Source organism: Aliihoeflea sp. 40Bstr573, assembly GCF_024105655.1.
Lineage (GTDB): Bacteria > Pseudomonadota > Alphaproteobacteria > Rhizobiales > Rhizobiaceae > Aliihoeflea.
On the sequence record NZ_JAAAMH010000005.1, the window covers coordinates 1 to 57,671 of the forward strand.

At 64.4% G+C, this 57,671-nt stretch carries 46 protein-coding genes, 1 tRNA gene and 3 pseudogenes (1 of these 50 running past the window's edge); 20 read left to right on the top strand and 30 right to left on the bottom strand.

Annotation, left to right across the window (positions count from 1 at the left end; translation table 11 throughout):
- A pseudogene (locus GTK01_RS08050) lies at window positions 1-121 on the top strand (IS5/IS1182 family transposase); the annotation flags it as partial.
- A 2-nt stretch (window positions 122-123) separates the two neighbouring features.
- Here the strand turns inward: GTK01_RS08050 and GTK01_RS08055 are convergent.
- The 5 genes from GTK01_RS08055 to GTK01_RS08075 all read right to left on the bottom strand — a co-directional run bounded on the left by GTK01_RS08055 (window position 124) and on the right by GTK01_RS08075 (window position 3,888).
- Window positions 124-807, bottom strand: a complete 684-nt coding sequence (locus GTK01_RS08055; protein ID WP_252925366.1) for a methyltransferase — start codon at window positions 805-807, stop codon at window positions 124-126.
- Window positions 762-1,187 carry an EVE domain-containing protein gene (locus GTK01_RS08060; RefSeq protein WP_252925367.1) on the bottom strand — a complete coding sequence of 142 codons (426 nt, stop codon included), beginning with the start codon at window positions 1,185-1,187 and terminating at the stop codon, window positions 762-764. Before GTK01_RS08060 ends, GTK01_RS08055 begins: the two co-directional genes overlap by 46 nt.
- Entirely contained in the window at window positions 1,187-1,483 is a 297-nt protein-coding gene (locus tag GTK01_RS08065; protein WP_252925368.1) for a YciI-like protein, read from the bottom strand. The genes GTK01_RS08060 and GTK01_RS08065 overlap by 1 nt, the downstream gene beginning before the upstream one ends.
- 123 nt (window positions 1,484-1,606) lie before the next feature.
- Window positions 1,607-3,436 (bottom strand): translational GTPase TypA, encoded by a 1,830-nt coding sequence (typA, locus tag GTK01_RS08070; RefSeq protein WP_252925369.1) that lies wholly within the window; start codon window positions 3,434-3,436, stop codon window positions 1,607-1,609.
- 161 nt (window positions 3,437-3,597) lie between these two features.
- Window positions 3,598-3,888: a YggT family protein gene (locus tag GTK01_RS08075; protein WP_252925370.1), complete on the bottom strand. Its 291-nt coding sequence runs from the start codon at window positions 3,886-3,888 to the stop codon at window positions 3,598-3,600.
- Between the two features lie 172 nt (window positions 3,889-4,060).
- Here GTK01_RS08075 and GTK01_RS08080 point away from each other — a divergent pair.
- Window positions 4,061-4,136 (top strand) — tRNA-Ala (locus GTK01_RS08080).
- A gap of 620 nt (window positions 4,137-4,756) precedes the next feature.
- Window positions 4,757-4,855, top strand: a pseudogene (locus tag GTK01_RS08085) (transposase); the annotation flags it as partial.
- Between the two features lie 46 nt (window positions 4,856-4,901).
- On the opposite strand, the gene GTK01_RS08090 reads toward GTK01_RS08085, so the two are convergent.
- The 9 genes from GTK01_RS08090 to GTK01_RS08130 are packed head-to-tail and all read right to left on the bottom strand — an operon-like array spanning window position 4,902 to window position 16,398.
- A complete protein-coding gene (locus tag GTK01_RS08090; RefSeq protein WP_252925371.1) occupies window positions 4,902-6,272 on the bottom strand; it encodes a M20/M25/M40 family metallo-hydrolase in 1,371 nt (456 codons plus the stop codon).
- Window positions 6,269-8,308, bottom strand: coding sequence for a hydantoinase/oxoprolinase family protein (locus tag GTK01_RS08095; protein ID WP_252925372.1), 2,040 nt, complete (start codon window positions 8,306-8,308; stop codon window positions 6,269-6,271). Before GTK01_RS08095 ends, GTK01_RS08090 begins: the two co-directional genes overlap by 4 nt.
- Window positions 8,295-10,151, bottom strand: coding sequence for a hydantoinase B/oxoprolinase family protein (locus GTK01_RS08100; RefSeq protein ID WP_252925373.1), 1,857 nt, complete (start codon window positions 10,149-10,151; stop codon window positions 8,295-8,297). Before GTK01_RS08100 ends, GTK01_RS08095 begins: the two co-directional genes overlap by 14 nt.
- Before the next feature lie 15 nt (window positions 10,152-10,166).
- A complete protein-coding gene (locus GTK01_RS08105; RefSeq protein ID WP_252925374.1) occupies window positions 10,167-11,189 on the bottom strand; it encodes an ABC transporter ATP-binding protein in 1,023 nt (340 codons plus the stop codon).
- Window positions 11,189-12,199, bottom strand: a complete 1,011-nt coding sequence (locus tag GTK01_RS08110; RefSeq protein WP_252925375.1) for an ABC transporter ATP-binding protein — start codon at window positions 12,197-12,199, stop codon at window positions 11,189-11,191. Before GTK01_RS08110 ends, GTK01_RS08105 begins: the two co-directional genes overlap by 1 nt.
- On the bottom strand, window positions 12,196-13,035 hold the full coding sequence (locus GTK01_RS08115; protein WP_252925376.1) for an ABC transporter permease: 840 nt from the start codon (window positions 13,033-13,035) through the stop codon (window positions 12,196-12,198). Before GTK01_RS08115 ends, GTK01_RS08110 begins: the two co-directional genes overlap by 4 nt.
- Window positions 13,036-13,040: 5 nt before the next feature.
- Window positions 13,041-14,051, bottom strand: a complete 1,011-nt coding sequence (locus tag GTK01_RS08120; RefSeq protein ID WP_252925377.1) for an ABC transporter permease — start codon at window positions 14,049-14,051, stop codon at window positions 13,041-13,043.
- A gap of 52 nt (window positions 14,052-14,103) precedes the next feature.
- Entirely contained in the window at window positions 14,104-15,684 is a 1,581-nt protein-coding gene (locus tag GTK01_RS08125) for an ABC transporter substrate-binding protein (protein ID WP_252925378.1), read from the bottom strand.
- Window positions 15,685-15,729: 45 nt separating this feature from the next.
- Complete coding sequence (locus tag GTK01_RS08130; protein ID WP_252925379.1) at window positions 15,730-16,398, bottom strand: aspartate/glutamate racemase family protein; 669 nt, start codon at window positions 16,396-16,398, stop codon at window positions 15,730-15,732.
- A gap of 457 nt (window positions 16,399-16,855) precedes the next feature.
- Between GTK01_RS08130 and GTK01_RS08135 the strand changes: the two genes are divergently transcribed.
- The 3 genes from GTK01_RS08135 (at window position 16,856) to GTK01_RS08145 (ending at window position 20,026) form a co-directional block, all read left to right on the top strand.
- On the top strand, window positions 16,856-17,869 hold the full coding sequence (locus tag GTK01_RS08135; RefSeq protein ID WP_252925380.1) for an NADPH:quinone reductase: 1,014 nt from the start codon (window positions 16,856-16,858) through the stop codon (window positions 17,867-17,869).
- A gap of 78 nt (window positions 17,870-17,947) precedes the next feature.
- Window positions 17,948-18,754, top strand: coding sequence for an IclR family transcriptional regulator (locus GTK01_RS08140; RefSeq protein WP_252925381.1), 807 nt, complete (start codon window positions 17,948-17,950; stop codon window positions 18,752-18,754).
- 159 nt (window positions 18,755-18,913) lie between these two features.
- A complete protein-coding gene (locus tag GTK01_RS08145) occupies window positions 18,914-20,026 on the top strand; it encodes a CapA family protein (protein WP_252925382.1) in 1,113 nt (370 codons plus the stop codon).
- 164 nt (window positions 20,027-20,190) lie between these two features.
- Here the strand turns inward: GTK01_RS08145 and GTK01_RS08150 are convergent, their stop codons facing one another.
- Window positions 20,191-21,099, bottom strand: a complete 909-nt coding sequence (locus GTK01_RS08150) for a LysR family transcriptional regulator (RefSeq protein ID WP_252925383.1) — start codon at window positions 21,097-21,099, stop codon at window positions 20,191-20,193.
- Window positions 21,100-21,267: 168 nt separating this feature from the next.
- Between GTK01_RS08150 and GTK01_RS08155 the strand changes: the two genes are divergently transcribed.
- From GTK01_RS08155 to GTK01_RS08165, 3 genes are all read left to right on the top strand, one after another.
- The gene (locus GTK01_RS08155) at window positions 21,268-22,260 is read left to right on the top strand and encodes a tripartite tricarboxylate transporter substrate binding protein (protein ID WP_252925384.1); all 993 of its coding nucleotides are present in this window, start codon (window positions 21,268-21,270) and stop codon (window positions 22,258-22,260) included.
- Window positions 22,261-22,412: 152 nt separating this feature from the next.
- Complete coding sequence (locus GTK01_RS08160) at window positions 22,413-22,916, top strand: tripartite tricarboxylate transporter TctB family protein (RefSeq protein ID WP_252925385.1); 504 nt, start codon at window positions 22,413-22,415, stop codon at window positions 22,914-22,916.
- Window positions 22,916-24,421, top strand: a complete 1,506-nt coding sequence (locus GTK01_RS08165) for a tripartite tricarboxylate transporter permease (protein ID WP_252925386.1) — start codon at window positions 22,916-22,918, stop codon at window positions 24,419-24,421. The genes GTK01_RS08160 and GTK01_RS08165 overlap by 1 nt, the downstream gene beginning before the upstream one ends.
- 48 nt (window positions 24,422-24,469) lie before the next feature.
- Here GTK01_RS08165 and GTK01_RS08170 read toward each other — a convergent pair whose 3' ends face one another.
- Together GTK01_RS08170 and GTK01_RS08175 are read right to left on the bottom strand one after the other, a co-directional pair.
- Window positions 24,470-25,132 (bottom strand): YrbL family protein, encoded by a 663-nt coding sequence (locus GTK01_RS08170; protein WP_252925387.1) that lies wholly within the window; start codon window positions 25,130-25,132, stop codon window positions 24,470-24,472.
- Between the two features lie 187 nt (window positions 25,133-25,319).
- Window positions 25,320-26,402, bottom strand: a complete 1,083-nt coding sequence (locus tag GTK01_RS08175) for a YihY/virulence factor BrkB family protein (protein WP_252925388.1) — start codon at window positions 26,400-26,402, stop codon at window positions 25,320-25,322.
- A gap of 155 nt (window positions 26,403-26,557) precedes the next feature.
- Here GTK01_RS08175 and GTK01_RS08180 point away from each other — a divergent pair, with 155 nt between their 5' ends.
- The gene (locus GTK01_RS08180; RefSeq protein ID WP_252925389.1) at window positions 26,558-27,799 is read left to right on the top strand and encodes an MFS transporter; all 1,242 of its coding nucleotides are present in this window, start codon (window positions 26,558-26,560) and stop codon (window positions 27,797-27,799) included.
- On the opposite strand, the gene GTK01_RS08185 is transcribed toward GTK01_RS08180, so the two are convergent.
- From GTK01_RS08185 to hemC, 6 genes are all read right to left on the bottom strand, one after another.
- Window positions 27,752-28,537 (bottom strand): glutamine amidotransferase, encoded by a 786-nt coding sequence (locus GTK01_RS08185; RefSeq protein WP_252925390.1) that lies wholly within the window; start codon window positions 28,535-28,537, stop codon window positions 27,752-27,754. The two genes, GTK01_RS08180 and GTK01_RS08185, sit on opposite strands and share 48 nt — an antisense overlap.
- A 4-nt stretch (window positions 28,538-28,541) precedes the next feature.
- Window positions 28,542-29,015, bottom strand: coding sequence for a TerB family tellurite resistance protein (locus GTK01_RS08190; protein ID WP_252925391.1), 474 nt, complete (start codon window positions 29,013-29,015; stop codon window positions 28,542-28,544).
- 148 nt (window positions 29,016-29,163) lie between these two features.
- A complete protein-coding gene (locus GTK01_RS08195; RefSeq protein WP_252925392.1) occupies window positions 29,164-30,987 on the bottom strand; it encodes a heme biosynthesis HemY N-terminal domain-containing protein in 1,824 nt (607 codons plus the stop codon).
- 14 nt (window positions 30,988-31,001) lie between these two features.
- Window positions 31,002-32,357, bottom strand: coding sequence for a hypothetical protein (locus GTK01_RS08200; RefSeq protein WP_252925393.1), 1,356 nt, complete (start codon window positions 32,355-32,357; stop codon window positions 31,002-31,004).
- Window positions 32,358-32,368: 11 nt separating this feature from the next.
- Entirely contained in the window at window positions 32,369-33,088 is a 720-nt protein-coding gene (locus GTK01_RS08205; RefSeq protein WP_252925394.1) for a uroporphyrinogen-III synthase, read from the bottom strand.
- 2 nt (window positions 33,089-33,090) lie between these two features.
- The gene (hemC, locus tag GTK01_RS08210; RefSeq protein ID WP_252925395.1) at window positions 33,091-34,020 is read right to left on the bottom strand and encodes a hydroxymethylbilane synthase; all 930 of its coding nucleotides are present in this window, start codon (window positions 34,018-34,020) and stop codon (window positions 33,091-33,093) included.
- A 91-nt stretch (window positions 34,021-34,111) separates the two neighbouring features.
- Here hemC and tsaD point away from each other — a divergent pair, with 91 nt between their 5' ends.
- Window positions 34,112-35,185: a tRNA (adenosine(37)-N6)-threonylcarbamoyltransferase complex transferase subunit TsaD gene (gene tsaD, locus GTK01_RS08215; RefSeq protein WP_252925396.1), complete on the top strand. Its 1,074-nt coding sequence runs from the start codon at window positions 34,112-34,114 to the stop codon at window positions 35,183-35,185.
- Complete coding sequence (locus tag GTK01_RS08220; RefSeq protein WP_252925397.1) at window positions 35,182-36,165, top strand: NAD(P)H-dependent glycerol-3-phosphate dehydrogenase; 984 nt, start codon at window positions 35,182-35,184, stop codon at window positions 36,163-36,165. Before tsaD ends, GTK01_RS08220 begins: the two co-directional genes overlap by 4 nt.
- Window positions 36,166-36,207: 42 nt before the next feature.
- Here GTK01_RS08220 and GTK01_RS08225 read toward each other — a convergent pair whose 3' ends face one another.
- Entirely contained in the window at window positions 36,208-36,771 is a 564-nt protein-coding gene (locus tag GTK01_RS08225; RefSeq protein WP_252925398.1) for a peroxidase-related enzyme, read from the bottom strand.
- A 131-nt stretch (window positions 36,772-36,902) separates the two neighbouring features.
- On the opposite strand from GTK01_RS08225, the gene GTK01_RS08230 reads away from it, so the two are divergent.
- Together GTK01_RS08230 and GTK01_RS08235 are read left to right on the top strand one after the other, a co-directional pair.
- Window positions 36,903-41,678: an NAD-glutamate dehydrogenase gene (locus tag GTK01_RS08230; protein ID WP_252925399.1), complete on the top strand. Its 4,776-nt coding sequence runs from the start codon at window positions 36,903-36,905 to the stop codon at window positions 41,676-41,678.
- Window positions 41,679-41,724: 46 nt separating this feature from the next.
- Window positions 41,725-43,110, top strand: coding sequence for an MFS transporter (locus tag GTK01_RS08235; RefSeq protein WP_252925400.1), 1,386 nt, complete (start codon window positions 41,725-41,727; stop codon window positions 43,108-43,110).
- 240 nt (window positions 43,111-43,350) lie between these two features.
- On the opposite strand, the gene GTK01_RS08240 is transcribed toward GTK01_RS08235, so the two are convergent.
- The 4 genes and pseudogenes from GTK01_RS08240 to GTK01_RS08255 form a co-directional block, all read right to left on the bottom strand.
- Window positions 43,351-44,766, bottom strand: a complete 1,416-nt coding sequence (locus GTK01_RS08240; protein ID WP_252925401.1) for a TadE/TadG family type IV pilus assembly protein — start codon at window positions 44,764-44,766, stop codon at window positions 43,351-43,353.
- 215 nt (window positions 44,767-44,981) lie between these two features.
- Window positions 44,982-45,404 carry a thermonuclease family protein gene (locus GTK01_RS08245; protein WP_252925402.1) on the bottom strand — a complete coding sequence of 141 codons (423 nt, stop codon included), beginning with the start codon at window positions 45,402-45,404 and terminating at the stop codon, window positions 44,982-44,984.
- A gap of 38 nt (window positions 45,405-45,442) precedes the next feature.
- A pseudogene (locus tag GTK01_RS08250) lies at window positions 45,443-46,317 on the bottom strand (transglutaminase family protein).
- A 96-nt stretch (window positions 46,318-46,413) separates the two neighbouring features.
- Window positions 46,414-46,623, bottom strand: a complete 210-nt coding sequence (locus GTK01_RS08255) for a DUF1674 domain-containing protein (protein ID WP_252925403.1) — start codon at window positions 46,621-46,623, stop codon at window positions 46,414-46,416.
- A 105-nt stretch (window positions 46,624-46,728) separates the two neighbouring features.
- On the opposite strand from GTK01_RS08255, the gene htpX reads away from it, so the two are divergent.
- The 4 genes from htpX (at window position 46,729) to purH (ending at window position 52,582) form a co-directional block, all read left to right on the top strand.
- A complete protein-coding gene (gene htpX / locus GTK01_RS08260; RefSeq protein ID WP_252925404.1) occupies window positions 46,729-47,649 on the top strand; it encodes a zinc metalloprotease HtpX in 921 nt (306 codons plus the stop codon).
- Window positions 47,640-49,019, top strand: coding sequence for an RsmB/NOP family class I SAM-dependent RNA methyltransferase (locus tag GTK01_RS08265; protein WP_371924300.1), 1,380 nt, complete (start codon window positions 47,640-47,642; stop codon window positions 49,017-49,019). Before htpX ends, GTK01_RS08265 begins: the two co-directional genes overlap by 10 nt.
- 165 nt (window positions 49,020-49,184) lie before the next feature.
- On the top strand, window positions 49,185-50,891 hold the full coding sequence (locus tag GTK01_RS08270) for a heparinase II/III family protein (protein ID WP_252925613.1): 1,707 nt from the start codon (window positions 49,185-49,187) through the stop codon (window positions 50,889-50,891).
- A gap of 74 nt (window positions 50,892-50,965) precedes the next feature.
- The gene (purH, locus tag GTK01_RS08275; protein WP_252925405.1) at window positions 50,966-52,582 is read left to right on the top strand and encodes a bifunctional phosphoribosylaminoimidazolecarboxamide formyltransferase/IMP cyclohydrolase; all 1,617 of its coding nucleotides are present in this window, start codon (window positions 50,966-50,968) and stop codon (window positions 52,580-52,582) included.
- A 186-nt stretch (window positions 52,583-52,768) separates the two neighbouring features.
- On the opposite strand, the gene acs is transcribed toward purH, so the two are convergent.
- A complete protein-coding gene (gene acs / locus GTK01_RS08280) occupies window positions 52,769-54,724 on the bottom strand; it encodes an acetate--CoA ligase (RefSeq protein ID WP_252925406.1) in 1,956 nt (651 codons plus the stop codon).
- A 260-nt stretch (window positions 54,725-54,984) separates the two neighbouring features.
- Between acs and GTK01_RS08285 the strand changes: the two genes are divergently transcribed.
- Window positions 54,985-55,257, top strand: a complete 273-nt coding sequence (locus GTK01_RS08285) for an usg protein (protein WP_252925407.1) — start codon at window positions 54,985-54,987, stop codon at window positions 55,255-55,257.
- Window positions 55,258-55,260: 3 nt separating this feature from the next.
- Here GTK01_RS08285 and GTK01_RS08290 read toward each other — a convergent pair whose 3' ends face one another.
- Window positions 55,261-55,920, bottom strand: a complete 660-nt coding sequence (locus tag GTK01_RS08290) for a YggS family pyridoxal phosphate-dependent enzyme (protein WP_252925408.1) — start codon at window positions 55,918-55,920, stop codon at window positions 55,261-55,263.
- 94 nt (window positions 55,921-56,014) lie between these two features.
- Between GTK01_RS08290 and leuS the strand changes: the two genes are divergently transcribed.
- Window positions 56,015-57,671, top strand: the 5' portion of a protein-coding gene (gene leuS / locus GTK01_RS08295) for a leucine--tRNA ligase (RefSeq protein WP_252925409.1). Its footprint extends 971 nt past the window's final position; 1,657 of the gene's 2,628 nt are visible here — the first part of the coding sequence; it begins with the start codon at window positions 56,015-56,017; the stop codon falls past the right edge of the window.

Below are 57,671 nucleotides of genomic sequence, written 5' to 3' on the forward strand. Positions count from 1 at the left end.
TATGTTCGCTCGCCTTAAGGACTGGCGGCGCATCCACACAAGGTACGAACGATGCGCTCACACCTTCTTGTCAGCAATCGCTTTCGCGGCAGTCTTCATCTTCTGGATCAATGAGTCCTGACCCTAGCCGAATTGCCAGACGGTGGTGCGTTTGACTTCGGCATCCTCCAGTATTCGCGTCACCGGCACCTCATAGCGGGCAAGTGCCGCCAGACGCTCGCGCGGCAGGTAGGCGCGGCCAGGATCCCCGACCAGAACGGTCACGCCCGCCATGGTCAACTCGCGCAGCCAGGGCACGAGCCGGTCGGCAAAGGAGCGGTCGTAAAAGACGTCGCCGGCCAGAAGCACGTCGCAGTCGAGCTTCTCGCCGACGAGGTCGCGGTCGCTGGTCTCGACGACAATATTGTTCGCCGCCGCATTGAGCGCAACGGCCGCCGCGCAGAAAGGATCGATGTCGCTGGCAAGGACGTGCAGCGCGCCCGCTTTCATCGCGGCGATGGCGACGAGGCCGGAGCCGGTCGCGAAATCGACGACGCGCCTGCCCGCCACGGTTTCGGGGTGATCGAGCACGTAGCGCGCCAGGCCTTGCCCGCCTGCCCAGGCGAACGCCCAAAAGGGCGGCTCGAGGCCGATGGCTTCGAGCTCGGCCTCGGTGCGGTGCCACAGGTCATGGGCCTCGTCGGCCAGGTGAAGCTCGATCTCGGGCACGTGCGGCGGCGCGATCAGCCCCGTGTTGGCGCGGATGAAGGCGCGCCTGTCTTTCACGGCGTTTTCTTGAAACCGGCCATTTGGCACACTTCCGCCCATTCGTCGGGCGTCACCGGCTGGACGGACAGGCGCATCGAGGTGACGAGCGACATCTTTGCGAGCTTCGGATTGGCCTTGACCTCGGCGAGCGTCACCGGTGTCGGCACCTTCTGCAGTGCCCGCACGTCGACGCATTCCCAGCGCGGATCATCGGTCGTGGAATCGGGATGGATCTCGCCGCAGACTTCGACGATGCCGACGACCTCGAGGCCGATATTGGAATGGTAGAAGAACCCGCGGTCGCCGACCTTCATCGCCCGCATGTTGTTGCGGGCCTGATAGTTGCGCACGCCGTCCCATTCCTGCCCCTTCTTCCCCTTAGCTTTCAGGTCGTCGAAGGAAAAGACGTCGGGCTCCGACTTGAACAGCCAGTATTGCATCAGGCTGCATCCGGCTTCTTGAAGACCCAGTTCCACGGGCGCACGTCGACATTCTCGAAAAGACCGGCCTTGGCATAGGGGTCGGCATCGGCGATGGCGCGCGCGGATTTTTCGTCCTCGGCCTCGATGGCGACCATCGAGCCGTTCGGCTTTCCCTGGGCGTCGAGGAAGGGGCCGGCAAAGCGCAGCACGCCCCTCGTGTCGAGCCCGTTCAGGTAGTCGACATGGGCCGGGCGATTGTCGAGCCGGGTCTGCAAATGTCCCGCCTTGTCCTTGCACAGTAGAATGTAGATCACGCGCGCACCCCTTCTCGTTCAACCGGATCGGTTCCGAGATAGTCCGGCGGCCGCCCCAAAAGCAAGACGGCCCCGCATCCATTGGACACGTGGCCGTCTTCAATCGCGTATGTCGCCCTGGACCTACGCCGCGCCGGCGACCTTGGCGGACTTTTCGAAGCGCTTGCGCTCATGCGGGTCGAGATAGAGCTTGCGCAGACGGATCGTCTTCGGGGTGACCTCGACGAGCTCGTCATCCTGAATCCAGGCGAGCGCGCGCTCCAGCGTCATGCGGATCGGCGGGGTGAGGCGGACGGCCTCGTCCTTGCCGGCAGCGCGGATGTTGGTGAGCTTCTTGCCCTTGAGGACGTTCACTTCCAAATCGTTGTCGCGCGAATGGATGCCGATGATCATGCCGGCATAGACCTTGACGCCGGCGTCGATGACCATCGGGCCGCGATCCTCGAGATTCCACATGGCGAAGGCGACCGACTCGCCCTGGTCGTTCGAGATCAGGACGCCGTTGGTTCGGCCCGCCAGCTCGCCCTTGTAGGGCTGGTAAGAGTGGAACAGCCGGTTCATGACGGCGGTGCCGCGCGTGTCGGTTAAAAGCTCCGACTGGTAGCCGATGAGGCCGCGCGTCGGGGCGTGGAAGACGAGGCGCTGGCGGTCGCCGCCGGAGGGACGCAGCTCGACCATGTCGGCCTTGCGCTCGGACATCTTCTGCACGACGACGCCCGAATGCTCCTCGTCGACGTCGATGACGACCTCTTCGATCGGCTCCAGCAACTCGCCGTTCTCGTCCTTCTGCATGACAACGCGCGGACGCGAGACGGCGAGCTCGAAGCCCTCGCGGCGCATGGTCTCGATCAGGACCGCGAGCTGCAATTCACCGCGACCCGAGACGTAGAATGAATCCTTGTCGGCCGATTCCTCGATCTTGAGCGCGACATTGCCCTCGGCTTCCTTCAGCAGGCGGTCGCGGATGACGCGGCTCGTCACCTTGTCGCCCTCGGTTCCGGCCAGCGGCGAATCGTTGACGATGAAGGACATGGTGACGGTCGGCGGGTCGATCGGCTGCGCCTGCATCGGCTCGGTCACCGACGGGTCGCAGAACGTGTCGGCGACGGTGCCCTTGGAAAGGCCCGCGATCGCGACGATGTCGCCTGCCTGCGCTTCCTCGATCGGCTGGCGCTCGAGGCCGCGGAAGGCGAGAATCTTGGAGACGCGGCCGTTTTCGAGCAGCGAGCCGTCATGGTGCAGGACCTTGACCGACTGGTTCGGCTTCAACGTGCCCGATGCGATGCGGCCGGTGATGATGCGACCGAGGAACGGGTTGGCCTCCAGGATCGTGCCGATCATGCGGAACGGGCCAGGCTCGACGGTCGGCTCGGGCACGTGCTTCAGGACGAGGTCGAAGAGCGGCGCGAGCTTTTCGTCCTTCGGTCCTTCCGGGTTCTCGGAGACCCAGCCATCGCGGCCGGAACCGTAGAGGATCGGGAAGTCGAGCTGCTCGTCGGTGGCGTCGAGGGCGGCGAACAGGTCGAACACCTCGTTGACGACCTCGACGTGACGGGCGTCGGGACGGTCGATCTTGTTGATGACGACGATGGGCCGCAGGCCGACCTTCAGCGCCTTGCCGACGACGAACTTGGTCTGCGGCATCGGGCCTTCGGCAGCGTCGACGAGGACGATCGCGCCATCGACCATCGACAGGATGCGCTCGACCTCGCCGCCGAAATCGGCGTGGCCCGGCGTATCGACGATGTTGATGCGCGTGTCCTGCCAGTCGACCGAGGTCGCCTTGGCGAGGATCGTGATGCCGCGCTCCTTTTCCAGATCGTTCGAATCCATCGCGCGTTCGGCCACGCGCTGGTTCTCGCGGAACGAGCCCGACTGCTTGAGGAGTTCGTCGACGAGCGTCGTCTTGCCATGGTCGACGTGCGCGATGATCGCGATGTTGCGGAGCTTCATAAGGTGTACCCGGGGGGTTTTGGGGCCAGCACCTCTAGGCGCGGCGATTTCGTTGGCGCGCTCATACAGGTTTTTCCGCAAATGCGAAAGGGGGCGCGGTGCGCCTCACATGGGGCTGGCCGCGTCCGATATCAATCCGCGCGGCCCATCTTTCCCAAACGTCAGATGAGCGCCGGCGCGACCGTGGTCAAAATGAACTGGCGCAGGAAGAAGATGAGAAGCAGAAGTATGATGGGCGAGATGTCGATGCCGCCCAGATCGGGCAGCAAGCGGCGGATCGGCCGCAATGCCGGCTCGGTGACCTTGTAAAGGAAACTGCCGATCGTGCCGACAAACTGGTTGCGCGGATTGACGACGTTGAAGGCATAGAGCCAGGAGAAGATCGCCGACAGGATGATCAGCCACCAGTAGATGTCCAGCGCCAGGATGATGGTCTGAATGAGGGCGATCATGCAGGTCTCCGTAGGTCGCGACCGGCCGCGACCGATGCTCTTTCGTATGTTGCCGACATTTAGACGCTGGGTTCGTGCGCGGCAAGCCCCGGCTCCGCGGCGGGGCCGCGCCGATGCAAAGATCACCTTGACAGAAAACAGGTGGCCTCCCTAAATGCGCGGCACTGGTCATGGGGCTGTAGCTCAGTTGGGAGAGCGCGTCGTTCGCAATGACGAGGTCAGCGGTTCGATCCCGCTCAGCTCCACCAGTGTTTTCCCGCAAACACCAGTCCACAACACCGTCTGCGAAAAGTGCCGCAAGTTCCGTAGGTTGCGCGAGCGGGTCCAACGAACTTTCATGCGGGAAACGCTACTTGCTTCAGAGTTGACCTGATATGGGCGCGCCATCTGCAGCCCGTTCTGCGGGGATCGCGCGGTCGGTTTGAGGCGCCTATTGCAGCGCTGCAGCTTGCTCGGACCAGAGCATCGGAAGATCGGCTCGCGCCAGCCGGCGAGCCGACAGACCGCAGGCCTGAGAGCCATTGAGCAGCTTATCTGTGAGCTTTGGTGCCAGGAATGCGAGCGGCAGAATGCGTCCGACATCGACGCGATGCACGCCGAAGCCTGGCTACATCTGAGACGGTCGTGTGTGGTGCCCGTGTCAGATGCTGGAGATAAAGATGCGCCTTTGCCAAAAGGTTGACGAGGGCTGCATTGGACGAGCGCGAGCGTTCATCCTTCTGGATGATCAGGCGCATCTCATTGCCGGTGCGGGCACCGACCTCAATTCGAGATAGCGAGACAAAGAGGGTGCGGACGAAGCTTGACCTGCCACTGAGTTTTTCCTCCACCTGGAGTTGGAGTCCGGCCTCGATTGAAGGACGGACAGATGAAGCGGAAGCGGTTTACGGAAGAGCAGATCATGGCGATTCTGCGCGAGCACGAGGCGGGTGCGAAGGCGGCCGATCTGGCCCGCAATCAGGGAGTGGTGCGAAAGCGGGCGTTTTCGCGTCCAGAAACACAGCCCCGCAATTTTATCGCAACGCGCCGATTTGGGTCAGGATCGCGGCGCCGGTTCGCACTCCATCGATGAAACGGACGATCTCCAGATTTTCGTTGGGGGCGTGGTTCGCCTCGTCGGCATTGGCATACGGTATGACGAATGCCGGCAGGCCCAGGATCTTGGTGAACACATAATCCGGAAGGCTGCCGCCAATGGTGGGATATAGCAGCGGCTCGACGCCGCGTGCGGCCACGACGGCTTGGCGGAGCGGCTCGGCGAAGCGGGAGTCCATCGGCGTCTTGGACGGAAGCATGCCGTTGAGCGGTACGAATTCGACATCCGGCGCATGGATGGCAACGTGTGCGGCAACCTTCTCGAAGACGTATTCGGGCGTCAGCGGCTCGACAAGGCGCACATCGCATTTGACGAACGCCTCGCAGGGAAGGACCGTTTTCATTCCAGGCCCGCCATAGCCCCCATGCAGACCGTTGATTGTCAGCGTCGGGTGAAACATCACCCGGTCGTAATACGCACGATCCTTCGGTTCATCCAGTTCGGCCAGGCCAAGTTGCGCCTTCACCTGGTCGACATCCAGAGGCAGTCTCGATACCGCCTCACGTTCGTAGTTGGTGGGCGCAATGACCGGTTCGGTAAGACCCTCGATCGTGATCTCACCGGTCGGGCTCTTCATCGTCGCAAGAAGATGGACGAGCTTCCAGATCGCGTTCGGCACGATTCCGCCGAAATTGCCTGAATGCACGTCGCGCGAGGCCGTCTTGGCGCGCAACTCGAAGGCGGCGACACCGCGAACGCCGAACATGATGACCGGCAGGCCGGTGTCGTGCAGCGGCCCGTCCGATGTCACGACCAGATCGGCGTCAAGGCGCGCCGCGTGCTCGCGCACGAACTCGGCGATATGCGGACTGCCGATCTCTTCCTCGCCCTCCAGCAGGAACACGACATTGCACGGCAACTCGCCGTGCACGGCCAGATGCGATTCGATCGCAAGGAGCTGGGCGAAGTGCTGCCCCTTGTTGTCTCCAATGCCGCGCGCGTAGATCCGCCCGTCGCGGATGGTGGGCTCGAAAGGCGGGCTCACCCACAATTCCAGCGGATCGGGCGGCTGAACGTCATAGTGGCCGTACAGGAGGATCGTGGGCTTGTCCGGCGAAACTTCGCGCCGTCCCAGGACCATCGGGTGGTTTTTGGTCGGAACGGCTTCCGCTTCGAAACCGAGGCGCGTCAGGGTCTCGACCAGAATGGACGCGACCTCGCGGATACCGACATTCTGCGCGCTGATCGACGGATGGCGGACATAGTCCATCACGCGCTGGACGAAACTTTCCTCGTTGGCCGCAATATGATCGAAGACTGCCTGAAGAGCCTGGCTCGGTTCGCTCACTGAATCGTCCCTTCGCGTCGGGTGAGAATGATCGTGCCCGTCTTGTGGACTTCCCCCGACCAGTCAGGCAGGACGAGCGTGGTGGTGTCGAGCTGGGTCAGGATCATCGGACCATCGAATGTCGTGCCGGCGCCGAGCGAACCGCGATCGACCACCGGCACGTCCATCTCGCCGGCAGGAAAGCTTACTTTCGTGTGGGCATATGGTTCGAAAGCCCCGGCATCGTCGACTTCGGTGACCGGCGGGCTCGATGTCATGCCCATCGCTTCCACCCGGAGCGTTACCAGTTCAACGGCCGACTTCAGGGTAAAGCCGTAGAGAGACTGGTGCTCGCCAGCAAAGGCGGCTTCAAGTTTCTCCCGCTCCCCTTCCCATCCGATCGCGAGTTCCCCGCCTTGACCATGATAGCGCAGGAGCGCGACCCATTTGATGCTGCGCTTTTCCGGCGCCACGCGTTCCTCGTCGAGCCACGCCGTCGCGTCGCTCTCAAGCTCCAGGAAGACCTGCGTTGCCGCATCGATGTCGATGGCGCCGGCACGCGGCAGGGTGCGGGTGAATTCGGCTTTCAGGTCGGCCGCCAGGAGCCCGTCCGCGCAGAGAACGCCCGGTGCGGGCGCGATCATGACACGTTCGATCCCAAGGAGATCCGCCAGCGAGCAGCCGTGGAGGGGGCCGGCACCGCCGAACGGCATCAAGGTGAACTTGCGCGGATCGTGACCGCGCTCGACCGACACGACGCGGACGGCACCCATCATGTGGTTGTCCGCAATGGCGAGAATGCCGCGCGCAGCATCCTGTACCTCAAGCCCAAGCGGATCGGCGATCTTGGAGACGACGTCCCTGGCCGCCTCCTGGTCGAGCGCCATGCGGCCGCCGAGCAGCGACGAGGGCAGATGGCCAAGGACGACATGGGCGTCGGTGACGGTGGCCTGCTGCCCGCCATGGCCATAGGCCGCCGGACCTGGCCGGGCGCCCGCGCTGCGCGGGCCGACCGAGAGTGTGTGATCGGTCACGGCTGCGATCGATCCTCCTCCCGCGCCGATGGTGACCATGTCAACCATCGGAAGGGGCAAAGGCCACTCGCCGACCCTGCCGTTCTGGGTCAGTCCGATGCTGCCGCCCTTGATCAGGCAGATGTCCGCGCTCGTGCCGCCAATGTCGACGGTGATGATGTCCTCGATGCCGCAAGCCGCTGCCACCGCGCGCGCGCCGACCACGCCAGCGGCAGGGCCGGACAGCGCCGTCAGGGCCGGGGCCTGACGTATGGCGGCGGCGCCAGCGACGCCTCCGTTGGACTGCATCAAAAGCAGGGGCGCTCCGATGGCCTCGTCTTCAAGGCGCTTCTCAAGCCGGCCGACATAGGTCGTCACGCCAGGCATGACGGTGGCGTTGAGCACGGTCGTCAGCGAGCGCTCATATTCCCGCACGACAGGAAGGACATCGACCGAGGTGGTGATGGCGAGATCCGGCAACTTTTCGCGCAGGATTTCCGCCACGCGCCGCTCGTGGGCGGGATTTGCGAAGGCGTGAAGCAGGCAGACGCCGACAGCTTCGACATCCATCTCTGCGATCAGGCTCGCCGCCTCGCGTACGCTCTCCTCGTCGAGTTCCTCAAGGACCGCGCCGCCGGGCGCCAGACGTTCGTCGACTTCGAAGATGCGGGACGCGGGGACGGGGCGCGCCGGCTTCTCCCAGGTATAGAGATTGGCGTTGCGCGGAATATCCTGACGACCGATCTCCAGCACGTGGCGGAAGCCACGGGTGGTAATCAGGGCGGTGGGCGCGCCCTTTCCTTCAAGGATCATGTTGGTGGCGACAGTGGTGCCGTGGAGCACGCGCGCCAGCGCGGAAGCCGGCACGCCCGCATCCGCGAGCGCCAGCCTGATGCCGTTCAGGAAGGCTTCGGACGGATCGCTCGGTATGCTTGGCGTCTTGGCACGCCAGACATTGCCGCTCGACCGGTCAAAGAGCGAGATATCGGTGAACGTGCCGCCGATATCGACGGCGATTGAGAGCGTGTCCTCAGACGAGCGCATCAACATACTCCTGACGGTGAAAACGGGCAGTTGCGGGACGGGCGGCGCGTAGACGCTGCGTGGCGACCTCGTCGACCCGCACGTCGACGATCACGACGCCGTAGATCTCGCGCGCGGCCTCGCGGCTTACAAAGCCGCCCAGAAAATCCTCGAGTATCTTTGCCGGGGCGCGGTCAAAGGGGTGACCATGGCCGCCGCCGCCGCCGGTCTCAATGCGCAATATGTCCCCCTTGTAGAGCAGATTGCCATCTGAGAGCGGTGCGAGAACGCGTTCGCGGTCGGTACCGGGATTGACCACCGCGCGCCCGGAGCCGCCGGACCTGCCGCCGTCTATGCCCCAAGGCGGGTTCTTGACGCTGTCAATGCGGATCGCGATCATCGCGTCCTCGGCCAGGATTTCGTATTCGCGAACGATGCCGCAGCCGCCGCGATGGCGGCCGGCACCACCGGAATCCGTGAGGATGCCGTATGTCCGCAGCTTTATCGGGTAGGCGAGTTCGAGGAACTCGACGGGGTAGTTCTCCTGGGCGACGAAGTAGACGGCATCAATGCCATCGGCATTGGGCCGCGCGCCGTAGCCGACGCCGACGCCATCGGCCAGCAGAAACCGCTCCAGGTCGCCGTTGGCCGTGCGAAAGTTGCCGCGCATGATCGAGATGACATAGGCGGAGTTCGCCGCCGGAGCGCCGCCATTGGCGACGTTGACAAGGCCGTTGATGGCCGAAATCACGCGCATGGTCGTCAACCCGCGCATGCCCAGCGGGGCCGGGAAGCGAGGTGCCAATAGCGAGCCTTCGCGCAGGATCACTTCGTCCAGCGCGTTGGGACCGCCGGCGTTGCACACTTGCGAACTGTCGCCGCCAAGATAGTAGAGGCCGAGAGCCATGCCCGGGACGCCGCGGTTCATCAGGTAATTGACTGGCCCAAGCGCCTGATCGTCGGTCTCGCTGGCATCAAACACGAAATGGTCTTCGCCATCCTCGCCGCGTGCGCGGGTCAACGAGAAGCGGAGCTTGAAGGGGCCGTTGCCGTGGCCGTCTCCGTCGATCGCGTCGGTGAAGGAGTGGGTGCCGTAGTCGAAGGAAAGCGCGAGGCGCTCGCGGACAAGTCGCCGGGTCCGGTCCAGGAGTTGGGAAAACGCATCGGCCACAACATCGGCGCCGAAGCAGTCGAGTATGCCGGAGACCCGCTTTACGCCAAGCTCGACGCTGGCCATGAGGGCCCGCATGTCACCGTCGCTCTGTTCGGGAAAACGGGAGTTGCGGTGGAAGATCGCCAGAGCGGCATCGTTGATCTGGCCCTCGCTGACAAGCTTCGTGATCGGGATGATGATGCCTTCCTGGAAGATATCAGTGGCGTCCGGGCTGATCGATCCGGGGCGCAACCCGCCTACATCGGCGAAATGTGCCCAGCTCATCACGAAGCCGCAACGGCGTCCGTCCTGGAAGACAGGGGCAAGCAAGACCTGGTCGTTGGAATGGGAGACCGCACCTCGCGAGCCGTAGCAGTCATTGTACCAGTACAGATCGCCAGGTTTCATGGTTTCGGGTGGAAAGTGCTCGAAGACCGGTGTCGTCATGTCGCCAAAGATCGGCACCATCGAGCCAACCGCCATGACGCCGTTCTCGTCGAACAATGCCGTGTAGAAATCCTTCTTCTCACGAATGAAGGCGGAGATCGCAGTGCGCTCCAGCAGCGCCTCCATCTCGGCCTGGGCGGCGGCGATCGCACCACGGATAATCTCCAGTGAAATCGGATCGCAAACGCGCTCGCCATCGCTGCGCGGCGTCGTGACTGCGGCGGCGGAATTCGCGCCGAGCCCGTAACTGGGGGATTCAAGCATCTGTAGGATTCCTATTCAGCGTGCGATTTCAGGGAGCAGTTCGGGAGTTCTGGCTGTCTGCTGTGCTATCGCCTCGAGGCGGATGCAGGCGGCCTGTTGCCCCGTGCGAACTTCCCGCAATTCCGGTTCGATCTGGGAGCAACGCTCATCGGCATAGGGGCAGCGCGTATGGAAGGCGCAACCGGAAGGCTTGCGAGCGGGATTGGGCGGATCCCCCGCCAGTGCCTCGATCTCCTCGAGCTGGCCGGGGCGCAGGCGAGGTGCCGCGTTGAGCAGTGCCTGCGTGTAGGGGTGGCGCGGGTTGGTGAATATCTGCTCGGCGCTACCGACCTCGACGATGCGGCCGAGATACATGATGGCGATGCGGTCGCACATGCGCTTCACCACGGAAAGGTCGTGGCTGATGAAGAGATAGGTCAGGCCAAACTGATTGCGCAGATCGCGAATGAGGCGCAGCACCGTCGCCTGCACGGAAAGGTCCAGGCCGGACGTGGGTTCGTCGAGGATGACGATACGCGGATGGAGGCCAAGTATTCGCGCCAGCCCGATGCGCCGCTGCTGGCCGCCCGAAAGCTCATGCGGGTAGCGCGACCGGAATCCTGCATTGAGGCCGACGGCATTCAGCATCCTGTCAATTCGCTCTGCTCGTTCGACCGGGTCGGCAACGCCGCCCACCTTCAGCGACTCGTCAAGCGATGCGCCGACGCGCCACCAGGGATCAAGCGCCGCTCCCGGGTCCTGATGGACATACTGAATGTCGCGCCTTGCCTTGCGGCTGTGTCTGGCGGGAAGGCCGGAGACGATATTGCCATCCAGCACGATCTGGCCGGCCGTCTCGGTTTGGAGCCCGAGGATTGTCCGCGCCAGTGTCGACTTTCCACATCCCGATTCGCCGATGACACCGAGTATTTCGCCTTCCATGAGGGTCAGCGAAACACGCTCGACGGCGCGGATCGGGGGAAGCTTGTCCTGGAAGAGCTTCCGGCGAGGTTTGAACGTCGTGCTGACATCCTGGAGTTCAACGAGAACTTTTGGCATCAGGAAACGATCTCCGAATAGAGAACGCACGCGACTGCCTGCCTGTCCGCTTCTCCGTACAAGAGCGGTGGCCGCGCGGCGCTGCAGATGTCGAGCGCCGCGGGGCAGCGGGGATGAAAGCGGCAACCGGAAGGTGGCGATACGGGCACAGGAACCTGGCCGGGGATGCCAATGAGTTCGTCCGACCTGTCGGGATGGCATCTGATGAGCATTTGCGTGTAGGGATGGCGCGGGTCGTTGATGATCTCGCCCGTGGGCCCGTACTCGGCGGTCTGTCCGGCATACATTATGGTGACGCGGTCGCTGAGCTGACCGATGACGCCAAAATCATGTGTCACAAGCAACATGGAGACGTCGAAGCGAGCCGCGAGTTCCTTGAGCAGCTTGAGGATCTGCAACTGCGTGGTCACATCGAGTGCCGTTGTCGGCTCGTCGGCAAGAATGATCTGTGGCTGGCAGGCGATCGCACCGGCGATAAGCAGGCGCTGGCGCTGTCCGCCGGAGAACTCATGCGGGTAGCGATCGAGGGCGTTGCGCGCGTCGGGGACTTGGACGGCGTCCAGCAATTCGATGATGCGTTCGCGATGACGGGCGCGAACAGAGCGCGTATAGCGCCGGTCCGAACTCTCGCCCGGCATGCCATGCCAGCGCAGGATTTCCAGGAGCTGATCGCCGACGGTGAAAACCGGATTCAGGGCGAGATAGGGATCTTGTGGGATGAAGCCGATGGCAGCGCCTCGGATTTCACGCTCGAGCCGTCGCTGCGGCATCGACAAGAGATTCTCGCCACAGAACTGGATTTCGCCGGTTACCGAGTGTGCGCCGTGCGGCAGGATACCGAGGATGGAGCGGATCAGGGTCGACTTGCCGCAACCGGATTCCCCCGCCACGCCCATGATTTCGCCGCGCCTGAGCTCAAGGTTGACGTGGTCGAGGATCTTTGCAGGCCCATCGTCGGAATGGACGGTCACGCTGAGGTCCCGGACAGACAGGACGAGATCATCCCTCATCGCGACCTCCGCAGGCGCGGATCGACCAGATCACGCAGCCCATCACCGAGAAAACTGAAGCCGAGCACGACGATAAAGATGGCGAGGCCGGGGAAGGTGGCATACCACCAGCTCTGCGGCAGGTATTGTCGGCTCTCGGCGATGGTGAGGCCCCAATCGGGATCGGGCGGTGCCGCGCCCACTCCGAGGAAGCCGAGCACCGCGAGCGTCAGAATCGTGAACCCCATGCCGGCCGTGGCGCGGACGATGACCGGGGCGGCGACATTGGGCATGACGTGCAGGGTCAGGATGCGGAGCCGGCTTGCACCGAGGCTCTCGAGCGCATCGATGAACAGGGCGCTTCGCACACGCCGGGTCTCGGAGTAGACGGTGCGGGTGAAGAATGGCCAGTAGGTCAGTGCCAGGGCAAGGATCGCGCTCCATATGCCGCCCGAAAGAATCTGCGCCATGGCAAGGGCGAGGACAAGCTGGGGCACCGCGAGGAAGACGTCGGTGACGCGCATGATCGTCTCGGATACCCATCCGTCGCGATAGCCGGCGATGAGGCCGAGCGGAATGCCGATCACCATGGCTCCCAACACCACAATCAGGCTGGCGGCAAGAGCGGGGCGGGTGCCGAGGATGACACGCGAGAGGATGTCGCGACCCAGACCGTCCGTTCCGAAGGGATAGTCCGCACTCGGCGGCTTGAGCCGCATCATGAGGTTGGAATCAAAGGCTTCGGCCAGGCGCGGCGCGATATATGGTGCGAAGATCGCGACGATCACCAGTGTCAGGACGATGAGCGCGCCGATTACGGCCGGGACGTCGCGGAGGAATCTGCGAAGGATCAGCATTGTCGTCAGCCCTTCTGCGAAATCCTGGGGTCGACCAGACCGTGAATGACGTCGACCACAATGTTCACGAAGGCGTAGATGACGCCGATCACCAGCGTAACGGCCAGAATAGCCTTGTAGTCAGAGGAGAGGATGGCCTGGACGAGGTAGAAGCCAAGGCCTGGCCAGTCGAAGATCGCTTCGATTGCGACCGCGCCCGAAATGAGGCTTCCGAACATCAGGCCGACCTGGGTGATCGGCGTGATAAGCGAACTGCGCAGCACGTATGGCATGATGATCCTGCGCTGCGGATAGCCGACGGCGCGTTCGTAGGCCACAAAGTCGTTTTGCATCGTCTCGACCACGGATGAGCGGGTGAAGCGGACGATCGCTGCCAGCCCGGCAAGTGATAGGGTGAACGCCGGCAGGACGATGTGGCTGAGCGAAGCGACGAAAATGTCGAGGCGCCCTACCAAGAGCGAGTCCACCAAATACAGGCCAGTGAAATGCGGCGGGGCGGGAAGGCTGGCTGGCAGCCGGCCGCGCAGGGGCAACCAGCCCAGATGCATGGACAGCAACAGCTGCAGCATGATGGCGATCCAGAAGCTGGCGAGCGCCAGGCCACCTACCGATATGAAGCGCAGTACGTAGTCGATCAATGAATTCCGGCGGACGGCGGCCAGGACGCCGAGCACCATGCCGACTGCGGTCGCGAAGACCAGGGAGACCAGCGTCAGTTCGATCGTGGCGCCAAGGCGAAGAGCGATATCGGCTCCAATCGGTCGGCTCGAATACAAAGACGTCCCGAAATCGCCCTGTAGGACCTGCGTCAGATACAACCAGAACTGTTCGTACAGCGGCCGGTCAAGTCCAAGGGTCTGCCTGATCTGTTCGATCTGCGCGACGGTCGCATTGTCGCCGGCGAGCACGGCGGCCGGATCGGCGGGCACAATGCGTACCAGCAGGAACATGACGACCAGAAGCCCGAACAGGGCTGGCACCACCATAACCAGTCGACGCAGCAGGAAGCCAATCATGTCTCACCCACGGTTGCGGGAGCAGGCGGACCTCGCCTGCCCCCCGCCTTCATCAATTTTTCAGTGAGAGGTAACGGAAATCGGCGCCCGATCCGATCGGCGAGAACTTGTAGCCCTCGATCTGATCACTGAGGCCGCGAAGCTGGACGGTGTTGTAAACCCACACGTCAACCGCTTCATCCACGACGATGCGCGAGGCCTCTTCGTAAACTTCGCGCCTCTTGTCCTGGTCCAATTCGACACGCGCCGAGCGTAGCATTTCATCAAGCTGCGGGTTCGTGTACCAGGAAGATCCCCTCCAGCTCCCCTGAAATGCGCTGTCATAGGTTTGGCCGATCCAGTTTTCGGGATCCACGAAGTAGGTGGAGACCCAGTGGACCCACATGTCCGGGCTGCTTTCGGCGGTACCCATCATGGCGACGAGGTTGAAGAAGTTCGCCGGTATGACCTTCATCGTGACGCCGACCTTGCGCAACTCGGCCTGGAGAACCTGGGCAACCTGGTTGGTCTGCTCAAGCTGGGCCTGCGTGTAGATCTCGATTTCGCGATCGACGGGTGCGCCTTCTTCCCGCGCCTTGTCACAGTACTCCTGCGCCAGGTCGATATCGTATGTATAGCCGACGAGATCGTCGGGGCTGCCCCAGAGATTGCGCGGGATGGGGCCGGGATTGCGAACGGCATAGTCTTCGAGAATGCCGGTGATGAAGCCTTCATAGTTCATCGCGTGGCTGACGCACTTGCGGAAGTTGATGTTGTCGAAAGGCGGCTTGGAATTGTTCATTCGCAAGAACATGACGCGCATGGATTCATCCTGCGCGAGATGGACGCCTTCGGTCGACGACACCCGGCGAACCTGGTCGGTCGGAAGGTAGGAATCCGTGGCATGAATGTCGCCACTCATCAGCGCCATGACCCGTGTCGTCGTCTCCTGGATAGGCTGGGCGCGAACCACCTCGATCGGATCGGGATTGTCGTCCCAGCCGAAGAAGTGATCCTCGAACCGGATGAAGGTCAGGTTTTCCTGGGGACGGTAGGTGTCGGGATCGATGGTGTAGGCGCCGGAACCGGCGGAGTGGGACGCCAGCCATTCAGCGCCCCAGTCGCCATCCTTTTCGTGCTCCTGGACCAGGTCCTTGTTGACGATCGAGACCAGCGGCAAGGCGGCAAGAAAGGGTGCATAGGCGCTGTCGAGCACGAACCGGACCGTCAGATCGTCGACCGCCGTGATGTTCTCCGGCTTGAGGATCGGCGTGAACGTGCCGGCCGCGCCTTTGTTCAGCCCAAGAACACGATGAAAGCTGTAGACCACGTCCTCGGCCGTCATGACGGAACCGTCGTGGAACTTCACATCCGGCTTCAGCGTGAATTCCCAGGTCAGCCCGTCCTCGCTGCCGGTGTAGTCCTCGACAAGCCATGGCTGGAGGTCCGGTGGATTGCCGATATAGCGGAAGAGGCCGTCATAGACGTTCAGCATGACCATCTGGCTCGGCTGATCGAGCGCGACATGATTGTCGAGCGCGGCCGGAAGCAGGTCACCCCATACGATCTCATTGGCGGATTGTGCCGCCACTGGCGAGGCCAGTATGGACAGCATTGCCAGCGCACTCGCGCCGTTCAAGACAAGCTTTCTCACCCTTCCAACTCCTTTTTGCTCGGCTGTGGACATGAAGTCAGGCACTCAGTGTTCGGCGAGGCTGCGCGCGCCGCTTGACGCCGGCGCAACGGGCTGAACCTCATCGCGGTACTTGGGCGGTGTCGCGAAGGCGCGCTTGCTGTGGGAAAGGCCAAGTGAAACCGTGCTTTCGGCAGCCTTCAGAGCAGCCTGCGCGGCGTTGATGACCGGCACGCCAAGCGCGCTCGACAGCTTTGGCGCGACGCCCAGGAACGACATGGTCATGCAACCGAAGACCAGCGCCTCGGCACCGTCTTCCTCGATGGCGCGACGGCCGACCTCAACGATGCGGTCGAATGTGGCATCGGAGTCGCTCATGAGTTCGAGGACCGGAACGTCTATGCCGCGCACGCTGGCCAACTTGTCGAGCACTCCGGCCTTGTAAGCCTGGTTGCGGTGGGTGGCCTCCAGGGTCTGAAAGACCGAGATCACCGACATGCGATGACACAGATGAGCCGCCAGGAGCAGCGAGGCCTCGCCGGGGCCGATTACCGGCATGGTGACCAGTTCGCGCGCAGCTTCCATGCCCGGGTCGCCGAAGCAGCCGATGATGACCGCATCGACTCCCTCTTTTTCGAGCCTGCGTATCGTCTCGATCGATGCGGCGGCCGCGAGCAGTTCCTCGTAGGCAGACTCGATAGAGCTCACGCTCTCCGGAACGTCGACAACGGTCACGCTCGTTCCGTCGAATGCCCAATTTTGAAGAAGGGACTCACGCCGACGCAGTTCCTTTTCTCCGAGCGGGCCTTTCGCCATGGCCCCCGGCACGAGATAGACAATTTGCATATTGACTCTCTGTGTTTCGCTGAGTGAACCGCTGTTTCTTTATTTCTCGAAATTGATAGCTGCGATAGATTTTGTTGGCAAGACCAATCTGCACAGCTGGGCCGCATTTCTATGAGTGCTCATATTTTGAGCGATACACTGCATTTTTCGTGCATTTCAGGTGCGAGAACTGTGCAGCAATGCTTTTGGCTTCCCCAAATGTCGCTCCTCAAACAGCCGCGCCCCACGGCGCGAAACGCTTGAAGCCAAAAGCGCGTGTGTTGTCGTTTTCCTTCTTTTCGTCCGCAGCTTCGCAATCTATTATGAACTGTCGTTTCGAACACAGAAACATTTAAAGGATCAGGGCATGCGCGCTGCATGGTATGAACGGCCGGGTCCGGCCGCCGAGGTGCTGGTGGTGGGGGAGGTCGAAAAGCCGGCCCCAGGCGAGGGCGAGGTGGTGGTGCGAATGCACGCTTCCGGGGTCAACCCCGCCGATATTCGTCGTCGTGCCGGCTGGGTGCCTTCAGGCTACACCGGTGTCAGCAAGAGGGTGAGGCCGCATACAGACGGTGCGGGTGTCGTGGAAGAGCTGGGCCACGGGGTCGACCCCAGCTGGCTCGGCCGCAAAGTCTGGGTGTGGAACGCCGGCGGCGCCAGTTTTTACGGCTTTCCGGAGTTCGGCGTCGATGTCGGCACGGCGGCGGAATATGTGGCGCTTCCGGTCCGCCACGTCGCGCCGCTTCCTGATGGCGTTGCATTCGATGTCGGCGCCTGTCTAGGAGGGCCGGCCTGCACGGCGCACTACATGGTCTTCTCGGACGGAGACGTGGATGGGGCGACCGTCCTGGTGCAGGGCGGGACAGGAGCGGTTGGCGAACTCTCGGTCCAGTTTGCCGCTGCGGCCGGCGCAAACGTGATCGCGGTGGTCAGTTCCGACGAAAAGGGAGAGATGGCCAGGGCGGCCGGAGCGGCGCACGTCGTCAACCGTTCCCGTGACGATGTGGCAGAGGCCGTGCTTGCACTGTCTCCTGAAGGAGTGGATCGGATTATCGAGGTGGAGTTCGGTCTGAACGTCAACACCGATGCGCGTCTGATCAAGCCCAACGGCAAAATAGCAAGCTACTCCTCGCCTTCGATGCCAGAGCCGACGCTGCCCTATTATGCTTTGCAGCGAAAGGGCGTTTTGCTGAGGTTTGTGCAGGCCTATATCCTGCCAGCTGATGCTCGCAGCGCCGCCATCGAAGGCATCAACCGCTGGCTTGCAGACAACAAGCTGGCGCCGACGATCGCCGCGCGATATCCGCTGGAGGAAATTGCGGCCGCCCACCAGAAACTCGAAGGCAAAAATGTTGCAGGCAACGTCATTGTCACGATTTGAGGGGCAATTCTTGAGAAGTGGAAAAAGTAATATGCGAGTATTTTTCTTACATCGTAAAAATGTCGGAGGAATGACTGAATGCCCAGAACAGTAGCGGGAGCGAAGGCGGGGTCGGAAGAGCGCAGCGGATATGTCATCGAAGCTGTCGATCGGGCGCTTAACCTGCTGGAACTGCTTGCCGCCAATCCGGATCTTGGAGTGACGGAAATCGCCAAGCAGATGCAGGTCAGCAAGACCCTGGCCTTTCGTCTCCTGCATACGCTGGAGCGGCGGGGATACATCGTGCGGGACGAGGCAAGGCGCGCCAATTCACTCGGCTACCGGGTTCTGTATCTGGCTGGCAACGTGAACCGCCACAATCTGCTGGTCGCAACCACCAAGCCACTGTTGGACGAACTGGCGAAGCTTTGCGACGAAGATGTCAATCTCTTCGTCCGCATCGGGTTGAACGCAGTCTGCATGGCTGCCCGATCGTCGGTGCATCAGGTTCGCATTTTCCCCGAAGTCGGCCTGCGGCTGTCGATGCACGCCGGCGCAGCTTCACCCCTGCTGCTCGCCTATGCTCCGGAGGAGGTCCAGGAGGCGGTGCTGAGCCGCCCGTTGGAGGCGTTCACGTCGGCGACCGTGGTCGATCCAGCCAAGATCCGCCAGCGGCTGCGCCGGATGCGAAAGCAGGGCTTCCATATTTCGCGCGGCGACGTGGACGTTGCGGCCTTCTCGATCGCAGCTCCGATCTTTGGCCATGACGGAAAGATCGCCGCCTCGATCTGCATTTCGGGCGCGATCAATCGACTGACACCTGAAATAGCTGAGCGGCATCGGCTGATGGTGGTCGACTATGCCGGGCGGATGTCGGAACGACTCGGTGCGATCGCGGCCAATTAAAAAGTCGCTTGATGGCCCGCGATTGTCCGAATAACATCTATAAAACAGTGTTTTAACTATCGAAACAGCGCGTTTCGATTGTCTCCGCGGCGGGCGCTGCGGCGCTGACCGCACGCGCACAGCCGTGTCCCGCCTCCCGGGACGCCGATTGGAGAGATGATGAGCTACTCCCTGACGTGCACCGGTGACCTGATCATGACCGGCCCCTTCCTCGGGCCGGAAGGCCCCCGCAAGGCGGTCTACGGGCTGATGGGTGCGGCCGACCACTGCTTCGTCAATCTCGAAATGCCGCTGACGCTTTCCAGCGCGGACACCGACAAGACGATCTGTCTCAAGGCGCCGCCGTCGCTGGCTCATGACCTGCGCGCGCTTGGCGTGGATGTGGTCAACTTCGCCAACAATCACGCGATGGACTACGCGGCCAGCGGCCTGGCCGACACATTGGCAGCGCTCAAGGAAGCCGGCATCTCCCAGGTCGGCGCCGGGTTGACGCTGGCCGAGAGCCTCGCGCCGGTGTCCAAGACAGCAGGCAGGACGAAAGTCGCCTTCATGGGGCTGACGACCACGTTGCCGAATGGAAGCGGGGCGGGCCCAAATCGGCCCGGCGTTGCCCCTATCCGGGTGCTGACGCGCTATGTCATCGATCCGGTGGCCATCCAGGAAACGCCGGGAATGTCACCATTTGCGGAGACGTTCGTTTTCGAGGGCGATCAGCAGACGGCGCTTAACGCGGTGCGTGCCGCGGCGGCCGACAACGATATCGTCATCGTCGCCATCCATTGGGGCGTGCCCTTCGGTTGGGTGGCTGCCAGCCAGGACGAACTGGCCGACTACCAGAGGCCGCTTGGCAGGGCGCTGATCGATGCAGGCGCGTCGGCAGTGATCGGTCACCACCCGCACTATCTTCAGGGGGTGGAGTTCCATTCCGGCAAGCCGATCATCTACAGCCTGGGCAATTTTACCGTTCACAACGTCATTCCGGACGGGCCCGGTGACCACAGGTCCTATCCTGCCTACAGTTTTGAAAGCCTGCAGAGCGAGTTGACCCGGATCGGCGCGGTAGCCCGGCTGACCTGGGCCGATTCCGCCGGTCTTCCGAACCTCGAACTCATCCCGGTCTATCTCAATTCTGATGGAGAGGGCGAAATCGCCTCGCGCGAAGTGGCGGAGCGGGCACGGGCTCAGGTGGCGAAGTCGTCGCGCAAGCTGAACAGCGATGCGAAACTCCGCTTTGATGGCGACGTGCCTTTGATCGACATCGTGCCGCGCTAATCTCGCCGGGCTCAAGTTCGCTCATTCGCGGTGCGCCGATCGTGCCGTATCGGGTTACACAAGGGCGAACGCTGCATTGGTTCGAAGCGGGCTTTCCGGCCCATCCGGTAACCTTCGCAGATCGTTCGTCCTTGCATTTCTCGTCGTCGCGCGGCGGCCCGATTTCAGTCCTGCGGGGTAAGGCCGGGATTCGACGTCATGCACTTTTTCAGTTCCTGGATGAGACTGCCGGCGAAACTGGAGATCGACGTGTCGCGCCGCGTGGCGAAGTACGTCTGAAAGCTGGTTTCCTCCTGGATCGGGATCACGGCAAGCCGCCTGCTGCTGATGTCGGCCACCGAGAACGTGTCGATGACGGCGACGCCGGCATTGCGTTCGACGAGCGACATCACCGTCGTGCCGAAGCGTGCCCGGATCGGGATGTTGTAGTCAAAACCGTGCCGATCGAAGAGCGAGACCATGATGCGGCCGTAAGGGTCGTTCGGGTCGATGCCGATGAGCGGATAGCGAGCGATCTGGGCGACGGAGATGCTGGGCATTCGCGCCGCCTCGTGATCGGGGGCGGTGATGAAGACGAGCTTGCCGGTCGCCAGCGGCTCGAAGACGAGTGAGGGGTGGTCGAGGCGATAGCTCATCAGCGCGACTTCTCCGCGGGCGAGCATCAGGTAGTCGACGGCTTCCTCGATCTTGATGATGTCGATGTTGAGCCGCAGGTCGGGGTAGCGCCTTTGCATTGCGACCACGGCGCGCGGGACCATGACATTGGCAATCGAGGGGACCGAACCGAACTGCAACCCGACGTCCTTGCCTCGCGCGAGCCGGTCGATGGCCAGTTGCAGATCGTCGATCTTGCGATGCACGTCGTTGATCTGCTCGAAGACGGCGCGCGCTTCCTCGGCCGGTACATAGCGGCCACCCCGGCGGATGAAGAGCCTGATGCCGAGCGAGGTCTCCAGATGCTTCATGAGGCGACTGATGCCTGGTTGCGACACGTTGAGATGGCGCGCAGCCCCGGCGACGGAGCCCGACACCATGATCGCGCGGACAACCTCGACTTGTCGCAGCGTCAACATGGTGGCGTACCTTAACCTTATGTTATGTCATCCGACGATCTTGGTAATTGTGTTTGCAAGCGCGCTGCTTGTAAATGGCAGAACGCATGCGGCCGGCGGGAGGCAAAACCGCGCCTGCGTTGAATGCCGGTTGCCGCATGGTGTCTGGTTTCGATTTGGGAGGATGAAATGATACGTAGCATCGTAGTGGCTGCCGGCCTGGCGGCCTCGGTCAGCATGGCCGTTGCGCAGGAATATCCGGAGCGCGAGCTTCTGGGCGTCATCATGTGGGGCGCCGGCGGTGCCACCGACGTCGTCGCGCGCGCCGTGACGCCGGCTGCTGAGGAAGCGCTCGGCCAGAAGATCGTCATGCTCAACAAGGCCGGCGCTGCCGGCGCGATCTCCACCACCTACGTCGCCTCGGCCCCGTCCGACGGGTACACGATCCTCTTCGGCGCGGAAAACCCGCAGCTGCACGGCGTGATGGGGCTCGGCGAGATCGACTACAACCAGTTCTATCCGGTGAACATTCTGGGTCGCGGCGTCGGCGTCATCGTCACGAGCCCGGATTCGCCATGGGAAAGCTTTGCCGACGTCGTTGCCGACGCGCAGAGCCGGCCGGGCGAGATCAAGATGGGGTCGACCGGCCCGGGCGGCATTCCCTATGTCATCGGTGCGATGCTCTCCACCGTCGCGGACTATGAGGTCACCGCCGTTCCCTTCGACGGTGAAGGTCCGGGCCTGACGGCGCTTCAGGGTGGCCACGTCGACTTCATGCCGGTCGGCGCTTCGGCCGCGGCCGAACTCATCAAGGCCGGCACGGTCAAGCCGCTTGCGGTCTTCAATGCCGAGGAGATCGACGCATTGCCGGGCGTCCCGCCCATCACCGAGGACTATCCGGAGCTCTCCTCGCTGCTTCCGTGGGGGCCGTTTTACGGCGTCTTCGTCAAGGCGGACACGCCGGACGACGTCAAGGCGAAGCTCACGGAAGCCTTCAAGACCGCGGCCGATACGGAAGCATTCAAGACGCTGATGGCCGACCGCACCAACATCACGATGAACATTTCGGGTGAAGAGGCGGACGCCTTCCTCAAGCAATGGCAGTCGGCCACGGCCTGGACGCTGGCCGATGCAGGCGCCGTCGAGCGCTCGCCCGAAGAACTGAACATCCCGCGTCCCTGAAAAGGACGCGACGGCCTGTCCCGCGCCTTTGGGCCGGGCAGGTCGGCTGTTCGCCAGGCAGGGCGACGGCCACATGAAGTCCAGTAAACATCACAGCGCCGGATGACGCTTTCCGGCGCTCGCGAGGCGGATGGCCGCTGCGGGAGGATCCCATGAACGAGCCGGACCAGACTGGCGGCGCCGCGGACGTGCGCGTGCCCGAGGGCGCACCGCCCGGCAGCTTGATCTTCAACGGTTTCCTTGCCCTTGCCAGCCTCGTCCTGGCCTATCAGGCGTGGACGATCTCCGGCTTCCAGTCGCTGTCCTCGGCAGGCGTCTTCCCGATGCTTGCGACCGGAGCGATGGTTGTGAGCATGATCGTGATCATTGCCGGATCGAACCGCCGTGACAGCAGCGGTACCGGTCGGCGGTTCTTCGGCGATGTGATCTCACTGCGCATCGTCGCCTTCGCGACGCTCATCATCGGCTACATGCTCGCCCTCCAGCCACTCGGCTTCATCGTCGCCTCCTACCTGTTCCTGACGGCTGCGATGTTCCTGCTCCACCGCAAGCGGTTCTTGCTGACGCTCGTGATCAGCGCCGTCTCGGTCGCCGTGATCTACGGCCTTTTCCGCTACGTCTTCGTCGTGGTTCTGCCCAGGGGAGTGTTCTTCTGATGGAGAATTTCGGCTATTTCTTCATGGGATGGCTCGATCCCAGCCTGCTCGCCTGGACAGCGATCGGCACGTTCGCAGGCATCTATATCGGCGCCATACCCGGTCTGTCGGTGACCATGGCGGCCTCGATCCTGATCTCCTTTACCTTCACGTGGGACGTCAATGACGCGCTGGCCCTGATCGCGGGCGTCTACATGGGCGGTGTCTATGGCGGCTCGCGCACGGCCATCCTGCTCAACATCCCCGGCGCGCCGAGCGCGGTCGCGACTGCACTCGACGGCTATCCGCTCGCCCAGCGCGGCGAGGCCGGCCCGGCCATCGGCCTTTCCACCGTCATGTCGGTCATTGGCGGCTTCGTGGGCATCCTGGCGCTGGCGGTGGCCGCGCCGGTGATTTCGCAGTTCGCCCTCATGTTCGCGCCGCGCGACTACCTGCTGATCGCGATCATCGGCATTCTGCTCGTGGGCAGCCTGGCTTCGAACTCGCTGGCCAAGGGCATCTTCGCCGCTTCGCTCGGCATCGTCATCGGCCTCGTCGGCATGGACCCGATGACGGCGCAGGCGCGCTTCACCTTCGGCGAATTCAGCTTGATGGGCGGCATCTCCTACGTCGCCGCGATGATAGGCTTCTTCGGCGTGGCCGAAGTCCTCTACCAGTTGCGGACCTTCGACCTGCCCGCCATCAAGCAGAAGGTCGGCAACATCATTCCCAAATGGTCGTTGATCCGCAAATATCTTCCGCTCTCGCTCCAGTCGTCCGCGATCGGCGTGACCATCGGCGCTCTGCCGGGCACCGGCGGGGACATCGCGGCTCTGCTGGCCTACGACCAGGCGAAGCGAACGGTCAAGAACCCCTCCCGGCCTTTCGGCGAGGGCGCCTATGAAGGGCTCGTGGCTCCCGAATCCGCCAACAACGCCGCTGTCGGCGGCGCCTATGTCCCGATGCTGACGCTCGGCATCCCCGGTGACGCGGTAACCGCGATCATCATCGGCGCGCTCTACATCCATGGACTGAAGCCCGGCCCGCTGCTGATGGTCGAGACGCCGCATCTGTTCTGGTTCATCGTCGGCAATCTCGTGCTGGCCAACATTTTCCTGCTGATCTTCGGCCTCAGCGGCATCAAGCTCTTCTCCAAGATCGTGGAGATGCCAAAGGGCATCATCCTGCCGCTCATCGTCGTGCTGTCGGTCGTCGGCACGTTCGCGGTCCAGAACAGCGTGACCGACGTCTACTGGATGCTGGCTTTCGGGATTCTGGGCTACTTCCTGAAGGTTTACGGCTTTCCCGTCGCCCCGGTCATCCTGGGCATCATCCTGGGGCCGCTGATGGACGTGTCCTACAGGCGCGCAATGATCTCCGCGCGCGACGACGTGATGATCTTCGCCGGCGAGTTCTTCACCAGTCCGCTGTCGCTGATCCTGACCTTGTCGCTGATTGCGATCGTCGTCGGCCAGACGCCGCTATGGGCGCGCCTGCGCGGGCGTAAGGCGGCCGCGACTTCGTGAAGTGCGTATCGGCCGCGGTGGATGCCGCACATCTTCGGCCAGCGCTGCCTAGTGGCGGCCCCAGCGCTCTTGTGCGGGTGGGCGCCTCAGGCTTGCCGCGGCGTCGCGCGCGATGCGGTTGATCTTGCGGCGGTTGACCGAGGCGAACCAGCGGTGGATCGGGATGAACACACGTTCCCCGAACCCGTCCACGGAGACGCATTCGGGCCGACCGGAGCGCTCTTCGGTGTAGACGATGTTGTTGGCGTGAATGTCGCTGAGGACGATATGCAACCCGCGGCAGCGCTCGAACATGGCCTCGAGCGCGGCTTGGTGCTTGTCCGTCAGCCGGCCCTCGGCGTGAAGGTGTCCTATGGTTGGCGCCAGCTCGCCATCCTCGCCGACAATCTTTTCCATGACGAGGCCGGTGCCCATGTCTGTCTGGACCAATCCGTATATGTGGGCGAACGGCAGCAAAAAGCCGGGCTGGGTGTGAAGGCGGCGTGACTGGATCAGGTATTCGGCCAGTTCGCGCGCAAAGCCCTGATAGCAGCCCGCCATGCGCAGGCGCTTCATGCCGTTCTTGCCGACGAGATGGCCAAACGCATCGACCCGCTCTGGACGGATCGTTCTGACGAGGCTGCCAGGATAGTCCGACACCTCGTAGATCTGGCGCGTATCACCGAAACAAACCGGCGTACGATCGCTCAATTCGAGAAATGGCCTGCCCATTTCAGCAAGCTCCGTTTTAGAAAATTATATATTAGCAAAATCTATCACTCAGATATTCTTCCGAAAGGATCGAATTATCCGGGGTCAAGTCAGTCGACTAACATCGAATGAACGCGCGTCGGCAACGTTTAATCCGGTATCGACATCGATTTGTATTTATTCTGTTGCAAGGACGCCGCAATTGCCGTCAGCGCACACGATGCAGAACCGGGATCGCCATCATGACGACAGCCGCCGCGGCGAGAATGCCGACATGCGCCTTGCCCCGCGTTGGCTCGCCATTCAGGTGCTTGTCCGGCGCGTGTGTTTCGGCCGGCTTTCCGAGCGTGTCGGCCATCGTCGCGCCGCGACCTCCCATCGGCAGGTCCGCGCCCGTCGTCGTGTCGCGGGCGGTCTGGTGCTCCATCTCGGCATTGACCTCGGCGCCGACGATGACGATCATCGCCGAAATCCAGGTCCACATCATGAAGCCGATGACCGCGCCGAGCGAGCCGTAGGTCGCGTTGTAGTCGGCGAAATTCTGCAGGTAGAACGAAAAGCCGAGCGAGGTCACGATCCAGACCACCGAGGCGATGGACGCGCCCCAGGACAGCCAGCGCCATTTGGCCCGCTCGCGGCTCGGACCGAACCGGTAGAGCAGCGAGATGCCGGTGACGATGACCAGGAGCATGGCCGGCCAGCGCAGGGCCGCGATCAGCATCGGCCCGAAATCGTCGAGGCGCAGCAGAGCGAGGATCGCAGGCACCACGCCGACGGTGAAGATGAAGGCGATGGCGAGGAACATCGCGCCGAGCGTAAAGCAGAACGAGACGAGGTTCAGGCGGATGAAGGAACGCTTCTCGCTTTCCTCGTTGGCCACGTTCATCGCCTCGAACATCGACTTGATGCCGTTGTTCGCGCTCCACAGCGCGATGAGGAAACCGAGGACGAAGCCGAAGCTGAGCGCCTCGGGCCGCTGTTTGGCAAGCGCCTCGAGCTGAGCGTTGATCAGGTCGAGCGAGGCTGAGGGCAGGAACCCGCCGAGGAACGAGATGTGGTCGCCGACCGTCACCGGATCGGCCACGAATCCGTAGAGCGAGACGAAGGCGGCGAGGGCGGGAAAGAGCGCCAGCAGCAGATAGAAGGTAACGCCGGCGGCGATCAGCATCACGCGATGCTCGTTGATGTTCGTCCAGACCCGCCAGGCGATGTCCTTCCAGCCTTTCGCAGGTATGGCCGACGGCCACTCCGCATTGCGCCCGCGCCCCGTCAGCCTCGCCGTCTCGTTCATGCCATGTGCCCCTTCACGTTCCATGAGCGAAACCTTGAAGACGCCGATAGGTTGCATGGCGCAATAGGACGGTAAGCGGTGGTCCAGCCGCGCGCGGCACGCGCGCTGCGGCTCGAAAGGGTCTATCAGGAGATGCAGCCGCTTCGGACCCGCCCATGACCGAACCAGAGACTTCGCATCCCGACGACCGCTACGCGGCGTTTCGCCATTCCTCCTATCTGCGGTTCTGGGTTGCGCGGTTCTTGATGACCTTCGCGACGCAGATCGTGTCGGTCGCGGTCGGCTGGCAAGTCTACGACCTGACGCGCGATCCGTTCGATCTCGGCCTCGTCGGGCTCGTCCAGTTCGCGCCGGCGCTCTTGCTTGTGCTGGTCACGGGAGCGGTGGCGGACCGGTTCGGGCGGCGCCTCGTCATGGGCCTCGCATCACTGCTGGAGATGGGCTGCGCGGCGGCGCTGCTTTATCTGTCCGTTCGCGGGCTTGGCTCGGCCGCTCCCATCTTCGCGGTGCTGCTCGTCTTCGGCGTCGCGCGCGCCTTCTTCGGCCCGGCTTCCGCCTCGCTCGTCGCCAATCTGGTTCCGGCGAAGGATTTCGCCAATGCGGTGGCGTGGAACTCGTCGGCCTGGCAGACGGCGACGATCGTCGGACCGGTCGCGGGCGGCCTCCTCTACGGGCTCGCGAGCGAAGCCGCCTACGGCACGGCGGCGGCCATGATGTTCATCGCTTCGCTGCTGATCTTCTCGATCCCGAAGCCGAAGCAGCATACCGAGACCGAACGGCCATCGCTGGAGACGATCTTTGCCGGCTTCCGCTACATCCGGTCGGAAAAGGTTGTGCTCGGTGCGATCTCGCTCGACCTCTTCGCCGTGCTTCTTGGCGGCGCGGTCGCTCTCCTGCCGGTCTACGCGCGCGACATCCTCGAACTCGGACCCTGGGGCCTCGGCCTCCTGCGCGCGGCGCCCGGCATCGGCGCGATCGGCGTCGCCATCTGGCTTGCCGGTCACCCGATCCGCGACCATGCCGGCATCGTCATGTTCGTTTTCGTCGGGCTCTTCGGCGTCTTCACCGCGCTCTTCGGCCTGTCGACGATCCCATGGTTGTCGATCCTCGCGCTGGCGCTTCTTGGCGCGGCCGACATGATCTCGGTCTATATCCGCGAGACGCTGATCCAGCTGTGGACGCCCGACCGGGTGCGCGGCCGGGTCAACGCCGTAAACATGGTGTTCGTCGGCGCGTCGAACGAGCTTGGCGAATTCCGCGCGGGCACAATGGCGGCGCTCATCGGCACGGTTCCGGCGGTGGTGCTGGGGGGCGTCGGTGCGATCGGCGTCGCTGGGCTCTGGGCCTGGCTATTTCCCGAGCTCAGAAAGGCGCGACGTCTGGACGGACGCATGTGAGGCCACGAAGGCCTCGCGGTCGAAGATCAGCTTCAAGAAGCCGTCGAGCCACGATTTGAGCGTCTGGTCCCACAGCAGGCGGCCGTGAAGATGGTCCCGGCCCTGCTGCGCGCCGGGCAGCACGAAGCGGTGAGCGCCTTTGACGACCCATTTGTGCATCATGACACGCGTCAGCTCGGCATGGAACTGGATGCCCCAGGCATTGTGCCCGTATCGGAAGGCCTGATTGGGATAGGATTCCGCGGTCGCCAGAAGTTTCGCGCCCGAAGGGAGCGAAAAGCCCTCGCGATGGAACTGGTAAACCATCGACGGCCAGTCGAGTGGCAGGGCGCGCGCCTCTTCTGTCGCCTCGATCGGATACCAGCCGATCTCGACATGCCCATCCTCGCGCCCGTTGACCGTTCCGCCGAGATGATTGACCAGCATCTGCGCGCCGAGACAGATGCCCAAAAACGGCTTTTCCTCGCGCAGCGGCACGGAAATCCAGTCGGTTTCGCGCTTGACGAATTCGTCCGGATCATTAGCGCTCATCGGCCCGCCGAAGATCACGACACCTTCATGGTCCGCGAGCGTGGCAGGCAGTGCGTCGCCTAGGGGAGGGCGGCGGATGTCGAGGTGGTAGCCGTCCGCGGCGAGCAACTGCCCGACGCGGCCGGGGCTCGAATGCTCCTGATGCAAGACGATCAGGATCTGCTTTCCGTGATGGGTAGCGGCTTTCGAGATCGGTCCGTGGAGCATCCGTCTATCCGTGTTTTTCGTCCCTGGCCTGCAAACGCTCGGCGATACGCTGGCGCAGCGCAACGCGATCTGGCCCATCGATGCCGACGAGCTCGGAAACCCGCCAGACGAGATTGTCTTCCAGTTCGTGGCGCTCGCCATCGGCATAGACCATTTCCCACAAGAGCAGGATCAGTTCCTGGCGCGCGGGCTGGTCGAGATGGCGGTTGATGACGCTCGTGAACGCATAGAGGTCGACGGCATCGCGTTCCGCAGTCTCGCCGGCGACGAGGATGCGGTCGAGTTCCACACCGGAAAGCCGGTACGCTTCCGCGATGGTCCGTCGTAGCGCTTCGGCTTCGTCCGCACCGCGCACGCCGTCGGCGTCGATTATGTGGTACATCAAGGCCGCGACCGCAACCCGGGGATCGTCGGAGCGGTCCGAGTCCGATCGCCCGGCGGGAACGTCACGGAAAAGCGAAATAAGGCGGTCGAGCATGAGGTGGCGTTGGATCCTTTGCGGCACGACCAGCGAATCGTGGCCAACTGCCTTTATTTAACGCAAGGATGGTGAAAAGGCCACGATGCGGGCAATCACCAGTGTATCTGCCTTGGCGCGCGGAACGAAAGCTGGAGCGGCGTAGGCCTCAAAACAGCCTGAACCGGCTCTCCGTGACGGGCTTCTCGCCTTCCTGGACGCCCGGATCGTCGGGGATCGGCATCCTAGCCGGCCGGTCGGTGTCGTCCTCGATCAGTTCGGCGTCGAGCGGAGCGGAAGCTGCCGGCTCTGCAACGCCTGGAACCGGCTTCGGGCCGAGGGGGGCGATGGGGGCCGGGGCCTTGGCGTCGTTCGCGGCGACCGGGCGGGTCGGTTCCGGTCTGGGTGCCGGTTTTTCGGAGAGCTTTTCGGAGGGCTTGGATTCGACGATCGGCTCGGCTTCGACTTTGGCGACGGGTTCGGCGGCGGGGGCTGCCACAACGGCCTCAGCCTGGGCCGGCTTCTTTTCGGGCTCCTTTTCCGGCCGGGGTGCGGGCTTCATCGGCTCGTCGACAATGATGTCCTCGACCGGCTCCGGTGCAGGGCCGGCGGCCGGCTTTGACGCCTGATGCTCGTGCTCGATCGGTGCGGGTAGGGTGGGAGTGATCGCCAGCGCTTCGTCGCCGGCCTCGATGACCTGTCCGAGGCGTTCGACCGGAGCGCGCCATTCGAACGCGTCGAGGCGGCCGGTCACTGGCGACAGCGGGGCCCAGCGGTCCGAGACGTAGCCATCGGCGACCCACACCGGATCGCGCGGCGCGCGCACGGCCTTGCCGAGCCACTGGCGCACACGGCCCTGGTCGCCGGTCTCGGCTTCCTCGATGTCGGCCAAAAGCAGGTACGCGCCTTCGCGCGGCTCCTGCCGGATCGCGGCCTCGGCCTGCGCGCGGGCCAGCTTGTAGTCGCCAGCGGCGAGCGCCGCGCGGGCGACGGTGAGCGCGGATTCGGGATTGTTCTGCTTCAGCGCCTGCAGCTTCTTCGCCCGCGTGAGGCGGTCGAGCGTGGAATCGCCGAGGCGCGCATTGACGTATGCGTCCGCGATTTCAGGATGCGCGTTGCGCTTCCAGCCGGCCTCGAGGATTTTCGCGCCCTTGCGAAGATCGTCGAGGCGGAACAGAGCCTTGGCGGCGATGACGGCGGCCGGGACCAGATTGGGCGCGAGGCGGTGGGCCTCGAGCGCTGCGTTCTTTGCCTGTACGGGCTCGGCATCGAGCAGTTCCATCGCCTTGGCGGTCAGGAGCACGGCCTTGCGGCGTTCCGCCGTCTCGCGGTCGATTTGCTGCGTCGATTTCTGCGTGTCGACGAGGCGCAGGGCGGCATCCCAATCGCCGGCCTCCGACTTTTCCTCCAGCGCGGCTCCGGATGCCCAGGCAAGCTGCGGCGCAGCTTCGACCGCGCGCTCGGCATAGTGCCGCGCGGCCTGCCGGTCGCCGACGCGCTCGGCCTCGAGATAAAGGCCGCGCAAGCCGAGAAGCTTCATCTCGGGCTTGTCGAGCATGGCTTCGAATTTTTGCCGCGCGCCGGGATGGTCACCTTCCAGCAGGGATGCCTGCGCGTCGAGGAGATGGACCAGCGGTTCGCGGTCCGACGAAAGAAGCTTCAGCGCCTCCTTCTTCTTGCGTCGCGCGAGCGCCGGATCGCCGGCGCCGGCCGCGATCATGCCCATGGAAAGCGCCTCGTAGCCGCGGTCGCGACGGCGCGTGCGGAAGTGGCGGGAGATCGTGTGCGGGCTGGTGACGATCGATTTTACCAGCCACCAGAGGATCATCACGGCGGCGACGACACCCGTGATCAGGATGGCCGCGACCAGCAGGCTGACCTGCATCTGGTAGCCGCCGAATGTGAGCGTCAGGTCACCGGGGCGGTCGGCGAGCCAGGCGAAGGCAAAGCCGAGAACGAAGACGGGAACGAGGAAGAACAGGATGCGGATCATGATGTTTCGTTCCCTCAGGCGCCCTGGAGCGCGGTGGTCAGAGCGCGGTCGATCAACTGATCGGCGGCGTGGCGGGCGCGCACCTTGGCCATGAAGTCCGCGCCGGCGGCCTGAACGTTCTCGGGCAGGCTGTCGTATTCAGCGATGGCCCGCTCGTAGTCGTCGGCGCGCACCGAGGCCTCGAGCCGCGCGACCTTCGCACCGACATCTTCGCCTTCGGCCATGCCCACGGGCCGGACCTGGACGAGCGAGCGGGCGCTGGCCGACAGGCGGTCCATGATGCCGGCATTCTCGTCGACCCCGCTGGAGGCGGCGACCATCGCCTGCGCGGCCGCTCCCGCCTCTGCGGCGATCTCCGCCCGCGTCGCAACGCCGTCGGCCGCGAAGTCCCGCAATTCGCCGACCTCCGCCGCCTCGGCGTCGAGGCCGGCATAGGTTTCGAGTTCCGTCATGAAGGGCTGGCCGCGATCGATCGCGGATTTGAGCGCAGACGCCGCGATGACACGTTCCGCGCCGCTGTTCTCCAGTTCCGCGAGGCGTGCCTCGATGTCGTCGAGCCGCGCGGCATTGGCGCTCGATGCCTCGCCGGCGCTCGCCAGCTGCTGCTCGACTTCGGCAAGCGCGGCTTCTGCGTCGGGCGCGTCATTGATGGCGGCGATCGCCTGTTCAAGTGCGGCGAGCCGCTGCTCGGTCGCCGCGCTGTCGCCCGACGCCGCGCGCAGCTCCTCGATCTGGGAGCGCAGCGCGGCTACGTCTTCGGACGGGCCGGCATTTGCGATTTCGCCGCGGAGCGTCTCGATTTGGGCCTGAAGCGCTGCCACCTGCTCGTCATTGCCCGGCTGCGAGCCGGGCCAGATGCCGGCCGCCTGCAGGCCCGCGCCGAGCGCGAGCACGATCAAGCCGCCGATGATGCCGCCCATCAAGGCGCTGCCACCGCGCTTTGCCGTCGCCTGAGCCGTGACGGGACGCGGTGAAGTCGCCTGCGGGCCGGCGAAGGCCGACGGCGTCGCGGGCTTGGATTCGGATTTGGAAGATGACTTGGCGTTGTCATCCGTCTTGGCGGCGAGGCCGGGCTTGTCACTGGCCTTCGTCTCACGGGCCGTCGCCGTCGATGAGGCGGCGGGCTTGGCGGGTTCGACCGTGGAGGCAGGGGCCTTCATGTCCTTGGCCGGCTCCGTCTTGGCCTCGACGGCGGCGGCGGCCGCCTTGTCGGGGCTGATCGCCGCGGGGTCGGTGATGTCGCTGACATTCTCCTCCGACGTGCCGGGCTTTGAGGTTTCATCGAGACGCGTCACGTCCTTCGGGTCGATATCGACGGTCGATCCGGCCTTCTTCGGCTGCGAATAGCGTGATTTCGGCGTCTTCGACATGCCACTCCCCTTCAATTACCCAGATGCGGCCGGGCCGCGCTTTGATCAAGTTCGGCGAGCTTTGCCAGCATGCCCGCTTCGTCGGGCATTGCCGCGACGGCGATCTGCCGATCCTTCAGCCCTGCTGCCGCCTCGGCGGAAATGCACACGAAGACCGTAGTCTGGAAGCTGGATTGCGCCTCTGCAGCGATCCTATCCAGAATTTCGCCCCCGCGCTGCGAATAGACCAATGCGACCCACAACGGTTCGGGCCCCAGTTTGGTTCCGGTTTCGTCCGGCGCAAGTTCGACGGCGCGGGCGTCGTAGAGCTCGATTTCGGTCACCCGATGGCCCTGCGCTTGAAGGGCAAGCTTCAGTTCGGGACGGCGCACGCGGCCGGTCAGGTGCACGACATGCGATCTTGCAGCAAGGCGGCCGGCAAGCGCCTGAGACAGCGCCCTCGCATCGGGCGCGACGAGCGCCACGTCGCGCCCCGCGGCCTTTGCAGTTCTCGCGCCGACGACATGGAGCGGCAGGTCGCGCAGCTTTTCCATGAATGCTGCAGGCGCGTGGCGGAAGGCATTGGCGCTCGTGGCCACGATGGCGTCGATGCCGTCGGGCAGTTCGGCCGGCCGAAGCGGCACGATCTCGGTCAAGGGCAGGATGACCGGCTCGAAGCCGCGCTCGATCAGCCGCGCGGCGGTGGCGGAGGCGCCGGGCTCGGGCCGGGTCACCAGCACGCGCCGCGCCATCGTCAGCTCCAGCTTTCGAAGAAGGCGGGACCGGCACGGTCGCGAATGTCCGCACCTGCTTTGGCGCCGATCGATGCGGCGTCGCCGGCACGGCCCTCGGCCCGGATTTCGTGCACCTGCCTTCCGTCCGGAGACAGGATCATGCCGAAGAAGGAGAGGGCGTCGCCGTCGATCCGCGCATGGCCGGCCAGCGGCGTGCGGCAGGACCCGTCGAGCGTTGCCAGAAAGGCGCGCTCGCAGGTCAGCGCTTCGGTCGTTGCGCGATGCCCGATTGGGGCGAGCAGATCGCCGATGCGCGCGTCACCGACGCGGCTTTCGATGCAGATCGCGCCCTGGCCCGGCGCGGGCGGGAAGGTTTCGACCGGCAGGAGTTCGGTGATGACATGGGCGAGCCCGAGCCGTTTCAGCCCGGCATTGGCGAGCAGCGTCGCATCGACCACGCCTTCTTCCAGCTTGCGCAGCCGCGTCTGCACGTTGCCGCGATAGAGCACCACGTCGATATCTGGGCGCAGGCGACGGATCAGCGCCTGTCGGCGAAGGGAGGAGGAGCCGATGACGGCGTTTTCGGGCAGGTCGAGCAGCCTCTTCGCCGCGCGGCCGATATAGGCGTCGCGCACGTCCTCGCGTTGCAGAAAGCAGGAGAGCTCCAGCCCGTCCGGCAGCACTGTCGGCATGTCCTTCGACGAGTGAACGGCGATGTCGATCGCGCCCGACAGGAGCGATTCCTCGATCTCCTTGGTGAAGAGGCCCTTGCCGCCGGCCTCGGACAGCGGACGGTCCTGGATGCGGTCGCCGGAAGTGGAGATGACGACGATTTCAAACGCGTCTTGCGGCAGGGCGTGGGCGGCCATCAGGCGCGCCCGAGTCTCTTCAGCCTGCGCCAGCGCAAGGGCGCTGCCGCGCGTTCCGATCCTCAACAGGTCTGTTTGCATCAAGTGGCGTCCGTGATAGGTCGCCCCTACCTAGCGGCGATGGCCGGCAACGGCAACCGAACGACCCGTTCCGAAAAGGTGTAGCGACGAAATGCGCGTGCTTGGCATCGAGACGAGCTGCGACGAGACGGCGGCGGCGGTGGTCGAGCGCACGGCAGAGGGCGCGCCGCGCATCTTGTCGAACGTGGTGCTGAGCCAGATCGCGGATCATGCCGCCTTCGGCGGAGTCGTGCCGGAGATCGCCGCACGCGCGCATGTCGAGGCCGTCGATGGCGTCATCGAGGCGGCGCTGGCCGAGGCGGACGTGCGGCTTTGCGATCTCGACGCCATCGCCGTTACCGCCGGGCCGGGCCTGATCGGGGGGCTCATCGTCGGGCTGATGACGGCGAAGGCGCTTTCGGCCGCATCCGGCGTGCCGCTCGTCGCGATCAACCATCTCGAAGGCCATGCGCTGACGGCGCGGCTCGTCGAGGACGTGGCCTTCCCCTATCTGCTGCTGCTCGTCTCCGGCGGGCACACGCAGATCGTCGAGGTGAGCGGCATCGGTGACTATCGCCGGCTCGGTTCCACCATCGACGATGCGCTCGGCGAAGCCTTCGACAAGACCGCGAAGCTTCTCGGCCTGCCCTATCCGGGCGGCCCGAGCGTTGAGGAATGGGGGGCGCGGGGCGATGCGAAGCGTTTTGCCTTCCCGCGCCCGCTGCGCGGGGAGGCGCGTCCCGACTTTTCCTTTTCCGGCCTCAAGACGGCGGTTCGGCAGGCGGCGAACTCCATCGCGCCGCTTTCCGACCAGGACGTCGCGGACATCTGCGCCTCCTTCCAGCGAGCCATCGTCGAGACGCTGCAGGAACGGCTCGGCAAGGCGCTGTCCGCCTTTCCTGCCGTTGAGGATCGCGTGCTGGTGGTCGCCGGCGGCGTTGCCGCCAACAAGGCGATCCGCGCCGCGCTCGAAGCGTCCTGCGCGCAGGCCGGCTTCCGGCTGATCGCGCCGCCGCTGGCGCTGTGCACCGACAATGCGGCGATGATCGCTTGGGCGGGCCTCGAGCGTCTTGCCGCAGGCATCGAGGGCGAGAACGCGATGGCGCTCAGCCCGCGCTCGCGATGGCCGCTCGATGAGGGCGCCGCGCCGGTCATCGGTTCGGGCAAGCGGGGAGCGAAGGCATGAGCGCGACGATCGCGATCCTCGGCGGCGGGGCCTGGGGCACGGCGCTGGCCGTGACGATGGTCCGCGCCGGGCACGCGGCGCGGCTTTGGGCGCGCGACGCGCAGACGGTCGCCGCCATCAACGAACGCCGCGAAAACCCGCGCTACCTGCCGGGCATCGAGCTTGATGCAGGACTCGTCGCCTCGACCGACCTCGCCGCGACGCTTCAAGGCGTGACTGCAATCCTGAGCGTCATCCCGACACAGGCCACGCGCGCGGTACTGACCGACGCCGCGCCTGCCATCGCCGCCGGCGTGCCGCTGGTGCTTGCCGCAAAGGGCATCGAGCGCGCGACCGGTCGCCTCGTGTCCGAGATCGCCGCCGAAATCCTGCCGGGCTCGCTCATCGGCGCGCTGTCGGGCCCAAGCTTCGCCACCGACGTCGTACGCGGGCTGCCGACGGCGGTCACCATCGCCTGCGAGGACGGGGACCGCGCCTTCGCGCTCGCGGAGCTTTTCTCCGCGCCGGCCTTCCGCTGCTATTCTACCGACGATCTCGTCGGCGTCGAAATCGGCGGGGCGTTGAAGAACGTCCTTGCCATCGCCGCCGGAGCCGTATCGGGCGCGGGGCTCGGCGCCAGCGCGCAGGCTGCCACCATCACCCGCGGCTTCGTGGAACTGCGCCGCATCGGCGCGGCCTTCGGTGCGCGGCCGGAAACGCTGATGGGCCTGTCGGGTCTCGGCGACCTTCTCCTCACCTGCGGCTCGGCGCAGTCGCGAAACTTCGCCTATGGCATGGCGCTCGGCGCGGGCAAGTCCCGCGAAGGGCTGGCGCTCGCCGAAGGCGCGGCGACGGCCGGCATTGCGCTCAAGATCGCCCGCGAGCGCGGCGTCGAGGCGCCGATCATCGAGGCGACCGCCGAACTGATCGACGGGCACATCACGATGAAGGATGCCGCGACGCGGCTGTTGGCCCGGCCGCTGAAGACCGAGACGGAGTAGGCTTTTCCTTCTCTCGCAGGGAAAGAAGGAAGGGCCGCGCTCTTACCGCGCCATCGCGTGGTACTCATCGTTCGGGCGCATATCGATCGCCGCGGCTACCCGGTTCGACATGTTGTAGAAGCCCACCGTCGAGGCGATGTCGAAGATGTCGCGATCCGAAAAGCCCGCGTCGCGCAGGCCCTGCCGGTCGGCTTCCTCGATCTTGTCGGGGCTCTCGGTGAGCTTGACGGCAAAATCGAGCATCGCCTTCTGCTTTTGCGAGAGGTCCGCCGCCCGGTAGTTCATTGCCATCATCTCGCCGAGCTTAGGGTCGCCAGAAAGCTGACGCACCGCCGCGCCATGCGCGGTCAGGCAGTAGTAGCAGTGGTTCACCGACGAGACGGCGACGGCGATCATCTCGCGCTCGAGCTTGGAAAGACCTGAATCGCCGAGCATCAGATCGTTGTACATGTCGGTGAAGGCGCGCAGCTTCTTTTCGTCGAAGGCATAGGCGCGCAGCACGTTCGGCACGAGGCCGAGCTTCTCCTCGCATTTGGCGAAATAGGCCTTTGTGCCGTCCGACAATTCGGGCTGTTCGATGTTCAGTGCCGTGACCCGTTCGCTCATGCCGTCATCTCCCTTTCAAACTTGTCTGTAACTGACGCAGCGTCGCTCATTCTCGTGAAACCGGTGCCACTTTCGTGCCGGATGTTCTAGTCTCGAAAGAAAAACAGGATGAAATCGGGAGTTCGCCGTCCATGGCTGTGCGCAAGACCGCAACCGCATCGAAGGTCAAGACCGAAGCGGGGGCCGAGAAGCTCGCAAGCTTCTTCCAGGCGCGCGCGCCCGAGGAGGATCGCGAGGCATATGCGGCGCAGGCCTTCGCCACCGCGGGCGCACTCGCCTACCGGGCGCTGAAGGACCACAAGCGCGGCGACAGCCTCATCGTCGTCGACAATGAGGGCGAGATCGAGCGGCAGGGCCGCTCCATGACCGCCATCACCGTCATCAACGACAACATGCCCTTCCTGTTCGATTCGGTGCTTGCTGAAATCACCGAACAGGTGGGCGAGGCAGCGCTCGTCCTTCATCCGGTCGTCCTCGTGCGGCACGAGAAGAAGGGCGTCGCAGAACTTCTGGGCGAGGCGGGCAGCGCCAAGGGCGACGAGGCGACCGACCGCGTCTCGATCATCCACGTCCATGTGCCGAAGCTGACGCCAGAGGAATGCGAAGCGCTGAAGCACGGGCTCGAACGCGTCCTCGACCAGGTGAAGCTTTCGGTCTCGAACTGGAAGCCGATGCTCGCCCGTCTCGACCAGGCGATCAGCGAATTCCGCTACCAGCCGGTACCGATCGACAAGGATCAGGTGGCAGAAGCGATCGCGTTTCTCGAATGGCTGCGTGACGACAACTTCACCTTCCTTGGCATGCGCGAGCTTCGCTATTCGGGCGGCGCGGAAACCGGAACGCTGGAGCGGTCGCCCAAGGGCGGGCTCGGCATCCTCGCCAGCGATGACGTGCGCGTGCTGCGCCGCGGCGGCGAGCCGGTCACGACGACGCCGGAAATTCGCGCCTTCCTGCATGGACCCGAGGCGCTGCTCGTGACCAAGGCGAACGCCAAGTCGGTTGTCCACCGGCGCATTTATCTTGACTATATCGGCGTCAAGACCTTCGACCAGAAGGGCAAGCTTTTCGGCGAGTTGCGCATCGTCGGCCTCTTCACCTCCACGGCCTATACGCGCTCGGTCATGAAGATCCCCTATCTGCGCTCCAAGGCGAGTGCGGTGCTCGAGAAGTCCGGCTTCGATCCGTCCGACCATTCGGGTAAGGCGCTGATCAACGTCCTTGAATCCTATCCGCGCGACGAACTGTTCCAGATCTCCGTGCCGGTCCTGCGCAAGCACGCGGAAGCCATCCTGGCGCTGGGCGAGCGGCCGCGTGTGCGCGCGCTCTACCGCGTCGACCAGTTCGACCGCTTCGTCTCGGCCATCGTCTACGTGCCGCGCGACCGCTACGATTCGGAGGTGCGCGAGCGGATCGGACAGTACCTGGTCAAGGCGTTCGACGGGCGGCTGTCTGCCTATTACCCCGCCTTTCCGGAAGGCTCGCTCGCTCGCGTCCATTTCATTATCGGCCGGTCCGGCGGCAAGACGCCGAAGGTTGAGCAGGCCGATCTGGAAGCGGACATCCGCGACATCGTGCGGACCTGGGACGACGCGCTGCGCGAGGAGGTGAGCGAGAATCGGGCCGACCCCAGGCTCGCCGCGCTCGCCGCCGGTTTCGACCAGACCTACCGCAACAGTTTCTCCGCCGCAGTCGCGATGCGCGACGCGGCGGTCATTTCCGGCATCGGCCGCGACCGGCCGATCGCCATCGACTTCTACCGCGAGCGGCCGGAGGCAGCCTCCCATGCCGGGCTGAAGATCTATCACCAGGGAGAGCCGGTCGCGCTTTCGAAGCGTGTGCCGCTCCTGGAAAACATGGGCTTCCGGGTGATCTCGGAGCGCACCTTTGAAATCGCGCGAGCCGGCGCGGAGCCGGTCTTCCTGCACGACATGGAACTCGAAAGTGCCTCGGGCGGAAAGATCGACCTGACCGATGGCGGCGCGCTTCTGGCCGATGTCTTCATGTCGGTCTGGAACGGGCAAAGCGACAATGATTCCTATGCCGCGCTCGTCCAGACGGCAGGGCTGACGGCGAGGAAGATCGGGCTGCTGCGGGCCTATGGCCGCTATCTTCAGCAGGCGGGGATTCCGCAGAACCAGGAGTTCATCGCCTCGGTCCTGAACCGGTATCCCCCGATTGCCGACCATCTGATTGAGCTTTTTTCAGCTCGTTTCGACCCGAAATTCGCTGAAAGCAGCGATGTTTCAGCTCAAAAAGCGGTCGATTCGATCGAAACGGCTTTGGAATCGGTGCCGCAGATCGATGATGACGCCGTCATCCGGCGCTATCTCAATCTCATCCAGTCGACGCTTCGCACCAATTTCTATGGGCCCGAAAAGGCCGGCGTGTCGCTGGCGCTGAAGCTCGATTCGCGCGCGGTGCGGGGTCTGCCCGCGCCGCGGCCTTGGCGCGAGATCTTCGTTTACGGGCCCGAGGTCGAAGGCGTCCATCTGCGCTTCGGCGCGGTGGCGCGGGGCGGGCTTCGCTGGTCGGACCGGGCACAGGACTACCGCACCGAAGTGCTCGGCCTTGTCAAGGCGCAGCAGGTCAAGAACGCGGTGATCGTGCCGGTCGGCGCCAAGGGCGGGTTCTTTCCGAAGCAGTTGCCGGTGGGCGGTTCGAGGGGCGAAATCTTCGAGGCGGGCAAGAAGGCCTACATCAACTTCATCACCTCGCTTCTCTCGATCACCGACAATATCGAGGACGATCATGTGGTGCCGCCGGCGGACGTCGTGCGGCATGACAGGGACGACCCGTATTTCGTGGTCGCAGCCGACAAGGGTACCGCGACCTTCTCCGACACGGCGAACGCGATCAGCCAGGCGCATGGCTTCTGGCTGGACGACGCCTTCGCCTCGGGCGGTTCGGCGGGCTACGACCACAAGAAGATGGGCATCACCGCGCGCGGCGCGTGGGAGGCGGTGAAGCGGCATTTCCGCGAGATGAACCGCGATATCCAGACCACGCCTTTCACCGTCGTCGGCGTCGGCGACATGTCCGGCGACGTCTTCGGCAACGGAATGCTCTTGTCGCGGGCAACGAAGCTGATCGCCGCCTTCGACCATCGCGACATCTTCATCGATCCCAACCCGGACATGGCCGCCTCCTTCGAGGAGCGGCAGCGGCTCTTCGACAAGGGCCAGTCGAGCTGGCAGGACTATGACCGCGAAAAGCTGTCGGAGGGCGGCATAATCGTCTCGCGCAGCCAGAAATCGATCGAGCTGTCCAGGCAGGCCGCCGATGCGATTGGCCTGTCCTCGACCACGGCGACGCCGGTCGAGATCATGCGCGCAATCTTGATGGCGAAGGTCGACCTCCTATGGTTCGGCGGGATTGGCACCTATGTGCGGGGCGAAGCCGAGAGCAATGCGGATGTCGGAGACAAGGCGAACGACACACTGCGGATCACGGCAAAGCAGGTCGGCGCCAAGGTCATCGGCGAGGGCGCCAATCTCGGCGTGACCCAGCGCGCGCGCATTGAATACGGGATGAATGGCGGGCGCTGCAATTCGGACGCGATCGACAATTCGGCAGGCGTCAATTCGTCCGACGTCGAGGTCAACATCAAGATCGCGCTCGCTTCGGCGATGCGCGCGGGCGACCTGACGCGGCCGAACCGCGACAAGCTGCTTGCCGACATGACGGACGAGGTGGCGCATCTGGTGCTCGCCAACAACTACCGGCAGTCGCTGGCGATCTCGCTGACCGCGCTGCGCGGGGTGGCCGATCTCAGCTACCAGGAACGGTTCATGGAGGCGCTGGAAGGACGGGGCCTCCTCGACCGCGAAGTGGAGGTGCTGCCATCCACCGCCGCGATGGCCGAGCGCGAAGCGCGCGGCGTGCCGCTCACGCGCGCCGAAATCGGCGTGCTGCTCGCCTATGCCAAGATCGTGCTCTTCGACGACATCGTGGCAAGCGGCGTGCCGGACGATCCGCACCTTGAAGCCGACCTCTTCGACTATTTCCCGCAAAAGATGGTCAAGAAGTTCCCCGGCCCGATCAAGACGCATCGGCTGCGCCGCGAGATCATCGCGACGCAGCTTGCCAACGAGGCGATCAATCGCGGGGGACCGTCCTTCGTCAGCCGCCTCCAGGACCTGACGGGCCGCTCTGCCGCGGAAATCGTCGCCGCCTTCACCATCGTGCGCGACGGGTTCGAATTGCCCGTGCTCTACGCCGAAATCGACGCGCTCGACGCGAAGATCGACGGGGCGACGCAACTCGAGCTTTACCAGCAGGTCGGCCGGCTGGTGCATTCGGCAAGTGCGTGGTTCCTGAAGAACGACCTGACGACTGCGACGATCGGAGCCGAGATCGAGGGGTTGCGGAGCGCCCGCAAGGCGCTGGAGCCGAAGCTGACCCGGATGCTGCCGCCCTTCACGCAGGAACGGCAGGAAGAACGGATCGCGGTCCTGCTCAAGGGCGGGGTGTCGCAGAGGCTCGCCGAGCGCATCACCCAGCTTCACGTCGCCGAACTCATTCCCGACATTGCGCTGGTCGCGGAAACGGCGAAGGCGGAACTGGAGACAGCTGCGCGCGCGTTCTTCGCGGTCACCGATGCGTTCCGGATCGGACGCATCGCCGATGCCGCGCGCTCGATCGCGCCGTCCGACTATTATGACGGGCTGGCGCTGGCGCGCGCGACGGACCAGATCAACGCGGCACGGCGCGGCATCGCCGCCGCCGCGCTCAGTGCCTTCCCGAAGGACAAGGCGCCGGTGGAGACCTGGATCGAGGCGGGCGGCATGCGGATTTCGCGCACGCGCGACAGGCTGCAAAGCCTGACGGAAGGCGGCGACATCACCGTTTCGCGGCTTACCGTCGCGGCAGGGCTGATGTCGGATCTGACAGACGTCAGTGCGGCTTAGGGAACGATACCGGCCGCGCCCTTGGGGGCAGGAATTGGGGGGCGGAATGGACGGGACTGTCGAGGCGCGCGCGCCGAAACGCGCGATCTGGGGCTGGATGCTCTTCGACTGGGCACAGCAGCCCTTTCACACGCTGATCATCACCTTCGTCTTCGCGCCGTACTTCGCCGCCGCGGTTGCGCCGGACGCGGCGCGGGGACAGGAATTGTGGGGCTATGCGACGGGGATCGGCGGGCTTCTGATCGCGTTTTCCTCGCCCGTCCTCGGCGCGATCGCCGATGCAAGCGGGCCGCGCAAGCCGTGGATCGCTGTCTTTTCCGTCATCGGCATCGTCGGCTGCTGGATGCTCTGGTTCGCCACACCGGGCATGGAAGACCTGACGTGGATACTGGTCATCATCGCGGTCGCGGTGTTCGGGATGGAATATGCCGCCGTCTTCAACAATGCGATGATGCCAACGCTCGTCCCGCGATCCGAACTCGGGCGGCTTTCGGGCTCGGCCTGGGGGCTCGGCTATGTCGGCGGGCTAATCTCGCTGATCATGGTGCTCGGCTTCATGTCGGCCTCACCGGAGACCGGGCGCACGCTGATCGGGCTGGAGCCGATCCTCGGGCTGGACCCCGCGATGCGCGAGGGGGACCGGGCGGCCGGGCCGCTGACCGCACTCTGGTATCTGGTCTTCATCATCCCGATGTTCCTCTTCACCCCTGACGTCAAGCGCAAGCCGGCGATCAAGGGCGCGGTGCGCGACGGGCTTGCCAAGCTCAAGCAGACATTGAGACGCCTGCCATCCGAGCGCAGCTACTTCTCCTTCCTGATCTCGTCGATGTTCTACCGCGACGGGCTCAATGCGCTCTATGCCTTCGGCGGCATCTATGCGGCGGGCGTCCTGGGCCTCACGATCATCCAGATCGGCATTTTCGGCATCCTCTCCAACATCACGGGCGCGATCGGCGCCTATGCGGGCGGGCGCATGGACCAGCGCTTCGGGCCGAAGATCGTCGTAGCGTGGTCGGCCGTGATCCTCGCGCTGTGCTGCGCGCTCATCATCTCGACGACCCAGACACAGGTTCTGTTCATGCCGGTGGCCGAGGGCAGCGGACTGCCGGTGCTGGTGTTCTATTTCGCCGGTTGCCTGATCGGGGCGGCGGGCGGTTCGATCCAGGCGGCCTCGCGCACGCTCCTCGTCGATCAGGTCGACACGGACCGGGTGACGGAGGCGTTCGGACTCTATGCTCTGTCGGGCAAGGCGACCACCTTCATCGGGCCGCTCTCGATCGCGCTCGTGACCGGCATCGTCGCCTCGGAAGGATTCGGGCTGTCGCCGGTCGACGCCCAACGTGTCGGCGTGACGCCGATCATCGTCCTCTTCATCATCGGGCTGGTGCTGCTGCCCTTCGTGAAAAGCCGGCATCGCGAAGCCAAATCCTGACCCCTTGCCATCATGGACGAGGGGTCCCACATTGGGTTCGTGTTCAACGAACTGAAAGGAGGTGATCCGATGTCGAGTGTTATCGTTAGCCGTAGCGTGGCCCGAGCGGATTGCCCTTTCGGGAAGCAGCCTTCCTGATGGGGTTGATGCGTGGCCGGGTCTGACCCGAATGCCGCGCTGCGGATATCAGACACGGAAGGGCCGGTCGGCGAGACCGGCCCTTTTTCGTTGCCCGTATCGCTACATGGTCAGGAAAAGCCGCTCGGTGTTGCTGATGATTTCCTGAAAGGCGGCATCGAGTTCGGGGCCGGTCGAGGCTTCGAAATAGTGCTTGATGGCGCCCGTATCGTCGCTGGCGCAGGCGCTCAGTACGGCTTTCGCGTCGCGTCGGTCCTGCGCCGGGATCGAACGGTTGTCGAGATCGAAGCCGATGGTGAAGATTTCGACGCCATCGGCCTTCATCCGGTCGCACAGCGCTTCGGCAGTTGTGCGGGCCGCGCGGCCCTGCGCGTTGACGCCCTGGCGCGGATCGCCACCGGCGAAGACGGTGTTGAACTGGCCGTCCGTCATCAGGATCGCGATCTTGCCGACATCGCGCGGGTCGGCATCTGCCGGACCGGCACCGAGGCGCGCGTTACGGATCGTGTCGCGCCATTCGGGCGACAGCATGTATTGCGTCCACTGGATGCCGATTGAGCCGGCGGTGTAGCCGACCGCGTTGAAAGCATTGATGGAGCGCTTGAGCGCGCTGGCGTCGGCGGTCAGGGGCACGACCGTCGCCTTGGGGCAGTCTTTGGTGGCAAGGCGGTCGTCGCGGTTAATGCGTGCGTAAAATTTCTTGCTCGGGTCGCCGGGATATTCACGCAGCGTCATGGGGCTGGCGTCCGAATAGTCGGGGGAGAGGTCGGGCAGCTTGCGCTCGGTCGCGCAGTTGTCGGTGAAGCTGCCGGTGTTGTCGGATATGTAGCGCGCGCTTGCACCGACATGGGGCGGCAGGTCGCTCCCGCCCTTGCGTTCCTGGAAGACCACCGACGAGGAGGCGAGCGTACCGACATTGACAGCCTCCGCATAGGGCACGATCGATACCCGGACGCGCGGGTCGCGGGGGTCCTGACCGCCGAGCAACGCGTCGACGGCATTGGTGGCGGCACTCTTCAAATCCCTGATCTTCTGGCCGGCCATCGAGCCGGTGACGTCGAGCATCATCGCAACTTCGATCTTGCGGTCGGAATAGAGCGCGGCGGTGGTGGCGGCGACGTTGCGCGTCTTCTCGGCGCCGAAGAGGGGGAAGGCGAGGTCGATATTGGTGCGGGCGGTCGCCTCGACGGTGCGGGCGGTGCGGTTGACGGTCAACGTCTCCAGCGTGATGGCGCCCTCACGGGCAAAGGCGCCGCCGCCATTGGCGGTCAGGAACGCCTCAACCGAGGCGCGGGCATCGTTCTCCGCGATCACCCCGGTGGTGAGGTCGCGGGCGGTGGAAGCGACGGCGGCGTCGAGGGCGTTCTGCAGCGCCGACTTCGTGTTCATGAGCTGCGTCGCGTTAACCCCGAAGCCGGCGCCGACCGCCAGCATGGACAGGGTCGCGCCCGTCAGAAGCGCAAAATTGCCGCGCCGGTCGGACATGAACCGCGCCAAGATGTTGGAAAACCGTGCCATTCGTCTCTCCTCGTCGGCCGCCGCGGCCGGTTGTGCGAGGAGGTGCAGAATCGAGGCCAAAGAGCGCCATCCTGGCGATGGCCCCGGCTAAGAATTTGTAATCACTATCGTTTACTGGCGGTTAGGGTTAGCGTCAGGTTAATTTTCTCGGTCTGATCAGATGGCGAGGTTGAGGGCGTTTCAATCCGGGCTCGGGGTCGTCCCGTTTCGGGACATCAGCCGCACCAGGGGGCGCGGGCCTTGCCGTCGTAGGGGCGCGCGAGACCGGCGGCCAGCAGATGGTCAACGATCGCTTGGCCGTCCGGCGTTTCGATATCGGCCACGACGCGGCCGAAGAACTTGTCGCCATCGATGTTGCGGACGTGAAATGCACCGGAGGCGAGCAATCCGGCGAGGGCGTCGTGAGCGTTACGCGCGGCGGTCTTTTCCGCTGCGCAGCGAGACCGCAGTTCGGGAGCGTCGATGCCGCGCAGACGGACGGAAACGCGCACCGTGTGGCCCGGCCATAAATGGACGTCCGCCTCAACGGTGTCGCCGTCGATCACCCGCACGAGGCGCGCACTGACCGGGCCGCCGATTTCGGCGCCATGGGCGGGCGAGGCGAGCAGCAATAGAAGCAGAATAGGAATAAATGCCATAAGGCATTTATTCCTATTCAATCAGTTTTGCAAGGGGCTCAGGCGGAAAGGCTGATGGGGGCGTCGGCGGCACGGGGGGCACGGCGCAGCTCGGTCCCCATGGGCTCCGATTTCTGCTCGTAGGTCCAGATCTCGAATTTGGTCAGTTGATGGGCGCCGAAAGTGTGGACGATCGGGACGTCCGTCGCATGCGACCGCGCGCGACCACGACGCGGCCGGTGTGAGGCACATTGTGGCGCGCGTCGAACGTGTACCAGCCGCCTTCGAGGTAGACCTCGAACCAGGCGGAGAAGTCCATGGGCGCTGGATCGACCGGTACGTTGATGTCGCCGAGATAGCCGGTCGCGTAGCGGGCGGGGATGTTCATTGCGCGGCACAGCGTGACCGCGAGATGCGCGAAGTCGCGGCAGACGCCGACGCGCTCGTCATAGGCCTGGCCGGCGGTGCGGCTGGCGCGGGCGTAGCCGTAGCTGAACGATATGCGATTGTGGACGAAGTCGCAGATCGCCTGGACGCGCTGCCAGCCTGGCTTGACGTTGCCGAACAACTGCCAGGCGATCGGCGTCATCAGGTCGGTCTCGCAATAGCGGCTACCGAGGAGGTAGATCAGCGTGTCGGCAGGGAGCTGGTCGACCGGAATTTCGCCCGCATGCTCGGCGATCACGTCGGGACGGCCGCTGTCCTCGACCACGGCGTCGTAGCGCACGGTGAAGTCTCCCGCAGGCGCGACGAGGCGGCGGCAGCGATTGCCGAACTGGTCGACATAGGTGCGCATCGGCACCATGGGGTGCGACGTGACGCCGCTTTGCCAGCGGATGTCTGCCCGGCGATCCGGATGGAGGTCGAGCGAGAGGATCACGGGGGTCGGCTGCGCGCACGTCACCCCGATTTCATAACCCAAACGGATCAGCATGGCACAACCCTTCGTGGTAGAAGTAATAGTGCCAAACGCCGGGGCGGGCAGCGCTGTTCCCTTTGCCGTGCGGGAAATCGTGCAGGCCGGATCACATTAGAAGTCGCTTGCGCGACCCTTCACTTCCCAATCCCCGTAGCGGGCCGGGTCACGCCCGCCGCGGCCGCCTTTTTCAACCGGCAGGTGCGCCTCTGCGTCGTCATATCGCTGGCGCCGGGCCTCGGCTTCGGCGAGCGCGCGGCGGGCAGCGTCCGTGAGGGTGCGGGGCGGTTCGACAGGGGAGAGGTCGTCGGTTTGGTCGGACATGGGGCTTCAAGGACTGCGATATTGAAACAAGGGCTTGATCTTCCCATCATATAGGCCGCATTCACGCGCTTTGCGACCGTCGCGAAACGAGGACAGGACAACGAGATGAACATCATGCGCACCGCCATGCTTCTGGCGTTCATGACGGCGCTCTTCATGGGTGTCGGCTACCTGATCGGCGGGTCGGGCGGCATGATGATCGCCTTCTTCGTCGCAGCGGCAATGAACCTCTTTTCCTATTGGAACTCCGACAAGATGGTCTTGCGGATGCACAATGCCGTTGAGGTCGACGAGCGCTCGGCGCCCGAATATTACGGCATGGTGCGCGATCTGGCAGCGCGGGCTCAGCTTCCGATGCCGAAGGTCTATCTCATCCGCGAGGACCAGCCGAATGCGTTCGCGACAGGGCGCAATCCGCAAAACGCCGCCGTCGCGGCGACGACAGGGCTTCTCGACCGGCTGTCCTACGACGAGGTGGCGGGCGTGATGGCGCATGAACTGGCGCATGTTCAGAACCGCGACACGCTGACCATGACGATCACCGCGACGATTGCCGGCGCGATCTCGATGCTGGCCAATTTCGCGTTCTTCTTTCGTGGCAACAACAACAATCCGCTGGGCTTTATCGGCGTTCTGGTGGCGATGATCGTGGCGCCGCTGGCGGCGATGATGGTGCAGATGGCGATCAGCCGCACCCGCGAATACGCCGCCGACCGGCGCGGCGCGGAAATCAGCGGCAGCCCGCAGTCGCTGGCCTCCGCGCTGAACAAGATCGCGGCCTCCGCCGGACGGCTGCGCAACGACAATGCGGAGCGCAACCCGGCCACGGCGCACATGTTCATCATCAATCCGCTCTCCGGCGAGAAGATGGACAACCTATTCTCCACCCACCCCGACACTCAGAACCGCATTGCCGCGCTCATGAAGATGCAGGGCGAGTTCGCGCCGCAGGCACGCGCGACTCCCTCTCGCAGTGGCCCGTGGGGCGGCAACACACCCTCGGGTCCGCGGGGTCCGTGGTCGTGAGCGCAGTGAAGAGCGCACGCAGGCAGCCGCCAACCGCCGAAATCCATGACGACACGCCGGGGCTTGCCGCCCGGCGCGTTGCCGTTCGCCTGCTTTCCGCGGTGATCGACACGAAAACGCCGCTCGACGGCCTGACGGATGGCGAGCACGGCCATCCGCAATATCGTGCGCTCGATGCGCGCGACCGGGGGCTGGTGCGCGCGATCCTGACGACGGCACTCAGACATCGCATGTCGATCCAGGCGCTGATCGACGCGCGGCTCGACCGGAAGCTGCCGTCCAACGCGGCGGCGCTCAACCACATCCTCCATGTCGGAGCGGCGCAATTGCTGTTCCTCGACATTCCCGACAGCGCGGCAGTGGACCTTGCCGTGACCCACGCCAAACTCGATCCGCGCACGCGGCGCTTCGCCAACCTCGTCAACGCCGTTTTGCGCGAGATCGGGCGACGCAAGGAGCGCGCGCTGCCGGCCGTGCTGGCGAAGACCGTGGAAGCGCCGGAGTGGTTCGCCGAGCGCCTGGATGCTGCCTATGGCAAGGATCATGCGCGGGCGATCCTCGACATGCACCGTCACGAGGCGGCGATCGACCTGACGGTGAAATCGAATCCGCAGGAGTGGGCGCACAAGCTCGGCGGCTTCGTTCTGCCGACCGGCTCGGTGCGACTGACTTCCGTCGATGGTGCGGTGTCTGAGCTTCCCAGCTTTGGCGATGGCGAGTGGTGGGTACAGGACGCGGCGGCGGCTTTGCCGGCGCGGTTGATGGGAAATATCGAGGGAAAGCGGGTTGCCGACATCTGCGCGGCGCCAGGCGGCAAGACGGCGCAGCTTGCGCTCAGCGGCGCGCATGTGACCGCGATCGAGAAGGTGGCGAACCGCGCGAAACGCCTTGCCGGCAATCTGGAACGGCTGAAGCTCGATGTGGAAATCGTCGTTGCCGACCTCTTCGAACATCGGCCGGACCAACTTTATGACGCCGTGCTGCTCGACGCGCCGTGCTCCTCGACCGGGACGATCCGGCGGCACCCCGACGTGCTCTGGACGAAGACGCCGGACGATATTTCGCGGCTCGCCGCCCTCCAGCGGCGGATGCTCGACCATGCCGCGACGCTGGTGAAGCCGGGCGGGACGATCCTCTTTTGCAACTGCTCGCTGGAACCCGAAGAGGGCGAGGCGATGATCGCAACGGCGCTTGCGGAAAACAAGGCGCTGGAGCGCGTGCCGTTTGCGGCTGGGGAATTTCCTTTCGTCGACGGTTTCCTCGATGCAGATGGCGCGGTTCGCACTACGCCCGCCGGCCTGCCCGATGCCGTACACAAGCGCGCCGGGCTCGATGGTTTCTATACGGTGCGGTTACGGGTCAAAGGATGAAGCGTTCCAATTTGAAACGCATTTGATCTTCGCACAAACTCTTGAATCAGCTATGATTCCTCGATTACGAGCATCGCAAATTACCCGGACGCGTATTTTTTCGCCGGAGGTGATGCCTTGGGGGCTGCATCGCGGAGCGGCGATGAGGAGGTCGGGGTCTTGGCAATGGCGTTGAACTACGATCCCCAATTGTGGGGTTTCGTGGCGAGCGAGGCATGGCGCCGCGCGCGCCGGCGCCTGCGTTCGGGCCCGCTTTATCGCTGGCGCTTTTCCGGCCGCACGCCGCAGCGGATCTTGATCGCGCCGCCGGACCTGCGGTTGGCGGACGGAGCGCTGGCGCAGGAATTCTATCGCGGCCGCTTTCCGCTCGCCGGCTCGGTGATCGCGACCGGCGGGACGTCGCCCTTCCGTGCCGAGCGCGCGCCTGCAGCGTGGCTCGAGGCGATGCACGCCTTTCGGTGGCTGCGCCACATGCGCGCGGCGGAAACCAATCTTGCCGCCGGCAATGCCCGCGCGCTCGTTTCAGACTGGATCGCGATCCATGGACGGCGGATCAACGGGCCGGCCTGGGCGCCGGCGACCGTCGCCAAGCGGCTGATCGCATGGCTGCAGCATTCCTCGATCGTGCTGGCGGGCGCCGACATCCAGTTCTATCGCGTGTTCCTCAAATCGCTCGCCGTGCAGATGCGCTATTTGCGCGCGGTCGCCGGCGAGATGCCGGACGGCGAGGAGCGCCTGCGCGCACGCATCGCCATCGCTTTCGCAACGCTCTCGCTGCCGTCCTCGCCGGCACGGCTTCACGCGGCGTCCAGGGCGTTGGCACTCGAACTCGACCGGCAGATCCTGCCCGATGGCGTCCACATCTCGCGCAATCCCGGCGCCGTGCTCGAGCTTCTGGCCGACCTGCTGCCGCTGCGCCAGACCTATTTCAACCAGGCCGAGGCACCGCCGGACGCGTTGATCAACGCCATCGAGAGGATGCTGCCGGCCCTGCGCTTCTTCCGCCATCAGGACGGGGTTCTGGCGCGTTTCAACGGCATGGGCGCGACGAGCCACGACCGCGTGGCGGCGATCCTCCACCACGACGACACCGGCGGCGCGCCGATCCTGCACGCCTCGCATGGCGGCTACGACCGGCTGTCGATGGGTGGCACGACGATCATCGCAGATACCGGCGCACCGCCCGCGCCCGACGTGAGCCACGAGGCGCAGGCGGGTTGCCTCTCGTTCGAGATGTCGTCGGGGCGGCACCATTTCATCGTCAATTGCGGCGTCGACAGCTTTGGCGCGGAGGACTTCCGACTCCTGTCACGCTCCACGGCGGCGCATTCGACCGCGACCGTCAACGAGACGTCTTCGGCGCGCTTCAACCTGCCGAGCCGGCTGCGCGCCATGGTCGGCTCGCCGCTGATCGGGCCGATCCGCAAGGTGCGCGCCAAGCGCTTCGACAGTCCAGGCATCCAGGGGGTTTCGGCCAGCCATGACGGCTATGTCCAGCGCTTCGGGATCGTCCACGAACGCGAACTGCTGCTGGCGGCGGGCGGGGACATCTTCGAGGGGACCGACAGGTTCTTCAACGACCGTAACGGTCTCGCCCGGCCCGGGCCGGGCATGACGGTGCAGATCCGCTTCCATCTCCATCCCGATATCGGTGTCTTCCGCAACGAGCGGGGGCAGCTCGTTCTCAAGGGGAACGAGACGGATATCTGGACCGTGGACGTGGAGGGCGTGGCGCCGGTGGTCGAAGAATCCATGTTCTTCGCCTCGATCGGCGGTCCCCGACGCTCGCGCCAGCTCGTCGTCGAGATCGACCCCTCCGTGCTGCCGGAAGTCGCCTGGCGTTTCACTCGCGTGGAAAAGATGTCTTCCTGACGCTCGGCGGTTGATTCTGAGGGCCGGTGTGGGTAGGCGGTGCGCACCTCCCGCTTTCCCGAAGGACACCCATCATGGCCGTCGCGTCGAAGAACATTCCCGCACCCGACCGCGTGCGCGTTTCACGCGCGCTTCTTTCCGTCTCCGACAAGACCGGCCTGGTCGACCTGGCGCGCCAGCTCTCCGCGCTCGGTATCGAACTCGTCTCCACGGGCGGGACGGCGAAGGCGATCGCCGAAGCGGGGCTGTCGGTCAAGGACGTTTCCGATCTGACCGGCTTTCCCGAGATCATGGACGGGCGCGTCAAGACGCTGCATCCGTCCGTCCATGGTGGGCTGCTGGCCATGCGCGACGACGCCGAACACAGGGAAGCGATGGAAGCGCACGGCATCGGTCCGATCGACCTTGCGGTCATCAATCTCTACCCCTTCGAGGAGGTACGGCGCGCGGGCGGCGACTATGCGGCGACGGTGGAGAACATCGACATAGGCGGGCCGGCCATGGTGCGCGCCTCGGCCAAGAACCACGCCTATGTGGCGATCGTCACCGACCCTGCCGACTATGGCCGGCTCGTCGAGACGCTGAAGGAAAATGGGGGCGAGACGGAATATCGCTTCCGGCAGGAATTGGCGGCGAAGGCCTATGCGCGCACGGCTTCCTACGATGCGGCGATCTCGGGCTGGTTCGCCGAGGCGCTGGCGCTCGACGCGCCGGCCGCGCGCGCGTTTGGCGGGCGGCTGCAGGCAGAGATGCGCTATGGCGAGAACCCGCACCAGAAGGCGGCCTTCTACGTCAATGGAGACGGGCGGCCGGGCGTCGCGACGGCGCGGCAGCTGCAGGGCAAGCAGCTTTCCTACAACAACATCAACGACACCGATGCGGCTTTCGAACTCGTCGGCGAGTTCGCGCCGGAGGCGGGCGCGGCGGTCGCGATCATCAAGCACGCCAATCCGTGCGGGGTCGGCACTGGGGGTACACTGAAGGACGCGTATCTGAAGGCGCTCGAATGCGATCCGGTCTCCGCCTTCGGCGGCATCGTCGCGTTGAACGGACTGCTCGACGCCGACGCCGCCGAGGAGATCGTCAAGACGTTCACCGAAGTCATCATCGCGCCGGAAGCCTCCGAAGAGGCGGTGGCGCTGGTCGCGGCGAAGAAGAATCTGCGCCTGCTGGTGACGGGCGGGCTGCCCGATCCGCGCGCGGCGGGGCTGGCGTTCAAGTCGGTCGCGGGCGGGATGCTTGTGCAGGGCAGGGACAATGGCGTCGTCGACGATCTCGACCTGAAAGTGGTGACAAGCCGAGCGCCGTCAGCGGCGGAGATGGCCGATCTGCGCTTTGCCTTCATGGTCGCCAAACATGTGAAGTCGAACGCCATCGTCTATGCGCGGGACGGCGCGACGGTCGGCATCGGCGCGGGGCAGATGAGCCGGGTCGATTCCTCGCGCATTGCGGTGCGCAAGGCGCTGGATGCGGCGGAGGCGGCCGGCTGGGCGGAGCCGAAGACCAAGGGCTCGGTTGTGGCGTCGGATGCGTTCTTCCCGTTCGCCGACGGGCTGATCGCGGCGATCGAGGCGGGTGCGACGGCGGTCATCCAGCCGGGCGGCTCGATGCGCGACGACGAGGTGATCGCGGCGGCCAACGCGCATGGCATCGCCATGGTGTTCACCGGGATGCGTCATTTCCGGCACTGAGTTCTGCGATATTCGACCCTGAGTGGCCTGCAAACGGCAGTCTCCTGCGCTTCCGGAGCTCACGTACCTAAGTACGCTCCGCTCCGGTTCTCGAAGCCTGCCGTTTTCGGCGCACCCAAGGCCGAATCTCGTCAGACCTCACTTCGCGCGGATGACCGCCGCCTCGGACAAGGCGGCGAATGATTGCTACTTCTTCTTGTTCTGGCGGTTCGAAACCAGGTCGTCGACGACGGCGGGTTCCGCCAGCGTCGAGGTGTCGCCGAGCGCGCCGAAATCGTCCTCGGCGATCTTGCGCAGGATGCGGCGCATGATCTTGCCGGAGCGGGTCTTCGGCAGGCCAGGCGCGAACTGGATCTTGTCGGGCGAGGCGATCGGGCCGATCTCCTTGCGGACATGGGCGACGAGTTCCTTCTTCAGATCCTCGCTGCCCTCCTCGCCGGCCATCAGCGTGACGTAGCAATAGATGCCCTGGCCCTTGAGATCGTGCGGATAGCCGACGACGGCGGCCTCCGAAACCTTGTCGTGGCTGACGAGTGCGGATTCGACCTCGGCCGTTCCCATGCGGTGGCCGGAGACGTTGAGGACATCGTCGACGCGGCCGGTGATCCAGTAATAGCCGTCCTCGTCGCGCCGGCAGCCGTCGCCGGTGAAGTATTTGCCCTTGTAGGTCGAGAAGTAGGTCTGAACGAAGCGCTCGTGGTCGCCATAGACCGTGCGCATCTGGCCGGGCCAGGAATCGGTGATGCACAGATTGCCGTCGGCCGCGCCCTCGATGACCGCGCCTTCATTATCGACGAGCTGGGGCTGGATGCCGAAGAAGGGCTTGGTCGCCGAGCCGGCCTTCAGATCGATGGCGCCGGGGAGCGGCGTGATCAAAATGCCGCCCGTCTCGGTCTGCCACCAGGTGTCGACGATGGGCGAGCGCTTCTCGCCGACGACGTTGTAGTACCATTCCCAGGCTTCCGGATTGATCGGCTCGCCGACCGAGCCGAGCAGGCGCAGCGACTTGCGCGAGGAGCGCTTCACGTGATCGTCGCCCGCGCCCATCAGGGCGCGGATGGCGGTGGGGGCGGTGTAGAAGATGTTGACCTGGTGCTTGTCGACGACATCCCAGAGGCGGCCGGCGTCGGGATAGTTCGGCACGCCTTCGAACATCAGCGTCGTCGCGCCGTTCGCGAGCGGGCCGTAGACGATGTAGGAGTGGCCGGTGACCCAGCCCACATCGGCGGTGCACCAGTAGACGTCCCCCTCGTGGTAGTCGAAGACGTATTCATGCGTCATCGAGGCATAGACGAGATAGCCGCCGGTGGTGTGGAGGACGCCTTTCGGCTTTCCCGTCGAGCCGGAGGTGTAAAGGATGAAGAGCGGGTCCTCGGCCTTCATCTTTTCCGGCTTGCAGTCCGGCTTAGCAGTGCGCACCTCGTCGTGGTACCAGAGGTCGCGGCCCTCGGCCCAGCCGACCTTGCCGCCGGTACGGCGAACGACCAGCACGTTCTTGACCATCACGTGGTTCTCGGCCGCGATGTCGATTGCCTTGTCGGTGTTCTCCTTGAGCGGGATCGTCTTGCCGCCGCGCAGGCCCTCGTCCGCCGTGATGACGAAGGTCGATTCGCAGTCGACGATGCGGCCGGCGAGCGCGTCGGGCGAAAAGCCGCCGAAGACGACAGAATGGATCGCGCCGATGCGCCCACAGGCGAGCATCGCATAGGCGGCCTCGGGGATCATCGGCATGTAGATGGTGACGCGGTCGCCCTTCTTGACGCCGCGCGCCTTCAGGACATTGGCGAGCCGGCAGACATGTTCGTAGAGCTCGTTGTATGTGATCTTCTTGTCGTCATACGGGTTGTCGCCTTCCCAGATGATGGCAACCTGATCGCCGCGCTTTTCCAGGTGGCGGTCGATGCAGTTGTAGGAGACGTTGGTACGGCCGTCCTCATACCACTTGATCGAGACCTTGCCGTCGAAAGAGGTGTTCTTGACCTTGGTATAGGGTCTGAACCAGTCGATCCGCTTGCCGTGCCTGTCCCAGAACTTCTCGGGATTCTTGATCGAATCCTTGTACCACTTCTCGTAGGTGTCCCTGTCGATCAGGGCGCGCTTTTTCCATTCCGGCTTGACGCGATGGACTTTCACCTCGGACATTCAGTTCCTCCCGGTCGGATTCAATACGGCACGGCCGCTCAAGATGCGGGCATTATTAGCATTTGGGCCGCTGGCACAACATTAGACGATGGATGTTGCGGGGATCCGCATGGCGCCATTGGCAGCACTTTGTCAGGAAGGCTGCCAAGGCGCTGATTCAACGAGATAAAATTCTCTTGATCGGCGCTTCTGGAAGTAGACGGTTAACGGATTGCACCGCACAATATTCATGCTTCATAAGCGAATGCGGGGTGCGAGCCATGCAACGTGCAAGTGAAATGGAGCTGATGCTCCAGGGCTATGGAATGACGACGGCGCAGATCCTTTACCGGATGCCTGATCATCCCGGCCTGCTGCAGACATTCATCTGGCAACACTATGATCTGGCGCCGAAATTTCCCGAGCTGGTGCGCTTTCTCGACTTCTGGCGCGAAAAGCTCGACGGGCCGCTTCATTCGGTGAGCTATACGCACAAAAGGCTCATCTCACCGAACGAATGGCGAAACGTGAGCGGGGAACTGGTGGTTCACTAGGCGCTAGCGGCTCCCGAATATCGCCGAGCCGACGCGCACCGAGGTGGCGCCGAACTGGATTGCGGTCTCGTAGTCGCCGGACATGCCCATGGAGAGCTTTTCGACGCCCGCTTCTCTTGCAAGCTTTTCGAGGAGGGCGAAGTGCGGGCCGGGGTTTTCGTCAAAGGGCGGGATCGCCATCAGGCCTTCGATGGGCAGGCCGTGGATTTCGCGGCAGCGCGCGACGAAGGCGACGGTATCGCGCGGGTCGATGCCGGCCTTCTGGTCTTCAAGACCGGTATTGACCTGGACATAGAGGCGGGGGCGCTTGCCCTGCCGCTCGACTTCCTTCGTCAGTTCGGCAGCGATCTTCTCGCGGTCGACCGTTTCGATGACATCGAACAGGGCGACGGCTTCCTTCGCCTTGTTGGATTGCAGCGGGCCGATCAGATGGAGCTCGAGATCGGGAAAGGCTTCGCGCAGGGCGGGCCATTTTCCTTGCGCCTCCTGCACGCGGTTCTCGCCGAAGACGCGCTGGCCGGCGTCGAGGACGGGACGGATCGCGTCGGCCTCGAAGGTCTTCGACACGGCGACGAGCGTGACCGAATCCCCGCGGCCTGCGTCGAGCGTTGCCCGCGCGATTTTCGCCCGCACTTCTTCCCGTCGTTCCACCGCATCCGTCATTCGTCCGGCCATCCCCGCGAGTGTTGACGCTTGTGCCAAACCATGGTGAAGGTCCGGCACGATTTTTCAGTCCCACTTAAGCAAAAAAGCGGTCATGGCAACCGAACGATACAATCCGCGCGCAAGCGAACCGAAATGGCAGAAGGCGTGGGACGAGGCCAAGCTCTTCGCGACCCCGAACGACGACCTCCGCGAGAAATACTACGTCCTGGAGATGTTCCCCTATCCTTCGGGGCGCATCCATATGGGCCATGTGCGCAACTATGCGATGGGCGACGTGGTCGCGCGCTACAAACGGGCGGCCGGATACAACGTGCTGCACCCGATGGGCTGGGACGCGTTCGGCCTGCCGGCCGAGAACGCCGCGCGCGACAACAAGGTCAGTCCGCGCGACTGGACCTATGCCAACATCGAGACGATGAAGGGCCAACTGAAGACGATGGGCCTGTCGCTCGACTGGGCGCGCGAATTCGCGACCTGCGATCCGAGCTACTACAAGCACCAGCAGAAGATGTTCCTCGACTTCTGGCAGGCCGGGCTCGTCGAGCGCCGCAACGCCAAGGTCAACTGGGACCCCGAGGACATGACCGTGCTCGCCAACGAGCAGGTGATCGACGGGCGCGGCTGGCGCTCCGGCGCGCTGGTCGAACAGCGCGACCTGACGCAGTGGTTCTTCAAGATCACGTCGATGGCGCAGGACCTGCTCGACGGGCTCGAAACGCTCGATCGCTGGCCCGAGAAGGTCAAGCTGATGCAGTCGAACTGGATCGGGCGATCGGAAGGCCTGCAGCTTCGCTGGAAGCTGGACCCAGCGACGGCCCCCCAGGGCGAGAGCGAGCTGGAAGTCTATACGACGCGGCCCGACACGATCTTCGGCGCATCCTTCATGGCGATCGCGGCCGACCATCCGCTGGCCAAGAAGGCGGCCAAGGACAATCCGGCGCTGGCGGCCTTCATCGAGGAGATCAAGCGCGGCGGCACGTCCGCGGCCGAGATCGAGACCGCCGAGAAGAAAGGCTTCGATACCGGTATCCGCGTCGTTCACCCGTTCGATGAGAGCTGGACGCTGCCGGTCCATGTCGCCAACTTCGTGCTGATGGATTACGGCACCGGCGCGGTCTTCGGCTGCCCGTCGGGCGACCAGCGCGACCTCGACTTCGCCAACAAGTACGACCTGCCGGTCGTGCCGGTGGTGATGCCGAAGGATGGCGACGCGGCGACGTTCCAGATCATAGACGAGGCCTATGTCGAGGACGGGGTGATGATCAATTCACGCTTCCTTGACGGCATGACGCCGAAGGAGGCGTTCGAGGAGGTCGCTTCACGGCTGGAAGCGACGACGATTGGCAATCGCCCGCAGGCGCAGCGCAAGGTGCAGTTCCGCCTGCGCGACTGGCTGATCTCGCGCCAGCGCTACTGGGGTTGCCCGATCCCGGTCATCCATTGCGACGATTGCGGCGCGGTGCCGGTGCCGGCTGAGCAATTGCCGGTGCGGCTGCCCGACGAGGTGTCGTTCGACAAGCCGGGCAACCCGCTCGACCATCATCCCACCTGGAAGCATGTCGCCTGCCCGAATTGCGGCAAGGACGCCCGTCGCGATACCGACACGATGGACACGTTCGTCGATTCCTCCTGGTATTTCGCGCGCTTCACCGACCCGTGGAACACTGAGCGACCGACCGATCTCGCCCATGTCGATGGGCCGAATGGCTGGCTGCCGGTCAACCAGTATATCGGCGGCATCGAGCACG

Excerpts from the sequence above, each read along its gene's own strand:
- GTK01_RS08055 (WP_252925366.1), bottom strand. The coding sequence starts at position 807 with ATGGGCGGAAGTGTGCCAAATGGCCGGTTTCAAGAAAACGCCGTGAAA.
- GTK01_RS08060 (WP_252925367.1), bottom strand. The coding sequence starts at position 1,187 with ATGCAATACTGGCTGTTCAAGTCGGAGCCCGACGTCTTTTCCTTCGAC.
- typA (WP_252925369.1), bottom strand. The coding sequence starts at position 3,436 with ATGAAGCTCCGCAACATCGCGATCATCGCGCACGTCGACCATGGCAAG.
- GTK01_RS08075 (WP_252925370.1), bottom strand. The coding sequence starts at position 3,888 with ATGATCGCCCTCATTCAGACCATCATCCTGGCGCTGGACATCTACTGG.
- GTK01_RS08095 (WP_252925372.1), bottom strand. The coding sequence starts at position 8,308 with ATGCGCTCGTCTGAGGACACGCTCTCAATCGCCGTCGATATCGGCGGC.
- GTK01_RS08100 (WP_252925373.1), bottom strand. The coding sequence starts at position 10,151 with ATGCTTGAATCCCCCAGTTACGGGCTCGGCGCGAATTCCGCCGCCGCA.
- GTK01_RS08105 (WP_252925374.1), bottom strand. The coding sequence starts at position 11,189 with ATGCCAAAAGTTCTCGTTGAACTCCAGGATGTCAGCACGACGTTCAAA.
- GTK01_RS08110 (WP_252925375.1), bottom strand. The coding sequence starts at position 12,199 with ATGAGGGATGATCTCGTCCTGTCTGTCCGGGACCTCAGCGTGACCGTC.
- GTK01_RS08115 (WP_252925376.1), bottom strand. The coding sequence starts at position 13,035 with ATGCTGATCCTTCGCAGATTCCTCCGCGACGTCCCGGCCGTAATCGGC.
- GTK01_RS08120 (WP_252925377.1), bottom strand. The coding sequence starts at position 14,051 with ATGATTGGCTTCCTGCTGCGTCGACTGGTTATGGTGGTGCCAGCCCTG.
- GTK01_RS08135 (WP_252925380.1), top strand. The coding sequence starts at position 16,856 with ATGCGCGCTGCATGGTATGAACGGCCGGGTCCGGCCGCCGAGGTGCTG.
- GTK01_RS08140 (WP_252925381.1), top strand. The coding sequence starts at position 17,948 with ATGCCCAGAACAGTAGCGGGAGCGAAGGCGGGGTCGGAAGAGCGCAGC.
- GTK01_RS08145 (WP_252925382.1), top strand. The coding sequence starts at position 18,914 with ATGAGCTACTCCCTGACGTGCACCGGTGACCTGATCATGACCGGCCCC.
- GTK01_RS08150 (WP_252925383.1), bottom strand. The coding sequence starts at position 21,099 with ATGTTGACGCTGCGACAAGTCGAGGTTGTCCGCGCGATCATGGTGTCG.
- GTK01_RS08155 (WP_252925384.1), top strand. The coding sequence starts at position 21,268 with ATGATACGTAGCATCGTAGTGGCTGCCGGCCTGGCGGCCTCGGTCAGC.
- GTK01_RS08160 (WP_252925385.1), top strand. The coding sequence starts at position 22,413 with ATGAACGAGCCGGACCAGACTGGCGGCGCCGCGGACGTGCGCGTGCCC.
- GTK01_RS08165 (WP_252925386.1), top strand. The coding sequence starts at position 22,916 with ATGGAGAATTTCGGCTATTTCTTCATGGGATGGCTCGATCCCAGCCTG.
- GTK01_RS08170 (WP_252925387.1), bottom strand. The coding sequence starts at position 25,132 with ATGGGCAGGCCATTTCTCGAATTGAGCGATCGTACGCCGGTTTGTTTC.
- GTK01_RS08175 (WP_252925388.1), bottom strand. The coding sequence starts at position 26,402 with ATGAACGAGACGGCGAGGCTGACGGGGCGCGGGCGCAATGCGGAGTGG.
- GTK01_RS08180 (WP_252925389.1), top strand. The coding sequence starts at position 26,558 with ATGACCGAACCAGAGACTTCGCATCCCGACGACCGCTACGCGGCGTTT.
- GTK01_RS08185 (WP_252925390.1), bottom strand. The coding sequence starts at position 28,537 with ATGCTCCACGGACCGATCTCGAAAGCCGCTACCCATCACGGAAAGCAG.
- GTK01_RS08190 (WP_252925391.1), bottom strand. The coding sequence starts at position 29,015 with ATGCTCGACCGCCTTATTTCGCTTTTCCGTGACGTTCCCGCCGGGCGA.
- GTK01_RS08195 (WP_252925392.1), bottom strand. The coding sequence starts at position 30,987 with ATGATCCGCATCCTGTTCTTCCTCGTTCCCGTCTTCGTTCTCGGCTTT.
- GTK01_RS08200 (WP_252925393.1), bottom strand. The coding sequence starts at position 32,357 with ATGTCGAAGACGCCGAAATCACGCTATTCGCAGCCGAAGAAGGCCGGA.
- GTK01_RS08205 (WP_252925394.1), bottom strand. The coding sequence starts at position 33,088 with ATGGCGCGGCGCGTGCTGGTGACCCGGCCCGAGCCCGGCGCCTCCGCC.
- hemC (WP_252925395.1), bottom strand. The coding sequence starts at position 34,020 with ATGCAAACAGACCTGTTGAGGATCGGAACGCGCGGCAGCGCCCTTGCG.
- tsaD (WP_252925396.1), top strand. The coding sequence starts at position 34,112 with ATGCGCGTGCTTGGCATCGAGACGAGCTGCGACGAGACGGCGGCGGCG.
- GTK01_RS08220 (WP_252925397.1), top strand. The coding sequence starts at position 35,182 with ATGAGCGCGACGATCGCGATCCTCGGCGGCGGGGCCTGGGGCACGGCG.
- GTK01_RS08225 (WP_252925398.1), bottom strand. The coding sequence starts at position 36,771 with ATGAGCGAACGGGTCACGGCACTGAACATCGAACAGCCCGAATTGTCG.
- GTK01_RS08230 (WP_252925399.1), top strand. The coding sequence starts at position 36,903 with ATGGCTGTGCGCAAGACCGCAACCGCATCGAAGGTCAAGACCGAAGCG.
- GTK01_RS08235 (WP_252925400.1), top strand. The coding sequence starts at position 41,725 with ATGGACGGGACTGTCGAGGCGCGCGCGCCGAAACGCGCGATCTGGGGC.
- GTK01_RS08240 (WP_252925401.1), bottom strand. The coding sequence starts at position 44,766 with ATGGCACGGTTTTCCAACATCTTGGCGCGGTTCATGTCCGACCGGCGC.
- GTK01_RS08245 (WP_252925402.1), bottom strand. The coding sequence starts at position 45,404 with ATGGCATTTATTCCTATTCTGCTTCTATTGCTGCTCGCCTCGCCCGCC.
- GTK01_RS08255 (WP_252925403.1), bottom strand. The coding sequence starts at position 46,623 with ATGTCCGACCAAACCGACGACCTCTCCCCTGTCGAACCGCCCCGCACC.
- htpX (WP_252925404.1), top strand. The coding sequence starts at position 46,729 with ATGAACATCATGCGCACCGCCATGCTTCTGGCGTTCATGACGGCGCTC.
- GTK01_RS08270 (WP_252925613.1), top strand. The coding sequence starts at position 49,185 with ATGGCGTTGAACTACGATCCCCAATTGTGGGGTTTCGTGGCGAGCGAG.
- purH (WP_252925405.1), top strand. The coding sequence starts at position 50,966 with ATGGCCGTCGCGTCGAAGAACATTCCCGCACCCGACCGCGTGCGCGTT.
- acs (WP_252925406.1), bottom strand. The coding sequence starts at position 54,724 with ATGTCCGAGGTGAAAGTCCATCGCGTCAAGCCGGAATGGAAAAAGCGC.
- GTK01_RS08285 (WP_252925407.1), top strand. The coding sequence starts at position 54,985 with ATGCAACGTGCAAGTGAAATGGAGCTGATGCTCCAGGGCTATGGAATG.
- GTK01_RS08290 (WP_252925408.1), bottom strand. The coding sequence starts at position 55,920 with ATGACGGATGCGGTGGAACGACGGGAAGAAGTGCGGGCGAAAATCGCG.